48 protein-coding genes and 1 pseudogene (1 of these 49 running past the window's edge) are annotated in these 57,671 nt (G+C 42.0%); 39 read left to right on the forward strand and 10 right to left on the reverse strand.

Annotated features, from left to right (window positions below; all coding sequences use genetic code 11):
- Positions 1–77: 77 nt before the first annotated feature.
- Positions 78–2,804, forward strand: coding sequence for an MBL fold metallo-hydrolase (locus GHD25_RS13555; RefSeq protein WP_164217720.1), 2,727 nt, complete (start codon positions 78–80; stop codon positions 2,802–2,804).
- A 306-nt stretch (positions 2,805–3,110) separates the two neighbouring features.
- Here the strand turns inward: GHD25_RS13555 and GHD25_RS13560 are convergent, their stop codons facing one another.
- Positions 3,111–3,461 (reverse strand): hypothetical protein, encoded by a 351-nt coding sequence (locus tag GHD25_RS13560; RefSeq protein WP_164217721.1) that lies wholly within the window; start codon positions 3,459–3,461, stop codon positions 3,111–3,113.
- Positions 3,462–3,755: 294 nt separating this feature from the next.
- Between GHD25_RS13560 and GHD25_RS13565 the strand changes: the two genes are divergently transcribed.
- The 5 genes from GHD25_RS13565 (at position 3,756) to GHD25_RS13585 (ending at position 7,478) form a co-directional block, all read left to right on the forward strand.
- Positions 3,756–4,181: a YwqH-like family protein gene (locus GHD25_RS13565; protein WP_164217723.1), complete on the forward strand. Its 426-nt coding sequence runs from the start codon at positions 3,756–3,758 to the stop codon at positions 4,179–4,181.
- Positions 4,178–4,459 carry a YwqI/YxiC family protein gene (locus tag GHD25_RS13570; protein WP_164217725.1) on the forward strand — a complete coding sequence of 94 codons (282 nt, stop codon included), beginning with the start codon at positions 4,178–4,180 and terminating at the stop codon, positions 4,457–4,459. Before GHD25_RS13565 ends, GHD25_RS13570 begins: the two co-directional genes overlap by 4 nt.
- Positions 4,460–4,499: 40 nt before the next feature.
- Positions 4,500–6,278, forward strand: a complete 1,779-nt coding sequence (locus tag GHD25_RS13575; protein ID WP_164217727.1) for an LXG domain-containing protein — start codon at positions 4,500–4,502, stop codon at positions 6,276–6,278.
- Positions 6,279–6,326: 48 nt separating this feature from the next.
- Positions 6,327–6,725: a hypothetical protein gene (locus tag GHD25_RS13580; RefSeq protein ID WP_164217729.1), complete on the forward strand. Its 399-nt coding sequence runs from the start codon at positions 6,327–6,329 to the stop codon at positions 6,723–6,725.
- Positions 6,726–7,154: 429 nt separating this feature from the next.
- Positions 7,155–7,478 (forward strand): hypothetical protein, encoded by a 324-nt coding sequence (locus GHD25_RS13585; protein ID WP_164217731.1) that lies wholly within the window; start codon positions 7,155–7,157, stop codon positions 7,476–7,478.
- Between the two features lie 150 nt (positions 7,479–7,628).
- On the opposite strand, the gene GHD25_RS13590 is transcribed toward GHD25_RS13585, so the two are convergent.
- From GHD25_RS13590 to GHD25_RS13600, 3 genes are all read right to left on the reverse strand, one after another.
- On the reverse strand, positions 7,629–8,228 hold the full coding sequence (locus tag GHD25_RS13590; RefSeq protein ID WP_164217732.1) for a pyroglutamyl-peptidase I: 600 nt from the start codon (positions 8,226–8,228) through the stop codon (positions 7,629–7,631).
- A gap of 109 nt (positions 8,229–8,337) precedes the next feature.
- Positions 8,338–11,328 (reverse strand): M14 family metallopeptidase, encoded by a 2,991-nt coding sequence (locus tag GHD25_RS13595; protein WP_164217734.1) that lies wholly within the window; start codon positions 11,326–11,328, stop codon positions 8,338–8,340.
- Positions 11,329–11,490: 162 nt separating this feature from the next.
- On the reverse strand, positions 11,491–13,098 hold the full coding sequence (locus tag GHD25_RS13600; protein ID WP_164217736.1) for a glutathione ABC transporter substrate-binding protein: 1,608 nt from the start codon (positions 13,096–13,098) through the stop codon (positions 11,491–11,493).
- 403 nt (positions 13,099–13,501) lie between these two features.
- On the opposite strand from GHD25_RS13600, the gene GHD25_RS13605 reads away from it, so the two are divergent.
- The 18 genes and pseudogenes from GHD25_RS13605 (at position 13,502) to GHD25_RS13690 (ending at position 34,659) form a co-directional block, all read left to right on the forward strand.
- Positions 13,502–14,368 carry a Cof-type HAD-IIB family hydrolase gene (locus GHD25_RS13605; RefSeq protein ID WP_164217738.1) on the forward strand — a complete coding sequence of 289 codons (867 nt, stop codon included), beginning with the start codon at positions 13,502–13,504 and terminating at the stop codon, positions 14,366–14,368.
- Between the two features lie 529 nt (positions 14,369–14,897).
- Complete coding sequence (locus tag GHD25_RS13610; RefSeq protein ID WP_164217739.1) at positions 14,898–16,946, forward strand: BglG family transcription antiterminator; 2,049 nt, start codon at positions 14,898–14,900, stop codon at positions 16,944–16,946.
- A 25-nt stretch (positions 16,947–16,971) separates the two neighbouring features.
- The gene (locus GHD25_RS13615) at positions 16,972–17,460 is read left to right on the forward strand and encodes a PTS sugar transporter subunit IIA (RefSeq protein WP_164217741.1); all 489 of its coding nucleotides are present in this window, start codon (positions 16,972–16,974) and stop codon (positions 17,458–17,460) included.
- Entirely contained in the window at positions 17,460–17,747 is a 288-nt protein-coding gene (locus tag GHD25_RS13620; RefSeq protein WP_164217743.1) for a PTS sugar transporter subunit IIB, read from the forward strand. The genes GHD25_RS13615 and GHD25_RS13620 overlap by 1 nt, the downstream gene beginning before the upstream one ends.
- Before the next feature lie 212 nt (positions 17,748–17,959).
- Complete coding sequence (locus GHD25_RS13625; protein WP_164217745.1) at positions 17,960–19,222, forward strand: galactitol-specific PTS transporter subunit IIC; 1,263 nt, start codon at positions 17,960–17,962, stop codon at positions 19,220–19,222.
- 87 nt (positions 19,223–19,309) lie between these two features.
- Positions 19,310–20,341 (forward strand): zinc-binding dehydrogenase, encoded by a 1,032-nt coding sequence (locus GHD25_RS13630; protein ID WP_164217747.1) that lies wholly within the window; start codon positions 19,310–19,312, stop codon positions 20,339–20,341.
- A gap of 116 nt (positions 20,342–20,457) precedes the next feature.
- Positions 20,458–21,103, forward strand: a pseudogene (gene deoC / locus GHD25_RS13635) (deoxyribose-phosphate aldolase).
- A 499-nt stretch (positions 21,104–21,602) separates the two neighbouring features.
- On the forward strand, positions 21,603–21,779 hold the full coding sequence (locus tag GHD25_RS13640) for a hypothetical protein (protein ID WP_164217749.1): 177 nt from the start codon (positions 21,603–21,605) through the stop codon (positions 21,777–21,779).
- A 43-nt stretch (positions 21,780–21,822) separates the two neighbouring features.
- Positions 21,823–22,866, forward strand: a complete 1,044-nt coding sequence (locus tag GHD25_RS13645; protein WP_164217751.1) for a galactitol-1-phosphate 5-dehydrogenase — start codon at positions 21,823–21,825, stop codon at positions 22,864–22,866.
- Between the two features lie 202 nt (positions 22,867–23,068).
- Entirely contained in the window at positions 23,069–23,812 is a 744-nt protein-coding gene (locus GHD25_RS13650) for a DeoR/GlpR family DNA-binding transcription regulator (protein ID WP_164217753.1), read from the forward strand.
- A gap of 23 nt (positions 23,813–23,835) precedes the next feature.
- Positions 23,836–24,264, forward strand: coding sequence for a galactose-6-phosphate isomerase subunit LacA (gene lacA / locus GHD25_RS13655; protein ID WP_164217755.1), 429 nt, complete (start codon positions 23,836–23,838; stop codon positions 24,262–24,264).
- Between the two features lie 12 nt (positions 24,265–24,276).
- Positions 24,277–24,795 carry a galactose-6-phosphate isomerase subunit LacB gene (gene lacB, locus GHD25_RS13660; protein WP_164217757.1) on the forward strand — a complete coding sequence of 173 codons (519 nt, stop codon included), beginning with the start codon at positions 24,277–24,279 and terminating at the stop codon, positions 24,793–24,795.
- 34 nt (positions 24,796–24,829) lie between these two features.
- Positions 24,830–25,309 (forward strand): PTS sugar transporter subunit IIA, encoded by a 480-nt coding sequence (locus GHD25_RS13665; RefSeq protein WP_164217759.1) that lies wholly within the window; start codon positions 24,830–24,832, stop codon positions 25,307–25,309.
- Between the two features lie 15 nt (positions 25,310–25,324).
- Positions 25,325–25,627, forward strand: coding sequence for a PTS fructose transporter subunit IIB (locus GHD25_RS13670; RefSeq protein WP_164217760.1), 303 nt, complete (start codon positions 25,325–25,327; stop codon positions 25,625–25,627).
- A 34-nt stretch (positions 25,628–25,661) separates the two neighbouring features.
- Positions 25,662–27,077, forward strand: a complete 1,416-nt coding sequence (locus GHD25_RS13675) for a PTS galactitol transporter subunit IIC (RefSeq protein ID WP_276207830.1) — start codon at positions 25,662–25,664, stop codon at positions 27,075–27,077.
- 89 nt (positions 27,078–27,166) lie between these two features.
- On the forward strand, positions 27,167–28,096 hold the full coding sequence (locus tag GHD25_RS13680) for a hexose kinase (RefSeq protein ID WP_164217762.1): 930 nt from the start codon (positions 27,167–27,169) through the stop codon (positions 28,094–28,096).
- Positions 28,097–28,121: 25 nt separating this feature from the next.
- The gene (locus GHD25_RS13685; protein WP_205601361.1) at positions 28,122–29,114 is read left to right on the forward strand and encodes a tagatose 1,6-diphosphate aldolase; all 993 of its coding nucleotides are present in this window, start codon (positions 28,122–28,124) and stop codon (positions 29,112–29,114) included.
- 394 nt (positions 29,115–29,508) lie between these two features.
- A complete protein-coding gene (locus GHD25_RS13690; RefSeq protein ID WP_164217764.1) occupies positions 29,509–34,659 on the forward strand; it encodes a glycoside hydrolase family 2 TIM barrel-domain containing protein in 5,151 nt (1,716 codons plus the stop codon).
- A gap of 93 nt (positions 34,660–34,752) precedes the next feature.
- Here the strand turns inward: GHD25_RS13690 and GHD25_RS13695 are convergent, their stop codons facing one another.
- Complete coding sequence (locus tag GHD25_RS13695; RefSeq protein ID WP_164217766.1) at positions 34,753–35,151, reverse strand: secondary thiamine-phosphate synthase enzyme YjbQ; 399 nt, start codon at positions 35,149–35,151, stop codon at positions 34,753–34,755.
- A gap of 384 nt (positions 35,152–35,535) precedes the next feature.
- Between GHD25_RS13695 and GHD25_RS13700 the strand changes: the two genes are divergently transcribed.
- The 9 genes from GHD25_RS13700 (at position 35,536) to GHD25_RS13740 (ending at position 43,539) form a co-directional block, all read left to right on the forward strand.
- On the forward strand, positions 35,536–36,252 hold the full coding sequence (locus tag GHD25_RS13700; protein ID WP_240452368.1) for a GntR family transcriptional regulator: 717 nt from the start codon (positions 35,536–35,538) through the stop codon (positions 36,250–36,252).
- Between the two features lie 167 nt (positions 36,253–36,419).
- A complete protein-coding gene (locus GHD25_RS13705) occupies positions 36,420–37,583 on the forward strand; it encodes an SIS domain-containing protein (protein WP_164217768.1) in 1,164 nt (387 codons plus the stop codon).
- A gap of 30 nt (positions 37,584–37,613) precedes the next feature.
- Positions 37,614–38,093 carry a PTS N-acetylgalactosamine transporter subunit IIB gene (agaV, locus tag GHD25_RS13710; RefSeq protein ID WP_164217770.1) on the forward strand — a complete coding sequence of 160 codons (480 nt, stop codon included), beginning with the start codon at positions 37,614–37,616 and terminating at the stop codon, positions 38,091–38,093.
- A 30-nt stretch (positions 38,094–38,123) separates the two neighbouring features.
- On the forward strand, positions 38,124–38,900 hold the full coding sequence (gene agaW, locus GHD25_RS13715) for a PTS N-acetylgalactosamine transporter subunit IIC (protein WP_164217772.1): 777 nt from the start codon (positions 38,124–38,126) through the stop codon (positions 38,898–38,900).
- A complete protein-coding gene (locus GHD25_RS13720; protein WP_164217774.1) occupies positions 38,890–39,708 on the forward strand; it encodes a PTS system mannose/fructose/sorbose family transporter subunit IID in 819 nt (272 codons plus the stop codon). Before agaW ends, GHD25_RS13720 begins: the two co-directional genes overlap by 11 nt.
- Positions 39,709–39,989: 281 nt before the next feature.
- Positions 39,990–40,406: a PTS sugar transporter subunit IIA gene (locus tag GHD25_RS13725; RefSeq protein WP_164217776.1), complete on the forward strand. Its 417-nt coding sequence runs from the start codon at positions 39,990–39,992 to the stop codon at positions 40,404–40,406.
- An 18-nt stretch (positions 40,407–40,424) separates the two neighbouring features.
- Complete coding sequence (gene nagA / locus GHD25_RS13730; RefSeq protein WP_164217778.1) at positions 40,425–41,579, forward strand: N-acetylglucosamine-6-phosphate deacetylase; 1,155 nt, start codon at positions 40,425–40,427, stop codon at positions 41,577–41,579.
- 12 nt (positions 41,580–41,591) lie between these two features.
- On the forward strand, positions 41,592–42,521 hold the full coding sequence (locus GHD25_RS13735) for a hexose kinase (protein WP_164217780.1): 930 nt from the start codon (positions 41,592–41,594) through the stop codon (positions 42,519–42,521).
- 25 nt (positions 42,522–42,546) lie between these two features.
- Positions 42,547–43,539, forward strand: coding sequence for a tagatose 1,6-diphosphate aldolase (locus GHD25_RS13740; protein ID WP_205601363.1), 993 nt, complete (start codon positions 42,547–42,549; stop codon positions 43,537–43,539).
- A 119-nt stretch (positions 43,540–43,658) separates the two neighbouring features.
- Here GHD25_RS13740 and galT read toward each other — a convergent pair whose 3' ends face one another.
- The 3 genes from galT to GHD25_RS13755 are packed head-to-tail and all read right to left on the reverse strand — an operon-like array spanning position 43,659 to position 47,026.
- Positions 43,659–45,137, reverse strand: coding sequence for a UDP-glucose--hexose-1-phosphate uridylyltransferase (gene galT / locus GHD25_RS13745; RefSeq protein ID WP_164217782.1), 1,479 nt, complete (start codon positions 45,135–45,137; stop codon positions 43,659–43,661).
- A 6-nt stretch (positions 45,138–45,143) separates the two neighbouring features.
- Positions 45,144–46,136: a UDP-glucose 4-epimerase GalE gene (galE, locus tag GHD25_RS13750; RefSeq protein WP_164217784.1), complete on the reverse strand. Its 993-nt coding sequence runs from the start codon at positions 46,134–46,136 to the stop codon at positions 45,144–45,146.
- 32 nt (positions 46,137–46,168) lie between these two features.
- Positions 46,169–47,026, reverse strand: coding sequence for an AraC family transcriptional regulator (locus GHD25_RS13755; protein ID WP_164217786.1), 858 nt, complete (start codon positions 47,024–47,026; stop codon positions 46,169–46,171).
- Positions 47,027–47,197: 171 nt separating this feature from the next.
- Between GHD25_RS13755 and GHD25_RS13760 the strand changes: the two genes are divergently transcribed.
- The 6 genes from GHD25_RS13760 to gnpA all read left to right on the forward strand — a co-directional run bounded on the left by GHD25_RS13760 (position 47,198) and on the right by gnpA (position 53,911).
- A complete protein-coding gene (locus GHD25_RS13760) occupies positions 47,198–48,547 on the forward strand; it encodes a carbohydrate ABC transporter substrate-binding protein (RefSeq protein ID WP_164217788.1) in 1,350 nt (449 codons plus the stop codon).
- A 225-nt stretch (positions 48,548–48,772) separates the two neighbouring features.
- A complete protein-coding gene (locus GHD25_RS13765; protein ID WP_462943790.1) occupies positions 48,773–49,588 on the forward strand; it encodes a carbohydrate ABC transporter permease in 816 nt (271 codons plus the stop codon).
- Between the two features lie 15 nt (positions 49,589–49,603).
- Positions 49,604–50,485 carry a carbohydrate ABC transporter permease gene (locus tag GHD25_RS13770; protein WP_164217792.1) on the forward strand — a complete coding sequence of 294 codons (882 nt, stop codon included), beginning with the start codon at positions 49,604–49,606 and terminating at the stop codon, positions 50,483–50,485.
- 46 nt (positions 50,486–50,531) lie between these two features.
- Positions 50,532–50,699 (forward strand): DUF6903 family protein, encoded by a 168-nt coding sequence (locus tag GHD25_RS20425; protein WP_462943784.1) that lies wholly within the window; start codon positions 50,532–50,534, stop codon positions 50,697–50,699.
- A 72-nt stretch (positions 50,700–50,771) separates the two neighbouring features.
- The gene (locus tag GHD25_RS13775; RefSeq protein WP_164217794.1) at positions 50,772–51,677 is read left to right on the forward strand and encodes an ROK family protein; all 906 of its coding nucleotides are present in this window, start codon (positions 50,772–50,774) and stop codon (positions 51,675–51,677) included.
- Positions 51,678–51,754: 77 nt separating this feature from the next.
- The gene (gene gnpA, locus GHD25_RS13780; RefSeq protein WP_164217795.1) at positions 51,755–53,911 is read left to right on the forward strand and encodes a 1,3-beta-galactosyl-N-acetylhexosamine phosphorylase; all 2,157 of its coding nucleotides are present in this window, start codon (positions 51,755–51,757) and stop codon (positions 53,909–53,911) included.
- A 176-nt stretch (positions 53,912–54,087) separates the two neighbouring features.
- Here the strand turns inward: gnpA and GHD25_RS13785 are convergent, their stop codons facing one another.
- On the reverse strand, positions 54,088–56,175 hold the full coding sequence (locus GHD25_RS13785; protein ID WP_164217797.1) for an exo-alpha-sialidase: 2,088 nt from the start codon (positions 56,173–56,175) through the stop codon (positions 54,088–54,090).
- 140 nt (positions 56,176–56,315) lie between these two features.
- Positions 56,316–57,671: the 3' portion of a DUF4091 domain-containing protein gene (locus GHD25_RS13790; RefSeq protein ID WP_164217799.1), read on the reverse strand. Its footprint extends 735 nt past the window's final position; the window shows 1,356 of its 2,091 coding nt (coding positions 736–2,091); its start codon lies off the right edge, out of view; its stop codon occupies positions 56,316–56,318.

Raw genomic sequence — 57,671 nt, forward strand, 5'->3', positions numbered from 1 at the left:
ACATATACTAAACAGGTTTTTAAGGAATTTATAGGCTGGAATGAAGAGCCTAAATATAATATACGAGGTGATTTAACATGAACATATCCGTTCTGGGAGGGGGAAATGAAATTGGTGCTTCCTGCCTTCATATTGAAATAAATAATACGAGCATAATCATCGATGCCGGGATGAGGATGCATGGGGATAACGTGCTGCCGATGCTTGGCATGCTGGATGATTTAAATAAGCCGGAAGCAATTCTCGTCACCCATGCACATGCCGATCATATCGGTGCACTGCCGATTGTACACAACCTTTATCCCGAAGCTCCCGTTTATGCGACACCGCCTACTGCCGATCTGATGCAAATCATGATGAAGGATTCCTTCAAAATCCTGACTGAACAAACGAGGATTTCGGAAACATTAATGCCATACACGGAAGAACAGATGAGTGTCCTGCTTAATAATCTGCGTGTTTTCCCGGCAAACGGCATACTGGAAATCGGCAATTTGAAAATTACCGTATACCAGGCCGGGCACATTCTTGGGGCAGTGATGTTTATGATTGAATCAGAAGGGGAGAGCCTGCTGATTACCGGTGACTTGTCTTTTCGGAGCGGGCGGACGATCCCCGGTGCAAAAGTGGCAAAAAACCTGCAGCCAAACGTCGTTGTTATGGAATCCACCTATGGAAATCGCATGCACACAGACCGGCACACCGAAGAAAAACGGCTGGCTGAAAATGTGGCCGACACGATCGAAAATGGCGGATTTGCCCTAGTTCCTGCTTTTGCATTAGGACGAGCCCAGGAAGTCATGCTCGTGTTACAGGATTTTATGGAAAAAGGGCTGATTCCATCTTTTCCTATATATGTTGATGGACTCGTCACCCCGGTCAGCCGGATTTATAAAAGCTATCCCCATTACCTGAAAGGGCCTGTCGCACACCGCATCCGGACAAATGGTGATGCCTTTCTGACAGAAGGGCGCTGCATGGCAGTCAGTGCAAAGGACCGCAAAGAAATTATCAACGGAAAGCCCGCTTGTATCATCGCTTCCTCAGGCATGCTGACAGGCGGCGCCAGTGCTTGGTATGCCAAACATATTGTTTCAGATAAAAAGAATGCTATATTTCTCACAGGCTACCAGGATGAAGAGAGTCCGGGAAAAAAATTGCTCGCACTTGCGGAAGGCACGGAAACGACCCTTGATATTGACGGAGAGACCCATCAAGTACATGCCAGGGTTGATAAATTTGGGTTATCCGCTCATGCGGACGCCAGTGAAATGACGAGATTCATTGAAGCCCTTGAGCCGGCTTACACGCTTCTCGTCCACGGGGATGATGAAGCACGAACGACCCTGGCAGCTAAAATTCATCCGAAATACCACCCAACATTAGTGGAAAATGGAGAAACTTATCCATTTAAAAAAAGAAAGTCCGGTCAGGGCGTGGTCGGGAAAAATTATCGGATTAACCGGGAGCAGGAGCGGCTGAGACAGCTGATTGGAAATGTACTGCTTTATAAAAAAGAGGGGGAAGAGACGTTAAAGATTGGCCTTTGTCAAAATGTACACCCGAAAACAGCCATTCTTTTTATGGATAAGCCAAAAGGAAAAATAGACAGAATTGAAGCAGCGCAAGTAGTGGAGAATATTGGTAAATGGAACCTTCCCATTGAGGAGTTCCAGGAAGCTGCAGAGAACGTATTCTCTTACAGCCGGCCCTATTTGGAGAAAATAAACTGGGATCTGGCTCCGGAATATACAGCATCATTACAGGAATTTTTTCAAAAACTGAAAGTAAAAAATGCTAAACAGCAATTTGCAGTGGCATTGGCACTGCAGAGCATTCCGGATAAACATCGTTTTATTGATCCGGAAGGGACAAACGGTTATAAACTGACAAGTGAGCTGCGGCGTAAGCTCAGCAATTTGGATATGCCGGTCCAGGCAATTAAAATGAACGCAAATCACGCCATGGATATGGTACGGGAGTTTCTAAAAGATCATCCGCGCTTTTTGAAATGTGGTGTCCAGGAAATGGGCACGGAGTCGGAGCATATTTTGCTTTCCTTTGATTTTCCAAAGGGCATTACGGATCAGGAGCGGAAAGATATCGAAAATCAAATCATGCATGATACAGGCTGGCCGGTTGTATTCTCCGATTCCGTAAGACATGAAGCTTTCCAGCCGCTTTTAAGCCAGCTGCTCGAACAGCCTGCCGATATGCCGTCTGTGCATATCAACGAAGGGCTTGTTGTTACAAAAGATGCAAAACCGGAAAATGCACATCGTGTGATGGAGTCATTTGCAAAGATTACCGGGTTTACCCTGCAATTTGCCGAGGATGGTGCAGCCCCAACGGTAGAGACCGGGCAAGCGGGCAGAGTATTTCGGCCGGCGGAGAGACGGGAACGGATGGAAAATAATCAAGCCATTCAAACAGCCAAGCAATATGGAAAAGAATTTGGTGTAACCATTTACAAAGCCAGTATCAAAATGCAGGGCAGTGAACCGTTCATGGAACTCCATTTCATTTCACCTGAAGTGGCAGATAATTTCGGGGAAATGATGCAAGCACTGAGTGATCAGACCGGCATGAATGTCCAGCCCGCCAAACAACCGAAGCAAAATGAGATTATTCGCATTACTAAAGAAGCCATCCCGTCAGCCTGGAATTTAAAAGGAAACCCGTCCATTCACATGGATAAGGCTAAGGTTTCCATTAAAATTCCTGTAGAGCCATCACCGGAAGATTGGGAAACAGTAGCAGGAACTATTAAAAAACAAACCGGATACCAATTGCAGTTGAAATAGTAAATGGGATCGGAAGTCTGTTGTTGTGGGGCACAAGCAGCCAGCAGGAGATGAAATCATGGGACAGGATGATGTGCCGGACGGAAACCGGGCAGGGGCTGGATACCGGGAAAAAGGATGAAGGCTTTTTGGCTTTATAATATACAGGGCTGGTCATAGTAATTTGTATGATCAGCCCCTGTATATTTAATGATAGGCAATATTCCGGTTTTGATGCCAGTACTTGCACTGCAAGTAGATATAGAGGAACAAATGAAGTTTGATCTGAGAAGTAATGTAGAGGCGTTGGTCATTATTAAATAAGAACTACTCCATCCCCATTGTATTTTTGATTCGGCGAATATCTACTTTGTTTGCCCATGTGTCTTCCCGCAAGAGGTCCAGGTTTGTCGAAACAACATCGATTTTTTCCTTCACATCACCAAACTCTTTTGCATTGGCAATTTTCATGCCGTCCATTTCTGCCTTTAAATACTCTTGCCCCGTCATCAGAGCATGAAGTATTTCTTTGTTTTCCCTGAATTGAGCACTATGCTCTTCCAATTTTTTATCATGTTCACCAAGAATTCGTGTATGTTCGTCCAGCTTTTCTCCATGCTCACCCAAAGTGCCCATGATTTGTTCAAGCATGCCAATGATTTGCTCTTCCTTTTCCATATCATTTCACCTCCTTTGAACGTATTATAGCACAAAAAGATGCGAACATAATACGACATTTTTTATTGAGTTAAAAAAATGTTTTTAGATAATTCAGATCGGTTTCAACAAATATCTGCCAGGGAATCCTCATACTTTTGACCTGCATATCCGCCGGATGTTATTTGGTAAAGAAACAAAAATGGGTTAAAAGTCCCCTATAAAATTCCTCTAATTTCCAGTATGATGTAATTATTAGAATAATATGGCACCATATGTATAATCGAAAAGGATTAGGTAAAAAGAGGTGGAACCATGAGTGCGGATTTGTATTCGATTAATTCAGAATTGATGGAGGTGCAACGGCTCATAGGTGCGCAGAGCTTAAGTCTTGCCGGCCAAAGAGAGAAATTGAGCAGACTTGAAAAGGCACTGAGGGATTTACATAACAGTAAAAGTGATTTTTATGAAACGGAAGAAATCTGTTCCAAACCCGGGTTTGCTGCGAAAACATTTCATGGAAATCATGCCAGGGATCTGACTGAATTGAAGGAAGGGGATTTAAGGAAAAGCTTTGCATACATTCCGGATCATCAGATTGCTGCCGTGGAAGATAAAATCCAGGAGAAAATCAGGATGATTGAAGGAGAAATGAGAAGTTTGAAAAGCAGTATATCTTCCTTGGAATCCCGGCGGAGCACATTGCAAGTCAGGAAGCAGGAGGTGCAAAGTCAGACATGAGTGAAGAAATTAAGGTGGATGCTGTTGTTGCCAATCGGGGCATTGCTGGTATGCGTTCAGCAGCAAGTGTTATGCCAACCAAATTCGCCAAAGAGATTAAAGGGGAAAATGTTCTTGATGCTGTGCATGAATATAATGAGATCAAACACGACTATGAGTCTATTTTGACGCAATTTGAGAAGGTTTTTCACGAGCATTTGCAGGCGGCCGGAGAAGCGGTTGAAAAATACAGGGTAACGGATCAGCATGTGGCCAATGGGATTAGAATGAAGAGTTAAGTAGATGAGAGAATGCCAGAAGCTGTTGGGGGTGTCATGTTTGAAAGTTTTAGATGTAGATTCATTGATGAGCGGTCTTGAAGAAGGCATTCGGGACATTGATGATGTACATGAAAAGATAAGCGCAGTTCAGCGGTCCATTCGCGACTTTTTTGCGATGGAGGACGCGTTAAGGGGAAAAGGCGGGGATGCCATCCGTTATTTTTTCCATGAAGTCCATCAGCCTTTTCTTATTTTCCTGTATCAGTCCCTGCAGGATTATAAAACGGTGCTGAAAAAAATGCAAAATTCCGTGGAAGCCTTTGAGCCAAACCCAAATGGGCTCATCAGACAGGATTTCCTGGAAAATGAAGTGACCGACGGATTTGACAAAGCGAAAGATCGGGCGATGGCATTAACCGATGATGCAAATGGTATCATTGGCAGTGTGCAGGATCTTGTTGCGGTTGACCGAATCGATGATACTGCAGTGCTGGAAAGTGTGGATCGGGGGAAAAAGAAGGTCAGGAATATCGTGGAGGATTTGAATGCGCTTGATAAGTCACAGGTCCAGGCGATGACATCGGTTCGGGCGGATTTGCAGACGATGAAGCGTTATCTGGCTGATGTAGAGGCGAAGGTGGAACGTGGGGATTTGTCACCTGATAACTTTAATTTTGGTGTGTTACGGGATGTGGAAGGGTATTCTGCGATGATGGAAGAGATTTATGGGGAAGAGGAGTGGCAAGTGCCAAGAGAAATCGCCGCTAAGTTAGCAAATGGAAAAACTTTATCACCTTATGAGCAAGATGTGCTTTATGACTATTTTCAAAATGAATTTCTTAATGCGGGAAAAAGAAAAGAAATTGAAGAAATTGCCGGTTTTATAAATGAAAAAGATATAGATAAATTGACTGAAAGGCTTAATGATAAGGTTGTCATTTCTGCAGATGCATTAGAAGATGAAATGGTCATGATACAAGCATATGTTTTCCTTGGCAACCATATCCCGAGTGAGACCAATGTGGATTATTATGACCGCAGTAAATTGGAAGCTTATTTAATGCTTCTAAAAGATTTACACACGCGCATGGTTGATGGTGATAGCGTAATTCAAGTAGGTAAACTTGAATATGAAAAAAACCATCATAATATTTCTGGTCATTTTTTAGAATCGGTAATAAAACAAGTTGAGTATAATACTAGTGGGGATATAATGAATAAGGAAGAGTTTCATGAATGGGTTTTTAATGACCCTGATAATTATATTATGCCCAGGATTGAGTCTACGGCAATAACATACGCTACAGGGCCGCAAGCATCTACCAACATTGAGGAGAATGAATTAGAAAACTCAAAAAATGAATATGCTAATTATGAAGAGAATTTTATAGTTACAAATATAGTAAATAAAGTTGTTTCGGAATTAGCAAAAAAAGCAAACATCAGTGGCTTTGTAGAAGCTGCTAAAACAGTTGTTGGATTCGATAGTGAAAAGAAAGAAATGGGGGGAGATATTAAGGTAGAAGAAGCTTTAAAGGTAGCAGATAGGTTAAATCTTGAAATGGCTATTAGTGAACAGGGAAATGGTAAAGAATTGAACATTCAATTCTATCCATTAGATGGAACCTTTGAAAAAATGGAAAGATGGAAGGAATTACATAAAGAAAATCCTAATCTTTATTTTCCAAATAAAGAGATTAATTCGCATGATTGGTATGCTATCGGGAATGAACTGAAAAAAATACAGTTAGACTATGGATCCAAAACTTATGCGTATATTTATGATGGAAGTGAAAATGGAGAATCTATAGAAGTTTTGGCAAAAGGAGAAAAATAGATAATTGATTTTAAACCAAATAACTAAACATTGTAAGGAGGGATAGGTATGAAGAAAAAAATGAAATATTGCTTACTCCCTTTACTTTTAATAATCCTGATTGGCTGTAGTGCTAAAGTGACAGAAGAGGATTTAATTGACGGTTATTGGGTAGCTACAGCAGGCTATCAGGATGGTGAATCAAGTGGAGAACCGTATTGCTTAGATGTTGTTACAGATGGCCTCAAATTTAACAGCAATAATACTGTTTATGTCGAGGTATATGACAGTGACTTTTCATATTGGCTGGAAGATAATGGTGATGGAATTGAAATTCACTTTAGAGGAGAAGAATTCGGACTTTATTTAAGCTATTATATTGACAAAATTAGTGAGGATGAGGTTGGCTTAACAGGTAAAGGAGATACACAGAGCGAAGAATCATGTTTTTTAGAGCGGCAATATTAAAAAAGTAGCCTGATATCTAAAATGAAGGTGAGCCTAGTGAAGAGAACTCTTGCGTACTTACTGCTTTTCACGGCCTGGAGTTTAAAGATGAAGGTATTGTATATATTGAGGGATTTGAGAGTGATTTTAAGTATTGGTTAGAAGATTCTGGATCGGAGATTCACTTTGCTGGGGATGAATTCGGCCTTTATCTTATTTATGAAATTGAAGAAATGAGTGACAATGAGATAGTTTTAACATCAGAAAAAAATAGGGATTCGAAAGTAGAATCCTGTTATTTAGAACGGCAATAATTACTGGCATTTTGTAATCAGTATCTTTGTTAAGAAAATAATGATATTTTATACGGAGTGTTAAAATTTGCGGAGAATGAAATATTGTTTATTACTTTCCCTACTTTTAATAATCCTGATTGGCTGCAGTGCTAAAGTGACTGAAGAAGATTTAATTGGAGGTTATTGGATAGGTACTGCGGGATATGAAGATGGAGAACCAGCAGGTGAGCCTAATTGCATGCCTTTTGACGATGGAATTGAATTTAAGGATAAGGAAACAGTATATGTCGAAACTTATGACACAGACTTTTCATATTGGCTGGAAGATAATGGCGATGGAATCGAAATTCATTTTAGAGGAGAAGAACTTGGAATTTATCTTAGTTTCTATATAGATAAAATAAACGAGGACGATATTGGTTTATTAGGAAAAGAAGACATTCAGAGCGAAGAATCCTGTTATTTAGAACGGCAATGATAAAGAGTTGAAAAGAAATGTAACTATAATAAGTGAATTCCTATTATCTAGTGTATTTTACTTACTAACTAACGGGCCAACTCCAAGGAGTCAGCTGCCCCCATATCAATAAACTAAGATAATAGTAAAAGGAGGGGGCGGCCCCTCCTTTTACAAACACTCCACACACAATTCCACTGCCCGGTTCAAATCCTCCTGAGACCAGCTTGGCAGCTTTCTTTGCTCGATGGCCAATGCATGGGAAGCCGGGATATGAATGAAACCGGATGGTATGGTTAATTCATTTTTCCTCATATAATACAGACCGTGATACATGACGTTATTGCATAAATAGGTGCCTGCCGTATTCGAAATCTCTGCAGGCAGTCCGGATTCTTTCAGGCGTTCTGCCATTTGGTCAATAGGCAGTGTCGTAAACATCCCATCCTTGCCGTCCGGGAAAATTTTTTCGCCGTTTGGTTTCCATCCGTTATTGTCCTCAGGACCGTCGTTACAATTGATGGCAATTCTTTCAGGAGTGACTTTATGCCTTCCGCCTGCAAGTCCAAGGGAAATAACGGCATCCGGTTTTACATCTTCTATCGCTTCCAAAAGCTGCTCCCCGCTTTTGGAGAAATCAACCGTCAGAATTTCTCCGTGAATGAGATAATCGTTGACGACTGTCCCGGATAAACTTTTGACCACTTCCATCGTCGGGTTGACGGGATAGTCCAAAAAGGGTTCAAACCCTGTTAATAATAGCTTTTTCATGTAACTCACCTTTCTATTGCTGCAAACGTACGTGAAGGGAACTTGCATTATTCCCCTCAAGTACCTTTCCGGCTGAATTGAAAAAGATTCATCATCCAGCCTGCTTTATTTATTCTTTTATGTTCAGCGGCCGCACGCGCGAAATGCTTACGTTATTTTCCCCATATGCTTTTTGGATGGCCTGTACATCTTTATTAATCCAATCCACGGCACCCAGATCAAACAGCTGCTGCCCGTCCTTGCATATTTCCAAAGTCTCGCCGTATACAGTTTCATCTGCGGCTTCTGAGATCAACTCCGCGCTTACCCATTCAGGGAAGCGTTCAATCCCATTGACGGAGTCCGGATGTACTTTTGTATTCCAGTGATAAAAAATAAATTCCTCCACCAGCTCGATCGGAAATAGCTCCGGCATAAACTGATGGCCATATTTTTTGTATCTATCCAGCCAGTATTGGTTCAGCTCATGAATCTTTGTCCCGCTGACCTTTGCCTGGATGGACTGCGTAATCTGATTTAAAATTTCCGTGTGCTGCGGGTACTTTTCTTTATCAAGCTGGCGGGCGATGCCGTACAGCATGGCACTTGGGATCCAGAATGACATGTTAAACCTTGGCGGAATATGATACCCGGCAAAAGGCTGTGTCCACTCATGGCTTGGGATGCCGTGATTATCAATCAGGATGTCCGGTGCCCAGCGGTCCATGATTTTTGGCAGCACATTTGCTTCCCCGAATACCGAGTCTTTATATCTCACATGGGAAAATTCCAGCCCAACCGCATTATACCTTGCCGCATGCAGCTTCCACTCCGGATTATCTTCTGCCATCCGCTGCTGAAGGGCGGTCCCGTCCGGATTGGCGCGCGGGATCACGACCAGATTGAGATGCTTCAACAGATCCGGGTGCTCCTTATCCAGACTGTCCAGCATTTCCATGACTCCCGGTGTACTGGAGACCTCATTCGCATGATGACCTGTTTCGATAAGCACTGTCGGCTTATGTACAGACAGCTTAATGGCAGAATAATAGTCCTCTTTTATATCATGGAAAAGCTCATAAACAAAGATTGGCCTGCCACGGTAGGAATAGTCGGCCAGCCACGGGCGGAACTCCGCCGATTTTGGCTTTGGCAGGTCATCAGGCAAAGGCACAAAACCGTTTTCCTTATGTGTATCCAGAGCGATCCTTTGCGGCGTTTCATCGACAAGGCATTCCGCCCATAACGGATGCCTGTGCCCGAATTGGAAGCCCAGTTTTGTCGTTGCAACCGATGGTCTTTCCCGTTCCGACCAGGCATACGCGGTTATTTCCGCGCTTGGCTTTTCTCCCGGAGTTACTTTCATGAAAGGATAGACCCCGCCAGGTGTGATGTACGGTTTATCCGCTGTTTCCTCCCCCTTGATGTGAAAGTAATCCAATGTATTAAAATATACATCCTCATGCAGGGCTTCCAGGGAGGAGATGCGTTCTTCAGCAACAGGAATTTTCATTTCTTCCTCGCTCAAGCCGGCTACGATTTCAATCCGGTCAAATAAAGGTTTTAATGTGCCGCTCAGTTCATCGGAAACATCCGCTTTCTCCCAGAGCTTTGGCAAAATTTCTTCCATATAATATAGATAAAAGCGTTCCCGGTCAGTTTGAATGATGGCATCTACCAGGACTTCTCCATGCTGCTCTGCGAATAAATGGCTTGTAGTCGGGTAGCTGTATTTATTTTCTTCCACATAAGGCACTTTGGAGACCGGAATGGAAATGGCATCCTCCGTCAGTGTTTCCCCGTTACGGCCATAAGCGGACAATCGATATGTAGCATCCAATTCTTCGGTTAGTTCAAACTGAATGCTGGACACATCAATGTTTAATTTTTGCGCAATCATTTCGTCAATCGGGTACATTTCCTGAATCCAGCGGATCGGCAGTTCCAGCCCGTCTTCTCTTTCTTCTTTTAAACAATAAATTGTTACAGCGTCAACCTCAGCATCCAATGCAGTTAAACGGGGCAAAATTTCTTCGGTTACCCAAAAATATCCCGGCTTAAATGCAGATCTTACCTGCACGTCACTTTCGGGGAATTTGTCACGGATTTTTGCTGCCACTTCATCCCTGATCTCTTTGGCATCGGATAAATAAACGGTCATCCGGATTGGTTCCGTTTTATTCACTTTTCCATCCAATTGGTCCATAAGCTCATCCAGCTCGGCTCTTTCCCCTTCATCCTGCCAGGTGAAGTGAAACAATTCTTCGTCCTCATTTGCCATGGCATGGAATTGACGCTCCCATGAACCGAAATGACCTTGAAAACGCCAATGTTTTTCCCGGAAAAAATAGGAGATTGCATTTTCCAGTGCATCATTTTTCCCTGTAAAATGAATCTCGTTATCCATTAATGCTACTGTTGCTTCTTCCTTTTCGTTTGCTTCAAAGTGAAGCGCAAAAGGATGGGTTGACAGATTTCCCGTCATCGGAAAAGCGAGTTCCGTAGATTCCATGCCAATCCTTGCTGCACCATAGCAAATTTCAGTCCAGCCCAGTTCCGATAGGCCATCTGCTGCATGGATAGTAACCGCCTGCTTATTATGCGGGCTTGGTTCCGGACCGTGCAGAAATCCAACATCATGCCAAACATCGCTCAAGCTATGTACCTTGTAATGAATGTCGGTGTGGCCAGGCTTTTTATCCAAAGGCCATTTCTCACCATGGATCACAACAGCATCATCATCCAATGAAATTTTGCTGACAGGCCCTTCGTTTGGAGTGAAATCCTTATGCCATTTGCCTGCTAAAAAACGCAGCAATTCGGACATGCTTTCGATATCTTTATAAAATATAATAATTTCATTCGGTGATACACATTCGATGGCGGTTTGTTCATCATTTTGCACAAATTCAAGTTTATTGGCATACCGGCTGTTTTCCCGGAAAAAATCAAAGGACAGACTGGTGGTTTCAAAGCCCAGCCTGGCACAAAAGTCAATCAGCCCCGGTATAACCTGATGCTTGTCCAACTTGATCGAAAGGTTTACTTGATCAGCAACACCGTCATGATTTTGATCCTCCACAAACCCGCCTATTTCCCATATACCCCTTAAGTCATTCATATCCTCACCTGCTTACCATTGTTTTGCGATTGCTTTCATATCGCCGGAAAAAATCAGATTACATGGACAAACCGCATGAACTCAAGTGCTGATTTCATGCGGTTTGGTTCTGTTATTTATTTTAAAACAATTTGAACTCAGTCTCTACTATTTAATCCATGATTAATTTTCCAAATAAACATCTTTCAGCATCAAATATTGAGTCGGCAGCTGCTCCAGACCTTTTACCTCATTCCGTACACCAAGCAGGTACTCGGTATAGTGAAGAAAAATATTTGGTGAAAGATCCACAAGTGTTTCCTGCAGCTCGCGGTACACTTCATGCCGTTCTTCTTCTTCAAATGTTTGACGGCCTTCTTCGAGTAAACTGTCTACCTCATCATTTTGCGTGAAAGTCCGGTTTCCTGGTGCCCCGACATTTTGGGAATGATACAGCGGGTATGTGGCATAGTCTGTATCTCCTGTACCTGTAACCCAGCCAAGCACATACATCTCATGATCGCCATTTGCAGTTGCTTCCAGGTACGCACCCCATTCGAGCACTTCAATGTTAATGTCGATGCCGATCTCTGCCAGCTGTGCCTGGACGTTTGTAGCAGTATCGATACGTTCTCTGGCATCATTTGTCATGATCGTTGTTTCAAAACCGTCTTCATAGCCTGCTTCAGCGAGCAGTTCTTTTGCTTTTTCAATATTATGCTCCATCCCGGATGCATTTTCATCATAACCAAGCACTCCCGGAGGAATAGGTCCTACAGCGGGTACGGCGTATCCGTCATAAATGCCCTCGATGATTTCATTTTTATCTACTGCCATGGAAATGGCTTGACGTACACGCTTATCATCAAACGGCTCCTTGCTTGTGTTAAAGCCAATATAGGCGAGGCTCACACTTTCCTGCTGCTGCACGTTTGTTTCTTCATGTGTTTCAATCTGCTCCACATCAGACGGGCTGAGCGGATTTGTTATATGGGAATCTCCGGTTTGCAATTCCGCAACCCGCGTCAGGTCTTCACTGGTCACTTTAAAAGTAACAGAATCAAGTTTGGCAGGTTCTTCCCAATAATCATCATTTCTTGTTAAACGCACGTATTCGCCTGGAACCCATTCGTCAAACTTGAAATATCCTGTACCTATCGGGTTTTCATTAATGACCGTTCCCGGTTCATCCCCATTTTCCATCGCCTGATAATCTTCATCAATTAAATCAGGTGATACCATGCCGCTGACCGGATGCGCCAGATGGGCAGGGAGGGATGCAAACGGATACTCCGTAGTAAAGCGGATGGTATAGTCATCCACCACTTCAATGTCGGTAATCATTTCAAACAAGGATGCCTGGGAGGATGCTACTTCCGGATCAAGAATCCGTTCTACATTCTTTTTCACTACATCGGCATTAAATTCTGCACCATCATGAAAAGTAACCCCTTCCTGAAGTGTGAACTCCCACACGTTGTCTTCCACAGCTTCCCAGTCTGTAGCAAGGCTCGGAGTTAATTCCATATCCTGATTTTGTTTAATTAACGTTTCAAAAATGTTAATCTGGACATCGTACGAAGGGATGTCATTGGAACCATTCGGGTCAAGGGATACAGCGTCCGACGCTTTAGCAATAACTAAATCCCCTCCCTGACTCTCCTCCGTCTCTTCTCCACCGGATGCATCTGAGCCACTATCATCGTCCGGTTCACTTGCACAAGCTGTAAGTACCAGGCCCAAAAACATGACCATTATAAAGTAAGCGATTACTTTTTTTGTCAAATTCATAGTTGTTTACCCCTTTTATATGTTTTTTTGTAAATATAGAAATGGCTGAGATCATTATAATAGAATCATAAATAAAAGACAATTGATTAATTCTTCAAATAAATGAAACACTGGGGCGGTTTTTCTGTTGCAGTGTTTATTCCTAAGAGGGAAAGAGGTGGTTGGGAAAATTCGAAACTGATTTCTGACGCAGGAGCGACTGCCTACCGGCTAACATAATAAATCATTTTGTAAAGTTGCCGGATTTAATTCACAGCAAATATTATGCTCAGCATGCCATTTCATTCGGATGAACGATCACTGAATCCAGCAAAAAAACACTGCTCTGCAAATAGAAAAAATGGATATATCCCTAAATGAATGAGATAATATGCACGTAATCAAGCAGACAAGGAGAAATGAAATGAAATTAATTGCTACGGACTTGGATGGAACGCTGTTGGATGAAAATGGTTTGGTCAGCGGGGAGAATGCTGCTGCCATAAAAAAAGCAATAGATCTTGGAATAGCGTTTGTGGTGGCGACCGGCCGGAGTTTTGATGCCGCCAATTTACCGCTCCAACATGCAGGATTGCGTGCTCCCATTATTTCCTTAAATGGTGCAAACACGTATACTGCGGATAAAGAACTGCTCCGGGATATACCTATGGATGCAGCGCAGGTAAAGATGGTACATGATGCGTGCCTGGAAAAGGACTTGTATTTTGAAGTATTTACAAATAAAGGCGTATTTTCCACAAGCAGGGAATACTTTCTGGGGGTAATGCTTGACATATTAAAGTCAGCAAACCCTAATCTGCCTGAAGAGGAGCTCCGCAAAACAGCAGAGCTGCGCTTTCAATATGAGGACGTTGAATTTATTGAAAGCTATGAATCAATTTTTGCTGATAAAGAGATAAACGTGTACAAAATTCTCGGCTTTTCGATGGAAAAATCAAAGCTTGATGCTGTCCATAAACAATTAATCAATGAAAAAGGCATAGCCATTACTTCCTCAGGCGGGATCAATATAGAGTTTAACCATGTGGAAGCACAAAAAGGGACTGCGCTGGAGCAGTATGCGGACAGTCTCGGTATTCAAATGAAAGATGTGATGGCGATTGGTGATAATTTAAATGATGCCAGCATGCTGAAGACAGCCGGCCGATCTGTTGCCATGGGCAATGCAGCAGATGAGATTAAGACCCTCAGTGATTTTATGACAGGGAAAAATACGGAGAATGGCGTTGCGGACGCGATTGAGGATATGCTGAAAGAAGTGAAAAATTGAATAAGGGAGGGGAAGCTGCAATGAAGCGGCTCTCCTTCTTGCGTTTCAATTGTTCACCAGACTTTTGAAAATCACTAGTGCCGCTGTGAAAGTCATCATCCTCCCCGGAAATTTGAATGTGCGCCAAAAAAGTTGCTCTCCCTCTCAGTAAATTCGCTCACGCAACCGTTAAAAGCCGCCAGTCCCAGTCTAAATTCGCACACACCGCACAAAAGTCGCCCTCCCGTTTAGTAAATTCGCTCATACCACCGCAAAAGCCGCACGCTCCAGCCTAAATTCGCTCACGACCCCAAAAGTGACTCGAGCCCCTGCAAAAACTGCGCCTTTTCCCCCAAAAATCACCCGCATCACACAAAAAAATTCGCTCCCGACCGTCATGAAACAAACCCAGCAATCAAAGCAACCTCTGATTCCACTACAGCACATGTAAATCACACTAATGTACAAAAAATGTTCGAAGTATTCAGATGAAAGCGTGTTCAGCCGGTATTATTTCAGTGATACAATGATTAATGAAAGAGGGATGAGTATGAAGCTGGATGATCGCAGCAACACCGTTCTGGACGAATTAATAAATAATCCAAGTACAAATAGTAAAGACCTTGAGAAGAAGTACGGGTTAACGAGAAGGCAGCTTGGATATACGATGGATAAAATCAATCAGTGGCTGCTGGAGAATAAACTGCCCGTCATCGAGAGAACGAGAAAGGGCCATTTTATTATAGACCAGTCAGTGTTTACCGGTTTTTCCGGTAAGCAGAAGCCTGTAATGCAGGATATCTCGATTGTGAGCGAGAAACAGCGAATGTACATGATTGTGATGATGATGCTGAGTCAGAATGAATTATCACTCAATCATTTTACGAGCGAATTAAAAGTAAGCAAGAATACGATACTTGCAGATCTTAAGCGTGCCCAGCGCCTGGCGGAACAGTTTGGTTTGGCGATTCGCTACTCAAGGCGGGCAGGGTACTTAATTGAGGGCAAGGAATTTCATGTTAGAAGGCTGCTTACTTACGTTGTCGGTAAAATGCTGGAAATGCCTTCCGGCGATGAACTGCTTCTCCGTTTAGCTGAAATTAAAAAAACGGAAATCAGCAAATTACATCATCGCATCGAGCTGGTGGAACAGAAGCTGAATCTGAAATTTACAGATGAAAAAATGACGATCATGCCCTATATACTGGTATTAGTTTTGCGAAGAATAAACAAAGGACATGCCATGACATCCTTCCATATTGACTATGAAACTTTATCGGATACAAAAGAATATGCTGCAGCCGAAGAAATTTTATATGATGTGAAAGAAATTCCTGCAGAGGAGCGGCTGTTTATTACGCTGCACTTTTTAACAATGAATGTTCATTCCTCTGAACTTTTGACAGATCATGCCGCTCCAAAGCTGAAGCAGGCAGTAAATGATATGCTGCGTTTATTTGAGAAAAAAGCCATTATATTTTTTCAGGACAGGGAGCAATTATTACATAAATTATTACTGCATGTCAGACCGGCATATTACCGGATCAAATATCAGCTGACCGAGCTGAATGACCAGCATGATTTAGTAAGCAAAGAGTATATGGAACTGCATCATTTAGTGCAGCAGTCAACACAGCCGCTGGAGGATTTCATCGGGGAAAAAATTCCCGAAAATGAGACTGCTTACTTGACGATGCTGATTGGCGGATGGCTGACAAGGCAAGGGGACAGCATCCAAGAGAAAACCAAGGCAGTCGTTGTGTGCCCCAAAGGTGTTTCCGTCTCCAGGCTCATGTTCAGTGAATTAAGAGAATTATTTCCGGAATTTATATTTCTTGATTCCCTGTCAGTAAGGGAATTTAAAAACTATCAGCTGGATTATGATATTGTATTTTCCCCGGTATTACTGGATACGGATAAAAAATTTTTTCAGGCAAGCTCTTTTTTAAGCAAAGCGGAAAAGCATGTTCTGCGCCGGCAGGTAATGCTGGAGATGTTTGGGTATCTTCCGACGGAAATTGATATGGACGAACTGATGGCGATTATAGAAAAGGAAGCCGTGATTAAAGACGACAGCAAGCTGCGTGATGATTTATACCGCTATATACACAGGGATGAAACAGCCTCCATTAAAAAGAAGGAAGACATCACACGAACCCTCACGTTGAAGGACTTGATTACACCGGATACGATTACCCTGAAAAACTCTGTTGCGTCATGGGAGGAAGCGATCCAAGCTGCCTCAGAACCGCTGATTGCAAGCGGCGCTATCCAACCCGAATATGTCGATGCAATGATCCATCAATATGACAAAGATCCATACATTGTAATCGGTCCAAATTTCGCCATCCCCCATGCGGCACCGGATGAAGGCGTGAACGAAGTGTCCATGAGCCTGCTGCGATTGAAAGAAGGCGTAGATTTTACCGAGGACTACTCGATCAACATCATAGTTGTCATCGCAGCAGAGGATAAGCAAAAACATCTGAAAGCATTAATGCAGCTGATGAAGCTGGCCGGAGACGAAGCTGACAGACAAGCGATCATTCAACATGACACGAAAGAAGATATATTTGAAATAATAAAAAGCTATTCTTAGGAATTTGAAGAAAGAGGTGCGGTAAATGAGCGGGATTTATTTTGATGAATCCATCATATCTGTTGATTTGGAGGCGACATCATCCGAGGATGTGCTGCGCAGCATGGGCAGAAATCTTTACGATAAAAATCTGGTAAAGGAAACATTCACACAGGCAATCATTGACAGAGAGGACGAATTTGCAACAGGTCTCCCGACAAGCGGTGTTTCCGTTGCTATACCACATACCGACACCGAACATGTGAATGCCAAAACAATCAGTGTCGCCACATTAAAAGAACCGGTTGATTTCGGAGTGATGGGCGGGGGCCCGGATGAAACAACGCCGGTAAAAGTTGTTTTCCTTTTGGCAATGAATGATTCGAGCCATCAACTGTCCCTCTTGCAGCAGTTAATGCAGGTTTTCCAGGATGAAAAAACGTTAATGACCCTGGCAAATGAAAAAGATGCTTCACATATTAAACGTATACTCATAGAGAAATTATCTTTGGATTTTAAAGGAGGTGAAGCATAATGGCGGAAACAAAACAAGTATTGGTAGCTTGCGGTGCAGGTATCGCTACATCCACCGTGGTTAACAAAGCTATTGAAGATATGGCAAAAGAACATAATCTCAAAGTGGATTTAAAACAAATTAAAATTGCCGAAGTGGGCAGCTACGAAGAATCAGCTGACCTGCTCGTAACGACTGCAATGACAAAAAAGGAATATCCATTTCCGGTAATCAATGCACGTAACTTCCTTACTGGAATTGGTGTGGAAGATACGAAAAAGGAAATTTTGGAAGAGCTTAAAAAGTAATGACAAGGCTTAACCAGCTTATGTATGCTGGTTAGCCTGCCACCTTCTTTACCATATAATCATGAAAACGCCCAAACAATGAATTTGCCTGCAGAAACAACTATTGGATTTATATACTTATCATACTGAATGGCAGGGCAATCAAACTATTAAACTAGCATGTATTTTAAATTTAAAATATTAAAAAAATGAAGAGCAGGGAGGAAAACTCGATGGATGCTTTTGTAGATTTTATACAAGGCTTTCTGGATCTGGGGGCGACTGTAATACTTCCGGTGGCCATCTTTTTATTGGGGCTGTTTTTCGGCCAAAAACCCGGAAAGGCCTTTCGCTCCGGTTTAACAATTGGGGTAGCATTTGTAGGTATTTTTCTTGTCATTGATTTACTGGTCCTTAATCTCGGACCGGCTGCGCAGGGGATGGTTGACCGGCTGGGAGTCGAACTGAATGTCATTGATGTAGGCTGGCCAGCAACATCCACCATTGCCTGGGCTTCTGTAGTTGCCGCATTTATCATTCCGCTGGGACTTGTGGTAAACGTAGTAATGCTAGTTACGAAAACGACAAAAACGATGAACGTGGATATTTGGAATTTCTGGCATTATACCTTTATGGCAGCCATGGTATACGCTATTTCCGGAAGCATTGTTCAAGGACTGATTGCAGCAGTGCTGTTCCAGATTGTCTGTCTGAAAGTTGCTGACTGGACTGCCCCAATGATGCGTGACTTCTACGAATTGCCTGGCGTTTCCATTGCAACAGGAAGTACGATTTCCTATGCACCGGGAATCTGGCTTGTCAGACTGCTGGAAAAAATTCCTGGATTAAACAAGCTGAACGCTGACCCGGACACCATTCAAAAAAGATTCGGCGTTTTCGGGGAATCGATTTTTATCGGTTTAGTGCTTGGTGCAGCCATTGGGGCACTGGCAGGATACGGTGTCGGAGAGGTTATTGAAATCGGAATGGCAATGGCCGCGGTGATGGTATTAATGCCGCGCATGGTAAAAATTCTGATGGAAGGGCTTATGCCTGTGTCCGAATCTGCGAGGGAATGGCTGAATAAACGCTTTGGTGATAAAGAAATTTACATCGGGCTGGACGCAGCAGTAGCACTTGGGCATCCGGCTGTTATTGCTACAGCTCTTATTCTGGTGCCGATCACCGTCGTAATGGCGATAATTTTACCGGGGAACGCACTGCTCCCATTCGGTGACTTGGCAACCATTCCATTTATCGTCGCATTTATTGTAGGTGCTGCCCGGGGGAACATTGTACACTCCGTGATTGTAGGGGCAGTTATGATCGCGATTTCCCTGTATATTGCAACAGATGTCGCGCCGATATTTACACAAATGGCAGAAAGCGCACCAAATTTCAATATGCCTGAAGGGTCTGCCATGATTTCCAGTATTGACCAGGGCGGTAACATTGTGAACTATGTGATTTACCAGTTGTTTCATTTATTTAATTAATGCTGGCCGAGTAGAGGGGCGTTTTAGGCAATATGCCGCCTCTCTTTTGGAAGTATTTCTCTACAACATCAGGAGGAGGAATTTTGCATGAAATCACTTGTAAAAACAGACCATGGATACGGCAATCTGGAACTGCAGGATAAACCGGTTCCTGAAGCCGGCAAAGACCAGGTGAAAATTGAAGTGAAATATGCCGGTATCTGCGGCTCTGATATACACACTTATGAAGGGCATTATAAAGTCGGGGTGCCGGTTACCCTTGGGCATGAATTTTCCGGCGTGGTTGTCGATGTCGGTGAAGGTGTTACAGAATTTAAGCCGGGCGATCGTGTGACATCGGAAACAACTTTCTTTATTTGCGGAGAATGTGAATATTGCCTGACGAAGGATTATAATTTATGTCCGTACCGTAAAGGCCTGGGCACCCAGCAGAATGGTGGATTTGCGAAATATCTCGTTGCCAGAAAAGACAGTGTGCACCATCTGCCCGAGAATGTGGATTTCAAATCGGCCTCAATGACAGAGCCGCTCGCCTGTACGCATCATGCGGCAGAAAAAGTGGATATTCATGATGGTGATCTGGCTGTTGTAATCGGACCAGGACCGATTGGTTTATTCATGGCACAAGTTGCAAAAAGCCGCGGGGCAAAGGTGATGATAACCGGTTTGACCAATGATAAAGTCCGTTTGGAAAAAGCGCTGGAACTTGGCATGGATTATGCAGTGGACACACAGAAGGAAGATATTAATGCGATGGTCAATGAGTTAACCAATGGCTATGGAGCAGATATTGTATTTGAATGCTCCGGTGCAGTACCCGCGGCAAGACAGGGGCTCGGCTTATTGCGAAAAAAAGGCCAGTATTGCCAGGTCGGGCTTTTTTCCAAGCCGGAAGTGGATTTTGATTTGGAAAAAATAATCCAGCGTGAAATCCGTGTGGTTGGAAGCAGAAGCCAGAAACCCGCTGACTGGGAACCATCCCTCGAACTGATGAATAGTGGCAAAGTTGATGCAAAATCACTCGTTACCCATGAATTTGACATTACAGAATGGGACAAAGCGTATGACGCCATTAAAAGCGGGGAAGCAATTAAAGTTCTTCTTACACCGGTTGATTGATCAGGAATGGATCCCCGTTTTCAAAGCCATTAATGACTCGGAGCGTTTCTGATTCATTACCCATGGAATGTTATTATAAGGAGTGATCCAGTGTGGAAAAGCAAACACTTATTGATATGATAGACTACACTTTATTAAATCCGACAACGACAAAAGCGGAGATTGACAAATTTTGTGAAGAGACGATGGAACACGGGTTTAAAACGGTATTTGTAAATCCCCACTACGTCTCGCACGCATATTCCTTGTTGTCACCGCACGGCATTAAAGTAGGCGTCCCGATTGGTTTTTCCCTGGGCGGTGCGACCTCCCATGTAAAAGTGGAGGAAACGAAGGAAGCAATCGGAAACGGTGCTGAAGAAATTGATATGCTGATTAACCTGGGCGCATTGAAATCCGGGGAATATAAATTGGTAAAAGAAGACATTGCTGCAGTGGTGAAAGGCCAATGGCTTGACGACCAAAGTCATAATCGAAACCGGATTATTGACGGATGAGGAAAAGGTAAAGGCAACCGAGCTGATTATCGAATCAGGTGCTGATTTTGTAAAGACGGCAACAGGATTTAACGGCGGCGGTGCAACCGTAGAAGATGTGAAACTGCTGAAATCAGTGACCGGAGAGAAAATCGGCGTCAAAGCAGCCGGCGGTGTGAAAACATATGCCGATGCTGTAAAAATTATTGAAGCCGGCGCCAGCAGAATTGGCGCGAGCGGTGCCATTGCTATCGTGACAGGCGGGACTTCTGCAGCATCTTATTAGTTGTGATTGCCGGCTTTTGCTGCAGATGGGCTGTCGAGGGGATGGATCGGGTTTCTGAAAGGAACAGCTAAGTTTTTTCATTGCCTGATTTGAAGGGTGGCATGCCGAGCATCGGTTTGTGGCCATGCGGGAAATTATTTCTTTAGGAAATAGAGAAATAATTGAGTAAACAGAAACCCGAACATTCGTAAACTGTGTTTGAAACTCGCTTCGAAAATATACATAGACTGCTGGGCTGCGTATACTTTCCGGAGCTGATATGGCAGATTGTTTGCCATTTCCATGCTCATTCCAAGTACTGTCCCGGCCTTTTAAGTCATCAAGTTTTGAAATGAGCCGTATAGAATTCCGGGAAATACGCTCGGAGCCCAACCGAATGAGGAACCAGCCCCTTTAGCAATATAGCAGCGTCCCTGTCCCCGACCCGAATGAACAAATAGAAACAGCGAGTTGGTTAAATGCGATATCAACAACATTCCTGTGAAATGAGGGTAACCAAATGATGGATTCATTTTTAGATTTAATGCTTGGTCCAATGCGGATGATATCTGATTTTTATTTCGAACACCAGATGATTTTTAACACGATTATCGTCGGTCTTGTACTGTTCAAAATCTTTTTTGGCAAAAAAAGAGCAAGTCAACAGGAGGGGAGTCCTGCGTTTCACAGAAAGTGAATCACTAGAACGTCCCTAAGCTGCAACAGGAAGGATGTTGTAAATGAAATCTTTAAAATTATACGGAAAACAGGATATTCGTTTTGAAGAAGCAGATAACCCTGTAATTGAAAAGCCGGACGATGTCATTATAAAAGTGAAGACAGTCGGCATTTGCGGATCGGATATTTCCCGTTATCACAAGCTTGGCCCTTACGTGGAAGGAACTATTTTCGGACACGAGTTTGCCGGAGAAGTTGTCGAAACAGGGGAGGGGGTAACGAGTGTAAAGCCCGGTGACCGAATTGCCGGATGCCCTGCATTCTATTGCGGACAATGTGCAAGCTGCCGAAAAGGAGAAGTGGCACGCTGTGAAAACCTCCATGTCATGGGTGCCTATCACCCGGGTGCATATGCAGAATATGCGAAACTCCCGGAAGAAAATATCGTTCCAATCCCTGACAATGTCGACTTTGACACAGCTTCCATGGTGGAACCTTCTGCCGTAGTCGTCCATGGTCTTTACCATACAAGCCTGCATCCCGGGGATGATGTCGCCGTGATGGGCTGTGGAAATATCGGTCTTTTGGCGGTGCAATGGGCAAAGGTATTTGGTGCGAAAAGGGTTTTCGCCATAGATATTGAAGACAGCAAGCTGGAAATAGCGAAAGAGCTGGGTGCTGACGTACTAATCAATTCCAAAGAAAAACCCGCTCATGAACAAATTCAGGATTACACGAATGGCCATGGTGTCGACCTTGCTGTGGAATCAGCCGGATCCGCCATTACTTCCGCACAGGTTTTTGCCCTTCCGAAAAAAGGCGGGGAAGTCGTATTTATGGGAATCCCGTATGCAGACGTGAACATCGAACGGTTTTATTTTGAAAAAATCGTCCGCAGCGAGCTACGCGTCCTCGGCTCCTGGAATGCCGTTTCCTCCCCATTCCCCGGAAAAGAGTGGACTGCCTCCGTACATTATATGAGCACAGGCCAAATTAAAGTCGACCCAATCGTCACCCACCGGCTCCCACTTGAAAAAGGACCAGAAACATTTAATAACATCATAAACAAAAAAGAAAACTTCGGAAAAGTCCTCTTCCATCCATAAGAGTGAAATATAGGGACGGTTCTCCTGTTGCAGTTTATTGAATTATAAACGTGTGCAGCGGAAGAACCGTCCCGTTGTTTCCACAAATTCCTTCTTCATACGAACAAAAATAAAAATTTTATTGTTGCATCGTAAACGTTTGCAGTATATAATAACAATATAGAACAAAAGCAAACATTTTCGAACGTCAGGGGGTGGATAAATGAAGGAAAGCCGACAAAATGAAATTATGGAATTAATCAACGAAAAAGGCTTTATCAAAGTGAACGATGCTGCTGATTTACTTAACGTTACAAAAATGACGATCAGAAGGGATCTCCTGGAACTTGAAAAGCAAGGTGAAGTTGTCAGGATTCATGGCGGCGCTAAACTAAAAACAAAAGATGATTATACTGAATTGTCTCATTTAGAAAAAGTAACATTAAACGTTAACGAAAAAAAACACGTGGCCAAGAAAGCTGCAGAGTTAATAAATGAAAATGATGCTGTTTTCATAGGGCCCGGTACTACCACTGAGTTTATTCATGATTATATTAATGTAGATTCAGCAACCATTATTACTAACTCCATATCAATCTTTAACCGCTTTCAGGATGAACAAAAATTTGATGTTATTCTAATCGGAGGGAGATTAAGGGAGCGAACGAAAACTTTCGTAGGATATTTTACGAGTAATTGGATAAAGGATATTAAAGTTCAAAAATCCTTCATAGGCACGAATGGCATTTTTAATGGCAATATAACGACTGCCGACGAAGAAGAAGGTGCATTACAGCGCACCATTATTGGAAACTCGCATCAGAATTATATTGTAAGCGACAGCAGTAAGTTTGGTGTTGAAGCTTTCCAGGTCATTTGTTCAGTTAATGATGTGACCGCCATCATTACAGATGATAAGGTTTCAGATGCTGATAAGGAAAATTACAAAGGTAAATTAATCATCTAACAGCAATCAGGGAGGTTTTTAACATGAAAATTGCGATAGCTAGTGATGAAAACGGACTTCAATTGAAAAATCACTTGAAGGCACACTTGGAAAAGCAAGGGTACGATGTATCAGATGCAACATCAAATCAAAGTTTGGATCTTTTTGATGCAGCAACTGAGGTTGCAAAGGTAATTTCAAATAAGGAAGCAGACCGTGCAATTATGATTGATGAATACGGTGTAGGATCCTCAATTGTTGCCAACAAATACAAAGGAATCATCTGTGCAAACGTTGCAGATGAGCATTCAGCCGAAATGACAGTGCGCCATAACAGTACGAAAATCATAACACTTGGCTCTGGTATTGTCGGGAATAAATTAGCGGAAAAAATATGTGAAGCCTTTATTAAAGCAGATTATGATGGAGGACGTCACCAAATCAGAGTGGATATGGTAAACAAAATGTGCTAAGGAGTGGGGAAGATGAAAATTTCAATTGGCTGTGACCATATAGTTACGGACTTGAAAAACCATTTAGTGGATTATTTAACCGATAAAGGACATGAAGTCATTGACAATGGAACATACGATAATGAACGTACACACTATCCTATCTACGGCAAAAAGACTGCTGAAAAGGTATCTTCAGGCGAGGCGGATTTAGGGATAGTTGTTTGCGGCACCGGGGTTGGCATCTCCGTAAGTGCGAATAAAGTAAAGGGTATTAGAGCCGCACTAGTCCGGGATATTGAAACCGCCAGGTATGCCAAAAAACAATTGAACGCAAATGTTCTGGCAATGGGTGGCCGTATTACGGGTGCCGGAGTAATTGAGGAAACGATTGATACTTTCCTGGAGACGAAATATGAAGAAACAGAAGAAAGTAAAAAGCTTATTGAAAAAATAGAATCCATTCCTATGAATGAGGAACTGATTGGTGATGAACAGTATTTTGATGAGTTTATTGAGAAATGGAATAATGGCGGTTATCCGGCAAATTAAATGTTAGCTTAAACTCTCTCAAGGAGGTGCTCAATTGGAAGCTTTAAAATCTTATTTTGATAAAGAACTGATTTTTATAGAAGATGCTAAAGACCAGAACGAGATTTTTAATCGTATTGGAAAGATTCTATATGAAAAAGGAATTGTAAATGATAAATTTATTGACGCTCTTATTGAGCGGGAAAAAAATTATCCAACGGGACTGGACTTAAAGCCGGTTTCCGTTGATTTGCCAAACGCCGCTATACCGCATACTGAAACAGAGTATTGTCACAGAAAACATGTTGTGTTTGTTAAATTGGAGAAACCTGTCCTATTTAAAAACATGATCGCACCTGATCAGGAGCTGGAAGTCACATATTTATTTTTTATTATTAATAATGAAAAAGACAGCCAGACAAATATATTATCAGAATTAATGGGATTCCTAACTGCAGCTGAAAACGTAAACAAGTTAGAAAAATTGCAAAACAAAGACGAAATATACCGGTTTTTAACAAATAATATTAACTAAAAAGGAGTTTTTAATATGATTAAAATTTTAGCAGCATGTGGTGCAGGTATTAACTCAAGTCATCAGATTAAATCGGCAATTGAAGAAGAAATGAAAGAACGGGGGCATGATGTAAAAGTAGATGCGGTTGTTGTAAAAGATATAAACAAAGAAATGATGGATCAATATGATATTTTCACACCTATTTCAAAAACGAAATTCAGTTTTGAAGTCAAACCACCTGTAGTTGAAGCAGGTCCTATTCTATATCGTATACCGGCTATGGCAGATCCTGTATTTGATGAACTGGAAAACGTTATTAAAAAACTAGATAAATAGATTTAAATAAACTTATAAAGGGGAGTGACCTTCCGTGTTGGATGCCATAATAGATTTTGCAAACACCATATTTCAGCCCTTGATAGACTTAGGTGCTGCCCCAATGATGTTCATTCTATTAACTTTACTGGCAATAGTAATGAAGGTAAAGATCAGTAAAGCGCTTGAAGGCGGCCTTAAATTAGCAATCGCACTAACAGGTATCGGTGCAGTAATTGATATTTTAACTGGGAATTTTGCCCCTGCCTTACAGGACTTTGTTAAGTCTACAGGTATCGAACTGACCATAACCGACGTCGGCTGGGCACCACTGGCCACCATTACCTGGGGATCAGCGTACACATTATTTTTCTTACTGATCCTTGTTATTGTCAACCTGGTTTTACTGGGGATAAATAAAACGAACACATTGGATGTGGATATATTTAATTTCTGGCACCTATCCATCATTGGATTGCTTGTGATGTTCTATTCAGACAATTTATTTGTCGCTACACTACTTGTTATTATGCTGGGTGTTATGAAGTTTATTAATGCTGATGTTATGAAACCGACATTCAATGATCTGCTTGATATGCCTGATTCAAACCCAACAACAACGACACACTTGAACTTTATGCTTAATCCAGTAATTATGGTTTTTGATAAGATATTTGATAAATTACTGCCATTCTTAGACAAATATGATTTTGATGCAGCATGGTTAAATGAAAAAATCGGATTTTGGGGAAGTAAGTTTGCGATCGGTATTTATTTAGGTGCATTTGTTGGTTTATTGGGTCAGCAGCCGATAGCCACTGTGTTCACACTTGCATTTATCGGTGGTGTGTCTCTTGAACTGTTTTCAATTGTCGGGACATGGTTTATTTCGGCCATGGAACCAATATCAAAAGGGATTACTGATTTCATGAGTAAAAGATTAAAAGGAAGAACATTCAATATTGGGATTGACTGGCCTTTCCTGGCTGCACGTCCTGAAATGTGGGCGGCTGCCAACGTTATTGCGCCTATCATGCTTTTCCTCGCATTGATTTTGCCCGGCAATGGTATTCTTCCTTTAGGTGGTATTATTGCCATAGGTTTAACGCCGGCACTACTGGTTGTATGCCGAGGTAAAATTTTGCGGATGATCTTAATTGGAACAATTATGGTTCCAATATTCTTATGGTCCGGCACTGCTATCGCACCATTTGTTACAGAAACAGCCGCTTCAGTAGGGGCTGCACCAGCTGGATTAGAAGATGGCGCGCTGATTACACATTCAACTTTAGAAGGTCCGGTTGAAAAATTCCTTGCTATTTTAGTAGGCCAAGCAAGTGAAGACTTTAGCCCAGGTCCAATATTAGCAGCTGTGGGAGCCTTAGCAGGGTACATTCTATTATTTATCTGGTATCTCAAACAAATGAAGAAACGAAATAAGAAATATGAACAGGAGAAGGAAGCAGCTTAAGTTAAAAATAAATCCTGACAGGGAGTGAATTGTAGATAACAATCACTCCCTTAATAATATAAGTGATGCAAATGAAAAGGTGATAAATCATGATTTTAACCATTACCCTGAACCCATCGGTGGATATCAGTTACAAAATGGACAAACTGTCCCTGGATACGGTAAATCGTGTGGCTGATGTTTCCAAGACTGCCGGCGGCAAGGGACTGAATGTTTCACGAGTGATCCGGCAGCTTGGGGAAGATGTCGCTGCAACAGGGTTTTTAGGCGGCAGTTTAGGTGACTTTATTCGCCGCAGCATTGCGGATCAGGGAATACACGATTATTTTATTGATGTAGCAGGCGATACACGCAACTGTATTGCAGTGATTCATGAAGGGCAGCAGACGGAGATTTTAGAAGCCGGCCCGGTAATAGATGAAAGGGAGGCCGGAAAATTTATAGAAAAATTTTCAGCAGACGTGCAAAAGGTGGATTATATAACTATTTCAGGAAGTTTGCCAAAGGGTCTGGATAATAACTATTACGCCCGGCTTGTCGAGATAGCCAATCAGTATAATACGCCGGTATTGCTGGATACAAAAGGGGAACTGCTTGATTATACCCTGCAAAATGAAAATAAACCCTTTTTAATTAAACCCAACCATGAAGAATTGGGTGACTTGCTTGAAGAAAATGTTACCAATGACGCCCAAATTATTTCCGCATTACAATCGGAGAAATTTTCCGGAATTCCCTGGGTCGTCGTGACAACCGGATCAGCCGGGGCATTTATCAGGTTCGATAATAACGTATACCGTGTGTCCATACCTAAAGTAGAGGCAGTCAATCCGGTTGGTTCCGGGGATGCAGTTATTGCAGGCTTTGCGGTAGGTCTGTCACGCGGGCTGGAAAGCGAAGAACTGATCCAATTTGGACTCTCGATGGGTGTGCTGAACGCGATGGAGGCAAAGACAGGATCGGTTAACCCGGAAAGGGTCAACTGGTGCATGGACCGGATCAGCGTGGAAAAAGTTTGATTTAAACAGGAGGGCAAGTTAAATAATGAAACTAACACCAGGAAAAAGACGCGGTTTGGAATTGATTTCCGATAATGATCAAGTAATATTAGCTACAGCAATGGATCAGCGGGGTTCTTTAGGAAAAATGATTCAATCATTTAATGACAGCATCAGTTACGAAGATGGTGTAAGCCAATTTAAAGAAGGCGTCAGTGAAGTGCTTGGGAACCAGTCATCTTCTCTCTTGCTTGATCCTGAGTACGGCTGGAGTGCGGCAAGCAAATTAAATGATGATATTGGATTAATTATGGCTTATGAGAAAACCGGATATGATGCTTCCGAAAAGGGCCGCCTGCCCAATCTGGTTGACCATTATGCCGTCCAGGACTTGGCAGAAAAAGGTGCAAGTGCCCTTAAATTGCTTATCTATTATGATCATCAGGAAGAAGAAAAATATAACACGATGAAAAAAGCATTTATTAAGCGTGTTGGGGATGAATGCAAGCAGAATGACTTACTGTTTATACTGGAGCCTGTCTCCTACAGTGCAGAAGGTTTAGGGTCCAAAAGTGCTGCATTCGCCAGGAAAAAACCAGAAATAGTGGATTATTTCATGACTGAATTCTCGAAAGCGGAATACGGTGTGGACCTGTTAAAGGTGGAAGTGCCGGTATCGATTTATAACATTGAGGGATATGAACAATACGATAATTATGAACCTGTTTTCAGCAGAAAGGAAGCAGCGGAATTTTATCGTACAAGTTCTGAAAAAAGCCGTCTGCCATTCATATATTTGAGCGGCGGCGTAACCAACGAACAGTTTGTGGAAACATTGCATTTTGCCAAGGAAGCAGGAGCCAGATTCAGCGGCAGCCTCTGCGGCCGTGCTATCTGGAAAGATGGCGTTCAGCCGTTTGCCGAAAAGGGAAAGGAAGCCCAATACGAATGGCTTCAAACAACAGGATTGGACAATTTGAACAAAGTGAAAAAGGCGATTAAGGAAACAGCGGTCCCATGGACTGAGTTTGTTGAATAAAGAAAGCTTCTTTATAAAGTCAATTAATGGAGAGGTTTCCCTGTTGTAAAATGAGACAGGGAAACCTTATTCTTTTCCTGGAAAAACGATATGGAAGGCATTCCGCAGGTGGACAGTCAGCCTTGATGGTGCTTTGTGATATGTAATATGGTTTTCTATTATTATGGGATTTGAGCTAATCCTGATTAAAAATAAAAGATTATGAATTTTACTTGAGAAAAACGCTTACATAACATATAATAACATTATGGAACAATTTAGAACAATATGAAACAACTTAGAACAATATCAGACAACTTAGAACAACAAAAATTTTAGGAGGTCGTACATATTAGAAATACGGAGAAAGGAAGTTAAGCAAAAAAATTATGCATGATAAACGGAGGGATAGAAATTGGGAAAAAACAAGAAAAGTATGTTGAGTTTGTTTCTGATAGCAATATTAGTTTTGGAAAGTTTTACTTTGGCATTTAGTTCGCAATTTTCCGCAAAAAATGTAGCTCATGCAGCTGAAGAAGACTATTCAATTAGTTCACCTGAAACTTTTATTCACAAAACACATTTAAGTGACGATAAACGCCGTCAATTATTTAATGAAAATTGGAAGTTTAGGTATGGTGAGCAATCTAATGCCGAATTGAACAGCTATGATGATACAAATTGGGATAATGTACAATTGCCGCACGATTACAGTCTGGACCTCCCGTACAGCCAGGCAGGTGAAGCGGAAAGTGGTTATAAGCTTGGTGGAATTGGCTGGTATCGCAAGTCATTTACACTGGATGAAATCGATAAAGATAAACGGGTTATTGTTGAGTTTGGCGGGGTTTATATGAATGCAAGTGTGTATATTAATGGACATAAATTAGGTGATCACCCAAATGGATATACACCATTTGCATATGATTTAACTGACCACCTCAATTTCAATGGGGAGAATGTAATTGCGGTACGTGTGAATCATAAATTCCCATCAAGCCGCTGGTATTCAGGGAGCGGTATTTATCGTGATGTGCATCTGACAATCACAGATGATGTTCATGTTGATCATTATGGTGTTCAGGTATTAACTCCAAACCTTGAAGATCAAATAGGTGAAGAAGTGGATGTAGAAGTTAATGCTGATATTAAGAATGAGTCGTCTGATAAGGTTAATGCATCTGTAAAACAAAGCATTCGCAAAAAAGGTTCGGAAGATATTATTGTCAGCGCACAAAGTGACGCATTAGAAATAAATGCTGATGACTCCGTGTCAACAAGTGTTTCTCTGACAATAAATGATCCAGCACTTTGGTCTTTATCCAATCCCCAATTATATGAGATTGTTACGGAAGTTATAAAAGATGATAAAGTTGTTGATGAATATGTAACAGATTATGGGTTTAGAACTTTTGAATTTAAACCAGATACAGGGTTTTATCTAAATGGAGAACCTGTAAAAATACAAGGTGTAAGCATGCACTCCGATCAGGGAGCATTAGGAGCAGAAGCCCATGATCGCGCCATGGAACGCCAGGTTGAGATTTTAGCAGATATGGGTGTTAATGCGATCCGTGTTACACACAATCCAGCGGCCGATGAACTTATCGAAATTGCGAATAGAGAAGGTATGCTTATCATTGATGAGGCATTTGATACGTGGATAGCAAGCAAAAATGGCAACCATCATGATTATGCTTCATGGTTTGAGAAGCCGATTGGTGATAATAATCCATTATTAGGTGCGACTGCTGACATGACTTGGGCAGAGTTTGATATTAAGACTATGGTACGCCGCGGAATTAATGCACCATCCATTATTAGCTGGTCAACAGGAAATGAAGTTATGGAAGGCAACAGCGGGCCATATAATGAATATCCAGATATTTTAGAACAGCTGATAACATGGGTTAAAGAAGTTGATCAAACCCGTCCAGCTACTATAGGCGACAATAAATTTAAAGCAAATTGGAATGAGTCAACAAGATTTGGCAACAGTTTGACAGAACATGGTGGTATTGTTGGTTTTAACTATGCCGATGGAAGTCATTTTGACCAATTCCATGAGAACCATCCGGAATGGAAAATGTATGGTGCAGAAACAGCATCATCTATCAACAGCCGCGGGGTTTATAAACCTTCCAATTATGACAGGCACTTAACATCCTATGATGAGTCGCATGTGGGATGGGGTAAACGTTCCGCAGATTCTTGGTATGAAATTATTACCCGTGACTTTATGGCAGGGGAATTTGTCTGGACTGGTTTTGACTATCTTGGAGAACCAACACCTTGGAATAACGTAGGTCCCGGTGCAACAGGTGCCTGGCCTTCACCAAAATCAAGTTATTTTGGTATTGTTGATACAGCAGGACTTCCAAAAGATCGATACTATTTTTATCAATCACAATGGAATGATGAAGCCGATACACTTCATATACTTCCGGCCTGGAAAGAAGATATGATTGAGATCGATGATCAGGGAAATGTTCGTGTTGATGTGTATAGTGATGCGCGAAGTGTTGAATTATTCTTTAAAGATGCCGACGGCGAGGAAAAATCACTGGGCAAGAAAACTTTTACAGAACACACAACAGAGGCAGGGCATTCCTATCAGATAAATGAGGGTCCTGATAAGAAAGATGAAGACTTCAGAAATCTCTATTTTACCTGGGATGTTCCTTATGAAGATGGAACAGTCTATGCTAAGGCCTATGATGAAGATGACAAAGTTATTACTGACACAGAAGGCCGGGACAGTGTTACGACATTTGGAGAGGCATCTGACCTGAAACTTAAGGCAGATCGTGAATCTATTGTGGCTGATGGACGTGATTTGTCCTATATTACAATTGAAGCAGTCGATGAAAATGGGGATACCGTTGAGGATGCCGCCAACTTGATTCATGCAGAAGTAAGCGGCAATGGAGAACTGATGGCACTTGATAATGGTGATCAAGTGGATCATGAACCATATGACAGCGGCAAACGCAGCTTATTTAATGGAAAACTCGTTGCTATTGTCAAATCAACAACGGATGAAGGAACAATGACACTTCATGTGAAGGCTGACGGCATCGAAGATCAAAGTATCACAATCGAGACCACACCTGATCCCGAAAAACCGGAAGAAAAGTATATCGAAGGCTATACCATGTCAAAAAATCACTATGTTAAATTAGGACACCAGCCGCAGCTTGCGTCGGAAACAGCGTTGCTTTTCAGTGATGGAACTGAAGAAACGCATGAAATTACATGGGATATGGAAGAAAACATGTTTGATGAACCTGGGACTGTCAGTGTTTCCGGACATGTTAAGAACCATGATCTTCGCGTCTTTACCCATGTTACGGTTATCGAATCTATTGGTACAGTGCTGAATTATTCCGCAGCTGCTGAAACAGGAGTTGACCATGTTAACTTACCTTCAAGCAGACCCCTGGTTTTAGAGAACGGTGATGTTTTAGAAACTGAATTCCCGGTAGAATGGGATGCCCAGGATGCTGAAGACTATAAAGAACCGGGACATGTAACCATCAATGGCACTTCCACCGTGTTCGGTGAAACAATTCCGGTCACTGCGTCTGTGCGGGTTGATGATGCAGAACGGACTTTGGGTGACAATATAGCAGGCAATAACTTGACGCTAACACAGGATATACCAGAAGAATTGCAATCCGGCAGCCTGGAAGCAATTGTCGATGGGGATACTGGATTTGATACTGTTCCAAACGGACCGGACCCTGCTGTTTGGACAAACTATGATATGGCTCAAACAGGGGAAAATAAAGCAGAAATAATTTTCACCTATGCGACGGCACAATTTTTAGGTTCAGCAGACTTGTACTTTTATCAGGATGATGAGGCTTTGCGTTTACCTGAAGATGTGGAACTGTATTGGTCCAATGAAGGTACAGAGGATGCAAACTGGACAAAAATAGATAACGTAGAAGTAACACGCGGAGAGACTTCAGAGGGTACGCCAAATATTACTAAAGTTAATTATCGTTTCCATGGTGTTCCGGCTGTGGCATTTAAGATTGTTTTAACAAGTGACCCCGGCACCAATGATGCTGGTGAGCACTTGGCGGCAGGACTAACAGAGGTGGAATTGCGTGTAGAGCATAGTTCGTTAAATCAATACAGCGAAGCAACACTTGATGATATAAGGCTCAATGGCAACAGTGTTTCCCAATCAGAACTTGAAGATAAAGTAATTAACACAGAATATCAAAAAGCAGTTGTTGAAACAGACAGTGATAAAAACGCTGCCGTCACCGTACTGGAACCATACGAAAAGGTGATTCGTATTATTACGGAATCAGAAGATCACTCGACAAGAGAAATTTATACGATTAATCTGGATCAGCCTGCTCCTGACGAAGATTTACCGGCAGATGACGGTACGCGGGATTATCCATACGGTAAAACTACCGCAACTGCAGGAGACTACCATAAGAATCACGAAACAGAAGGCGACCCTAACTTTGCTGTAGATAACGATCCATCCACCATATTCCATACGCCATGGGAGGGCACGGATAAATCAAACTTCTGGATTACCTTGGAAATGGAAGAAGCAGCAGAAATTGATGCACTCCGCTATTTATCACGCAGCGGCAGCAGTAACGGTATTGTAAATGAATATAAAGTTGAAACTTCCCTGGATAATGAAACGTGGGAAGAAGTGTCAATTGGTAATTGGTCAGGTGAAACCAGTACATGGTCCATTGCCGAGTTTGATGAACCAAGAGAATCCAAATACGTACGACTAACAGCTTTGTCAACATATGGTGACGGAAATCAGGCAGATCAATTTATGACAGCAGAAGAAATCAGACTTCGTCAAGCACCTGCTGAAAAAGAATCATTAGAAAATGCAGAAGTGACACTTGAGGAGGATGTGTTTCCATATGATGGAGAACCAAAAACTCCACAAGCAACTGTTACGAAAGATTCTGAGGTATTAGAAGAAGGAATAGATTATCGCGTCACATATGAAAATAACGTCGAAGCCGGCGAAGCTAAAATTGTAATTACAGGAATTGTAGAATACGAGGGCACCTTGGAAAAAACATTTTTAATTCTGGATATAACAGAACTGGAAGAGCTAATAGCAGAAGCTAAAGATATCTCAAATGATCATGGCAGCTATACAGAAAAATCATATGAGGCTCTCCAAGCAGCAATTACAGAAGCAGAATCTGCCCTGGAAGAGATTGATACCGAGGAAGCACTGGAAGAAGCAATATCTAATCTCCAAGCAGCCATGGACGGCTTGGAAACAGTAAAAGAACCAATAACAGATGTATCTGGGTTACAGGATTTGGTTGAACAATATGAAGAATCCGGCGACCTGTCAAGTGACGAAAGTATTCACGCCTTGAAGCTTCATCTGAGCGCTCTGGCCCATTTTGAGAAGTCGGGTGACAACGAAAAAGTCGTGAATCATCTGAATGGATTTAAAGTTTTACTCGATCATTACCATGCAGAAGAACAAATTTCCGACAAAGCCTATGAAACTCTCATGGAAGGGACAGATACGCTGATTAATGAATTGGAATAAAAAAATCCAATAGAATGACCAAAGCGGTGAAACATAGGACGGTTCTCCTGTTGCAGTTTATTAAATATGCAGCGGCGGAACCGTCCCGGTGTTTCACTTTATTATTTTGGCGTGGTATTTTCTGCTGCGGGGGCCGTCGAATTCACAGAAGTAAATGCCTTGCCAGGTGCCAAGGACAAGTTTGCCGCCTGAAATCACCAATGTCTGTGCATGCCCAACCGTGCTTGTTTTCAGGTGGGCGGCGGTATTTCCTTCGCCATGCCTGTCTTTCGGATGATTCCACGGATACACTTCGTCCAGCCGCATAAGCATATCTGTCTTCACGTCCGGATCTGCATTTTCGTTTACGGTAATGCCTGCAGTCGTGTGCAGGGAGGTGACGACAAGCATCCCGTTTTCCACCCCTGTTTCCTGCATCCAATTTTCAAGTTCGGCAGTGATATCGAGCATTTCATTGTGTGCGTTGGTACGCAGGTGAAATGTTTTTTCCATGTTGGCCATCCTTTCTAAAAAAAATGATTGCGTTCTTCCAGACCCATTTGGGAGAAGAAAATATATCCTACTGTTTTGAAATCTGTAAAAAGCTATTCCCCGCCTTTACACTATTTTAATCTTTTTGAACTGTAAAATGAAATAGGAAAATCACTTTAATGAAATACAGCCTTATTTGCTTAAAAGCTGCCGGGAGAGTCTTTCAGACAAAGGCTGAGTAAACAAAGACCCACTCGTCAAATCTGTTTGCGGAAGGATAAAATATGTTAATTTAAATGCAATCCTTTACATTCTCTTAAAATTGTCCTATACTTAACTCGAACTGGTAATAACCACTTTGCCAAATAAATTAATATGCTATTGCTGGGAGGTGGAATAAGCAATTTGGACAAGAAGAGTAAAGTGCCATTATATCTGCAATTAATGGATGATTTAATAAAAAAAATGGATACGGAAGAATACAGGGTTGATGAAAAGCTGCCTTCAGAAAGGGAACTATGCGAAATTTATGATCTTAGCCGGATAACTGTAAGGCAGGCACTGCAAGAGCTTGAGCGGGAAGGCTATATTTATAAGCTTCACGGAAAAGGGACGTTTGTCTCCCCAAAAAGCTATAACCAAAATCTTATTAAGCTTTACAGTTTTACAGAAGAGATGAAAAAAATAGGTAAGACGCCGGCAACGAAAGTACTTTCTTTCCAAGAAATAGCATTAGATGAAAGATTGGCAAACAAAATGAATTTGGCACCTTTGGATGAGGCTTTTCAGATAGTACGGCTGAGACTTGCCGATCATGAGCCGTTAATGTTTGAAACCTCTTATATACCAAAAGACATTTTTCCGAATTTAACGGAAAAAGATTTAGCAGAGCGTCCAATGTATGACGTGTTTATGCAGGATTACAAAATTGGTGTTACAAAAGCAATTGAACGTTTCTCGGCTACAAGTGTACGCAAAGAAGAAGCAGAACATTTGAAAATTACTGCTGCTCACCCTGCCATGCTGATAAAGCGATTTGCATATCATAAGGAAAGTCTGATTGAATATACGATAAGCGTAGCCCGCGGTGACAAATTTGACTACACTGTGGAATTAACTTAACTTAAATAACTGCATTTATATACCTGAACTGGTTATAACGACATAACCACCAGGTGTTTAGCTGTCTTTAAAGCTGGCGCGAGTAGACAGATTATAAAACTAGTAATAAAAGAATAAAAAATTACCAATGCAGCAAGAAGAAAATAGCAAAAACAGGAGGATAAAACATGTTTAATATGACATCTGAGGAATTACGGAATAAGAATGCGATTCATACTGCCACTGAAATTTATCAGCAGCCTGCTGTCTGGAGAGAACTGGCGGATATACTTTCCGCCCAAAAAACGGAATTAAATAATTTTATCGATTCGATCTACGAAAAACATGAGCATGTACGTGTGGTACTGTCCGGTGCTGGTACTTCAGCATTTATTGGAGACACACTTGTGCCGGTATTGACGAGAGAAACTGATAAGAATGTACAGTTTGAGGCTATTGCTACAACAGATATTGTATCAAACCCTGAAGAGTACCTGCAGAAGCATGTGCCAACAATACTCGTCTCTTTCGCACGGTCGGGCAACAGTCCGGAAAGTGTTGCAACGGTAAAACTTTGTGACCGGATCGTTGATCAATTCTATCATGTCGTGATCACTTGTAATAAAGACGGACAGCTGGCCAAGGATACAAAAGGTGATGAAAATGCAATTACCATATTGATGCCGGAGAAGGCAAATGACAAAAGCCTGGCGATGACCAGCAGTTTTACCTGCATGCTGATTACTGCTTATACCTTGTTTACTTCCAGGGAAATCGATAAAAATGTCATGTATTATGCAGAAAACTTAATTGAAAGAGTAATGGATAACCTTGATGAAATTCTCGCATTTGATTTTGAACGAATCAGTTATTTGGGATCAGGGATGCTGAGTCAGCTTTCGCATGAAGCCGCACTGAAGATGCTTGAATTAACGGCAGGTAAAGTAGTGGCCATCCATGAATCATCACTTGGATTCCGCCATGGCCCAAAATCGATTTTAAACGATAAATCGGCAGTCGTTGTGTTTGTGTCGAAGGACCCTTACACAAGAAAGTATGACTTAGATATTTTGCGTGAAGTGTCAAACCAGGATGCTGATATGAAAGTCATTGCGCTTACGGAAAAAGAGGATGCGGAAATTACGGCTGCAGCCGACTGGGTGATCCCGGTTACCGATGGCGAAAATAGTCTGGCCGGAGATTTCGAACTCGCTTTACTTTATGTGATTGTTGCTCAGGCACTTGCGATGAACAAATCACTTCAGCTTGGATTAACTCCTGATAATCCAAGTGTGGACGGAAGTATAAATCGCGTTGTACAAGGCGTTACGATATATGATTACGACAAATAAAAAGTTAGTAAAGCTGAAAGGATGAGGTAAATGTCTGGACCGAATTTATTATTGACAAGAATTGATAACCGTTTAATTCATGGGCAGGTTGGGGTCACCTGGGTAAATCACCTGGGAGCAAATCTGGTTGTCGTTGCAAATGACAAGGTCTCGGAAGATACAGTACAGCAAAGTTTAATGGATATGGTTTTGCCTGATACAATTCAAACCCGTTTTTTCTCACTGCAAAAAACGATTGATGTCATCCACAAAGCCTCACCGCGGCAAAAAATTTTCCTTGTCGTGCGTGATGTGCAAGATGCATTGACATTGAAGGAAGGCGGCGTTCCAATCGACCATATCAATGTTGGCAACATGCATTATGAAGAAGGGAAAAAACAAATATCGTCTACTGTATCCGTAGATGATAAGGACATTGAAGCATTTAAGCGATTAGACGAGATGGGGGTTGAATTGGATTTACGCCGTGTTCCTGAGGAAAGGGGACAAAATATAATAGATTTACTCTAATAGTTACCTAATTACAAGGGGGGATATGCTATGTTAATGGAATCATTATTAATAGCTTTATGGGCAGGTATTATCGGTATTGATCTTTATGTCGGGCTGACACACATTCACCGGCCGGTTGTTACAGGACTGGTAGTAGGATTAATTCTTGGAGATGTTACAACCGGTTTGATTATCGGGGGCACGCTGGAGCTTATCTGGATGGGGATGGTGCCTCTTGCGGGTGCACAGCCGCCTAACGTTGTCATTGGAGGAACAATCGGTACTGCTTTCGGGATTATTTTAGGTGAGGACCCGCAGGCTGCAGTTGGTTTGGCTATTCCTTTTGCCGTGGCGGTCCAAGGACTCATTACTTTGCTTTTTACATCATTTGCACCGCTGATGCATAAGGCAGATAAGTTCGCCCTCGATGCCAATCATCGGGGTATTGAAGGCATCAACTACCTGGGTGTCACGATATTGTTTGTATTCAATGCGGTGATAGCGTTCCTGCCTATTTACTTCGGGGCGCAGCAGGCAACCGTATTGGTTGAATCTGTCCCAGAATGGATTATTGGCGGACTGTCCATTGCCGGGGGTATCATGCCGGCGGTTGGTTTTGCGCTGTTGTTAAGAATAATGATGAAAACAGAGTACATCATGGTCTTTATCGTCGGTTTTGTTTTAGCGGCTTATTTGGAAATGCCGATTCTGGCAATTTCACTTATCGGTTTGGCGATAGCGTTATATGACTTTTACCAAAACAGAGATAAGCAAGGACCAGATAATCAATCACCTCAAGGGGAGGAGATTACTGATGGCATCTAATTACGTATATGAAGATCAGACAAAAGCTGAGGAACTGCAGCCAAAACAGTTACGTCATCTGGTTTGGAGATCCCTGTTGCTGCAAGCGTCTTTCAACTATGAAAGAATGCAGGCTGCGGGGTGGCTGTATTCTATTTTGCCCGGTCTCCGGCATATTCACAAAAACAAAAAAGATTTAAGTAAATCAATGAAAGACAATATGGAGTTTTTCAATACACATCCATTCCTTGTCACATTTATCATGGGTGTCATTCTGGCAATGGAAGGCAATAAAGAAGACAGGGAGACGATTCGCGGGATTAAGGTTGCAACGATGGGGCCGCTCGGCGGTATCGGTGATGCTTTGTTTTACCTCACCTTGCTTCCGATTACAGTCGGAATTGGTGCATCGCTTGCCATAGATGGAAATTTCTTGGGTCCGATTGTGTTCCTGCTGATGTTTAACATCATTCACTTTGGTGTCAGGTTCGGTCTGATGACCTATGGTTATAAGACTGGTGTGAAGGCAATTGAAAAGTTAAAAGCAGGAACGAAACTGATTTCACGGGCTGCCTCCATTGTCGGTTTAACGGTTGTAGGCGGATTAATCGCAACTTATGTAGCATTCCAAATCGATTATGTATGGGTGCAGGGCGAATCTGAATTAAATATTCAAACGGACGTACTCGATCAAATTATGCCGGCAATGCTTCCATTGGCGTACACGCTGTTAATGTTTTGGTTTCTGAAAAAAGGGCGCTCTCCTTTAACGCTGATTGGTATTACGGTCATTGTTGGACTGCTCGGCTCGTACTTGGGCATTATGTAAATTGGTAGGGAGGAGGCTGAGGCAGTAAGTATGGAAAAATACGAACAATCTACCATATTAGCTCCGGAAATATACGTAGACTCCAGCGGGAGCAAAGGCATCGGTGAGACCCCGCAGTGCGTCAGCACGAGGAGGCTTACCAGCCGCCCGCGGAAAGCGTAGTATATTTCCGGAGCGGGTATTAATCGCAAAGTATAAGGATGTTCGGGTTTCTGTTTCTAAATTGTTTGTCCCAGACTCTCTCTCCTGCTTGTTCAATTTTAATAGAAAGGGTGAAAAAATTGATTGGAATAGTACTTACCGGCCATGGAGCATTTCCTGCTGGTATGTTGGAATCTGTTGAATTAATTACTGGCAAAGTGAAGCAGATAGAAGTAGTTCCATTTGAAGAGGATAAAGATAAACTGGAAAAAGAGATAAATCAAGCGATCGAGAACGTAAATACAGATTCAGGAGTAGTTTGCTTTACAGACTTAGCAGGGGGAACACCATTTAATGTAAGTTCCACCATTGCAGCATCGAGAAATGATGTTCGGGTAATCGGCGGGACGAATTCACCAATGCTGCTAAGCGGGATGTTCCAGCGCGAATTAGCGCTCGGCGAATTTGTAGAATTGGTTTTAAAAGAAGGAAAAGATAATATTAAGCAATTTGAAGTGAAACAAAAACAAACAACTTCAGAAGAGGACGGAATCTGAGTTTAAAGAAGGTATCATATGACATATTTCATTAAAGCGGATCGTTTTTTATTGGAAAATGAAGAGAAACAAGGCGGATATTTAAAAGTCAGCAATGGGCGTTTTGGCTCTTTTGTTGAGACCATTCCGCATAACACTACTATCGTTGATTGGAGCGGCTATACCGTGGCGCCGGGTTTGTTTGATACCCATATTCATGGGATCAGCGGTCATGACATTATGGATGGCACTGTTGAAGCAGTCCATGGAATTTCCGAGTCGATTTTGCCGCTTGGCGTTACACGGTTTTTGCCGACGACATTAACATCATCAAAGGAAGATTTAAACACAGCAATTGCTGCAGTGAATAGCGCAGTGAATCAAGGTTTGAAAGGTGCCCGCTCAGAAGGTATTTTTCTGGAAGGACCTTATTTCACAGAAAAACATAAAGGTGCACAAAATCCGGATTATTTCCGTGATCCGGATTATGCCGAGTTTCAGGAATGGCAGCATATTGCAGGCGGATCCATAGTAAAAATTGCACTGGCGCCAGAGCGGGAAGGGGCATTGGAATTCATACGTCTAGCTCATCAGGATGGTGTTTTGGCAAGTATTGCACATACAGATGCAGGCTTTAACCGCAGCAGGCAAGCCCTGGACACCGGCGCGGGAAATTTTGTCCACCTATTTAATGGCATGTCCGGCCTGCATCACCGGGAACCGGGAGTGGTCGGTGCAGCTTTAACGGAAGGGCGCGCTTTTGCCGAATTAATTTGTGATGGACATCATGTTCATCCCGAGGTTGCCTCGCTGACTGCACATATAAAGGGGGACAAGCTGATATTAATCACCGATTGCATGCGTGCCGGGTTAATGCCTGACGGCAACTATCAGCTTGGCGAATTTCCGGTTGTGATGAAAGATGGCATTGCCAGGACAGAGGCAGGGTCATTGGCAGGCAGCACATTAAAGCTGATTGATGGTGTGAAAAACTTACATGAATGGAGCGGGAAGCCATTACATGAGATCTGGCACCGCGCCTCCTTGTCGCCAGCTGCAAGTCTCGGCCGTGATAATGAATTAGGCAGCATTTCTGATGGGAAAATTGCTGATTATGTGGTAATTGATGATAATATTTCGGTGCAGGCTGCAGCTGTTGCCGGTGAGGTAAAGTACAAAAAAGAACGAAAATAAGCAGGTGAAAAAATGATTTTAACCATTACCCTGAACCCTTCGGTGGATATCAGTTACAAAATGGACAAACTGTCCCTGGATACGGTAAATCGTGTGGCTGATGTTTCCAAGACTGCCGGCGGCAAGGGACTGAATGTTTCACGAGTGATCCGGCAGCTTGGGGAAGATGTCGCTGCAACGGGATTTTTAGGCGGAAGTTTGGGCGACTTTATTCGCCGCAGCATTGCGGATCAGGGAATACACGATTATTTTATTGATGTAAAAGGCGATACACGCAACTGTATTGCAGTGATTCATGAAGGGCAGCAGACGGAGATTTTAGAAGCCGGCCCGGTAATAGATGAAAATGAGGCCGGAAAATTCATAGAAAAATTTTCAGCAGACGTGCAAAAGGTGGATTATATAACTATTTCAGGAAGTTTGCCAAAGGGTCTGGATAATAACTATTACGCCCGGCTTGTCGAGATAGCCAATCAGTATAATACGCCGGTATTGCTGGATACAAAAGGGGAACTGCTTGAATATACCCTGCAAAATGAAAATAAACCCTTTTTAATTAAACCCAACCACGAAGAATTGGGTGACTTGCTTGAAGAAAATGTTACCAATGACGCCCAAATTATTTCCGCATTACAATCGGAGAAATTTTCCGGGATTCCCTGGGTCGTCGTGACAGCCGGATCAGCCGGGGCATTTGTAAGGTTCGATAATAACGTATACCGTGTGTCCATACCTAAAGTAGAGGCAGTTAATCCGGTTGGTTCAGGGGATGCAGTTATTGCAGGCTTTGCGGTTGGTCTGTCACGCGGGCTGGAAAGCAAAGAACTGATCCAATTTGGACTCTCCATGGGTGTGCTGAACGCGATGGAAGCAAAGACAGGATCGGTTAACCCGGAAAGGGTCAACTGGTGCATGGACCGGATCAGCGTGGAAAAAGTTTGATGTAAACAGGAGGGCAAGTTAAATAATGAAACTAACAACAGGAAAAAGACGCGGTTTGGAATTGATTTCCGATAATGATCAAGTAATATTAGCTACAGCAATGGATCAGCGGGGTTCTTTAGGAAAAATGATTCAATCGTTTAATGACAGCATCAGTTACGAAGATGGTGTAAGCCAATTTAAAGAAGGAGTCAGTGAAGTGCTTGGGAACCAGTCATCTTCTCTCTTGCTTGATCCTGAGTACGGCTGGAGTGCGGCAGGCAAATTAAATGATGATATAGGGCTGATTATGGCTTATGAGAAAACCGGATACGATGCTTCCGAAAAGGGCCGCCTGCCCAATCTGGTTGACCATTATGCCGTCCAGGACTTGGCAGAAAAAGGTGCAAGTGCCCTTAAATTGCTTATCTATTATGATCATCAGGAAGAAGAAAAATATAACACGATGAAAAAAGCATTTATTAAGCGTGTTGGGGATGAATGCAAGCAGAATGACTTACTGTTTATACTGGAGCCTGTCTCCTACAGTGCAGAAGGTTTAGGGTCCAAAAGTGCTGCATTTGCCAGAAAGAAACCAGAAATAGTGGATTATTTCATGACCGAATTCTCGAAAGCGGAATACGGTGTGGACCTGTTAAAGGTGGAAGTGCCGGTATCGATTTATAACATTGAGGGATATGAACAATACGATAATTATGAACCTGTTTTCAGCAGAAAGGAAGCAGCGGAATTTTATCGTACAAGTTCTGAAAAAAGCCGTCTGCCATTCATATATTTGAGCGGCGGCGTAACCAATGAACAGTTTGTGGAAACATTGCATTTTGCCAAGGAAGCAGGAGCCAGATTCAGCGGCAGCCTCTGCGGCCGTGCTATCTGGAAAGATGGCGTTCAGCCGTTTGCCGAAAAGGGAAAGGAAGCCCAATACGAATGGCTTCAAACAACAGGATTGGACAATTTGAACAAAGTGAAAAAGGCGATTAAGGAAACAGCGGTCCCATGGACTGAGTTTGTTGAATAAACAGTAATGAAGTTTTCTTCATGCTGCCGGATTTAATGAATAATATAGGCTTGTTAATTAACAAACCGCAATGACCTAAAGGTAAGAGGCATTGCGGTTATTTCTGTTCCTGATTCAAATCATCTGTTCAGCGTATGAATAAACCGTTCAAATGCGTCATGATCTTTAAACACTCCAGCATCTTCGAGAACCCGGGCGAATTTATTTCCTACTTCTTTTTCCAGGACATCGTCAGCTTCCTTTGAATCAGGCAGCGTACCATATTTTTCTTTCAGTTCGTCTGCCCATGGCTGATGATAGGATGCTATCTGACTTTCCTCACCGATCAGCTCTTTCCTTATTTCGGCCAGTTCCTCTTTTAATCGTGCAGGCAAGACCGCAAGTCCCATCACTTCAATCAGGCCAATGTTCTCCTTCTTAATATGCTGGACATCCGCATGAGGGTGGAAAATCCCCAACGGATGCGCTTCATTTGTCCGGTTATTGCGCAAGACAAGGTCCAGTTCATAGTTTTTGCCGCGTCTGCGGGCAATAGGTGTAATCGTGTTATGCGGTGTTTTACCGGTAAATGCCTGGATATTAGCTGATGGGTCACTATAATTCTTCCATTTTGTTAAAATATGATCGGCAGCTTCTATTAAATTATCAGGGTGTTCGCTGTTTAGCCGAATCACACTGAGCGGCCATGTTAAAACGGAAGCGGTGACATCCGAAAAACCGTCCATCACAAAAGTAAAGGCATTTTCTGCTCTTGTCATGGCAAAATCATAACGTCCTGCCTGATAATGATCATGACTTAATATGGAACCTCCAACAATGGGCAAGTCTGCATTGGAACCGACAAAATAATGCGGGAATTTCTCCACAAAAGTCAACAGCCGTTCAAAAGCTTTTTTGTCAATTTTCATGTCCCGATGCGCTTCGCTGAGCAGGATGCTATGCTCGTTATAATAGACATAGGGGGAATACTGCAAGTACCAATTTTCTCCGAGCAGCGGAACGGTAATCACGCGGTGGTTTGCCCTTGCCGGATAGCCGGTGCGTCCAGCGTACCCTTCGTTTTCCGCACATAGCACACATTTCGGATAATCTGCTTTATGCTTTATTTCACGTTCTCTTCTAATTTGTTCGGGATCTTTTTCCGGTTTTGACAGATTAATCGTAATATCTAACTCTCCATAACCAGTGTCTGCTTTAAAATGAATGTTTTTTTGAATACGGTTTGTTTGAATATAGTTACTGTTTTTACTCAATTCATAAAAGTAATCAGTCGCTTCAACTGGAGATCGGTCGTATTTATTGTAAAAGTTTTGATTGATTGTGGACGGAAGGGCCACAAATGTGTCCATGATTTTTGCTGACAGTATTTCCTTATCATCGAAAACATCTTCAATAATATTATTTTCTGCGGCATAGGAAATTAATTCGTCAAGTAATTCCGGTATGGATTTATCGGTTATCTGTTTAACGCTTTCCGGAAATGCTTCCAGGTCAAGCAGGTGTAACAGCTGGTTTCTTACATAAATGTGATCAGTCTCTTCAATTAATTGAACATCAATTGCTTTTTGAATTAGTCCTGCAATATGCTGATAAATCATTAGTCATCAAACCTTCCCGTATCCATGCGGATTATTTTTATGCCAATTCCATGCATCCTGCATTATTTTTTTAATGGATGTATGCTTGGGCTGCCATCCTAATATACGTTTTGCCTTTTCCGAAGATGCAATAAGTATACCGGGATCTCCGGGACGGCGTGCTCCTGTTTCTGCGGGGATCTCTTCGCCTGTAACAGAACGTGCCGCCATAATCATTTCTTTTACTGAAAACCCTTTACTGCTGCCGAGGTTAAATATATTGCTCTTGCCCCCCGCCTGTAAATAATCGAGTGCTAATAAATGGGCATGAATCAAATCTTCAACATGAACATAATCCCTGACACAGGTGCCATCTTCTGTATTATAGTCATCACCGAAAATGGTAATGTTCGCACGCTGGCCCAGTGCTGTCTGCAAAATAATTGGGACGAGATGTGTTTCCGGACGGTGGTCTTCACCGATTTCAGCAGTCTCCCGGGCACCGGCAACATTAAAATAGCGCAGCGAAACATAGTTTAGGGGGTGTGCGCTGCTCGTCCATTTCATTAATTTTTCCATCGTAAGCTTTGTTTCACCATAAGCGTTCGTCGGCTCAGTTGGCATATCCTCCGTTATGGGAATCGCATCCGGTTCCCCATATACGGCTGCTGTAGAGGAAAAAACGATATGCTGTACGCTGAATTCTGTCATGATTTCCAGTAAAACTTGGGTTCCATGAACATTATTATCAAAATAGGTCAGCGGTTTTTCCATCGACTCTCCGACGAGTGAATTTGCTGCAAAATGGATAACAGCTTCAATAGATTCTTCTGAAAAAACTTGGCGTAAAAATTCTTTATTGCGGATATCGCCTTGATAGAATTTTGCCTTTGGATGTATTGCTTTCTCATGGCCGGTTTGTAAATTATCGACAACAATAACCTCTCGATGTTGTTCGATGAGCTGGTAAACGGCATGTGATCCAATATAACCTGCTCCCCCTAAAATGAGAATGCTCATTTTTAAAAACTCCTTTATATTGTAATAACTTGCTATGTTGCGGCCATCTTGGACTTGGCATTTTGGCAGCGGAATTGTTTTCTATATTCAGATGGGGTTTGGTTAACTTCACGTTTAAATGCTTGTGAGAAAAAAGACTGGGATGAAAATCCATTAAATCGTGCAATTTCCGCAATCGTAAAGTTGGTTGTTTCCAGCAGTGTCTGGGCTTCCTTTATGCGAACCCGGTTTAAATATTCAATTGGCGAAATACCAATATCCTGTTTAAACGTATGTGCTAAATAATACTTATTTATATTACCTACCTTAGCCAGCATATCCAATGTTACCGGTTCACGGAAATTTTGATTAATATAATGTTTAACCAGTGCAACAGATTGGTTGATTTGCTGTGGTGTGTTGTTTTGAACTGTAATATTTTTCGCGCGGCGAAGCTTTATCACAAGTATTTCAATAATATTTTGACATATAACTTCAAAATCTTTATCGCCCTGCTGCACTTCATGCAATAATTTCCTTAGATAAAAGAGAATATCTTCCCGATCTCCCTGATAGGTAAATAGTCCGATTTGTGAATCTTCTTTTGGAAGAGAAAAGGTGATCCCTTCTAAACCCAATGCAATATATTCAAGTGAATCCTGTATATTTGATTTCTCGGTATGTTCGATATTCGGATTGATAATAACCAGGTCATTTTTCTGAACGGGAATTTCCCGGTCGGGCAGAACAAAAGCCCCTCTTCCGCTCACGATATAAAAAAGCTCAGTAAAATGATGTGTATGTGAGGTGCTGTGCCAGCCCCTATCATATTCAGAATGGGCGATATACAGCAGCTTGAATGGGACTGGACTTTTTTGCGTTCCATTCATTTTATAAACTTCATGAGACATCGATACCCCTCCACATTTATTTTAATATTATCATTAATTTACATGTATTTTATAGGTACAATGGATAAAAAGCAATAAACATAAAAAAAGCAACAATATTTTTATTGTGAAAGCGCTTTAGCACCGGTACGATATAATAGAAGATAAAAGTAAAAATAGGGGGCAAACATAATGAAGTTAAAAAAACTATTTATAGCTTTATTGTTCATCCTGGCGGTCGTTGCTTTAGCTGCTTGCGGTGACGAGGAAGCCGGCGGCAACTCAGGAGACAGTGAAGGATCAGACGACGGGGAAGTCACACTTCATGTAGCGGCACTGGAATCAGCTTATGGATCGGAAGTCTGGGAAAATATTGCTGAAAATTATGAAGCATTAAATGAAAATGTAACCATTGAATTAACAACTGCAAAAAACCTTGAGGAAGTCGTTCGCCCGGAAATGCAGGCAGGAGATTATCCGGACGTATTTTTGCTGGCCACAGGCAGGGAAGAAGCCTTAACCGAAACATTAATCAAGGAAAATGGTATCGAAAATATTTCAGACGTTTTAACGATGAATGTTCCAGGTGAAGATGCTGCTGTTGAAGATAAGATTCTTGAAGGATTTACAGATACACTGGCAACAAATCCTTATGCTGATGGTGAGATGTATTTAGCACCTATGTTTTATAGTCCAACCGGATTATTTTATAATGAAGCGTTATTGGAAAATCACGGATGGGAAGTGCCAAATACGTGGGACGAGCTATTTGCAATAGGTGATGAAGCAGCAGAGGAAGATATTTCCCTCTTTACTTACCCGCTTGCAGGTTACTTTGATACGCTGGTAGGTTCCATGCTGTACGCATCAGGCGGTCCTGATTTCTATGATTCAGCGATGACATATGAAGACGGTATCTGGGAATCGGATGAAGCAACAACTGTTTTTGAAACAATTGATAAACTGGCTGACTATACGCATCCAAATACAGTCGCAAATGCCAATCCAAATGATTTTACCAGAAACCAGCAGCTAATTTTAGACAATGAAGCACTGTTTATGCCAAACGGTTCATGGGTGGTAGGCGAGATGGCAGAAGCACCGCGTGCGGATGATTTTAAGTGGGGCATGATGCCGATTCCGGCATTTGAAGATGGCGGAGACCGCTATGCGTTTACGTTTTTTGAACAAATATGGATTCCTTCAGAAGCAAAAAATATTGATGCAGCCAAAGAGTTTATTGCTTATATGTATTCCGATGAAGCCGCAGATACATTCATGGAAGCAGGAGCGATTCAGCCGATTGAAGGAATAGTGGATAAATTAGATGGAGAACAAGAGATTTACTACAGTATATATGAAGAAGGAGATGTTCTCCCGGCTATGGGCACATTTGCATCTACCGAACCAGTTCCGGGAGCGAGTATTACCGAAGAGCTTTACGAAAAAATTGATAGTGTCATGAGTGGAAATATTACCGTTGAAGAGTGGCAGCAAGCTGTCGAAGAGGTCAGTGATCAATTAAGACCGGCAATGAATTAAGCTGAACATAAAGTGTGGATAGGTAAAAGCGGCGGGCATCCAAAGTTTCGCCGCTTTGCCATTTTGAATTTTTTATTACTTTTAAATTTGTCGTACGAACTATACATAACCAAATAGTCATTTTTTCTTTATTAAGAGAGGCGAGTAAAAGTGAACAAAAATAAATCAAGAAATATATTTATCATCGTATGTATAAGCCCGGCGATAATTTTGTTTACCCTATTTATGGTCGCACCTACGGTAGAAGTATTTAGAATGTCACTCTACAGATGGGGCGGATTTTCCAACACAAGAGAGTTTGTAGGGTTAGATAACTTTAAAGTACTGTGGAATGATACGAATTTTATTCAGGCATTTCAAAACTCCATCGTACTTATTGTTCTTGTCGCTATTATTACCCTTGTTTTTGCGATTTTCTTTGCAGCTGTATTAACAAAAGAAAAAGTCAAAGGAGACAACTTTTTCAGGGTTATATTTTACATTCCCAATATTTTATCCATTGTTGTTATCGCAGGAATTTTCTCGGCTGTTTATGATCCGTCCACCGGACTGCTGAACAGCATCTTCGGTGTTCTGAGTCTGGAAAGCTTTCAGCAGATGTGGCTGGGGAATCAGGATATTGTTATTTACAGTGTTGCTGGTGCGCTTGTTTGGCAGGCGGTCGGTTATTATATGGTGATGTACATGTCCAGTATGGCAAGTATCCCGGCAAGCTTCTATGAAGCTGCCGAACTTGAGGGAGCGGGAAAGTTCAAACAATTTACAAGCATTACGCTGCCTCTCATCTGGAATAATATCCGGACCACACTGACTTTTTATATTATCAGTACAATCAACTTAAGCTTCCTGCTTGTTACTGCAATGACAGGCGGAGGGCCGGATGGATCCACGGAAGTGTTCCTTTCCTACATGTACTCTCAAGCGTATGGCAACTCAACGTATGGTTATGGCATGGCAATTGGGGTCATTGTCTTTACGTTCTCATTTGCGCTTGCGGGAATAGTCAGTCACATTACAAAACGGGATGTACTGGAGTACTAAGGAGGATAATATTCTATGAAGAAATCAAAAGGTATCCGTACAGAAACACTATATAAAATCTTTATTTATGTCACCCTTATTGCGCTTGCAATTACTATCATTATTCCGGTTGCATGGGTATTCCTGGCATCCATCAAAGAGAACGCTGAATTCTACGGCAATCCCTGGTCATTGCCTGAAGGTATTCATTTACAAAATTTCGTTGAAGCATTCAGGGATGCACAGATGGGTGAATATCTATTAAACTCGGTGATTGTTACAACGCTTTCCTTGTTTTTCCTATTAGTTATCGCATTGCCGGCTGCCTATGTTTTGTCGCGGTTTACATTTATGGGAAGCAAGTTTTTAAATTCATTTGTTAAAGCAGGTTTATTTATTAATGTAAGTTATATTGCAGTGCCGATTTTTCTCATGCTGCTTGGATGGGATTCAGGATTACAAGAACTTTTTGGAGAAGGCATGTTTTTGAATAACAGGGTGATTCTGGCTCTGATCTATGCTTCAACTGCGCTGCCTTTTACCATTTTTCTATTATCAAGCTATTTTGTAACGCTTCCTTCCGACTTTGAGGAAGCTGCAAGTATTGATGGAGCCGGGCATTTCAGGACGATGTTTTCGATTATGCTGCCAATGGCCAAACCAAGTATCATTATCGTTATTTTATTTAACTTCTTATTGTTTTGGAATGAATATATCCTGGCACTGACATTAATGCCCGGGGAAAACAAAACATTACCCGTCGGATTGCTGAACTTGCTGGCTGCTGAACGAGCTGCAGTCAATTATGGTCCGATGTACGCCGGAATGGTTATAGTGATGCTGCCAACACTTATTTTATATATCATCGTCCAAAAACGTTTAACACAGGGAATGACTGTTGGCGGGGTGAAAGGATAGACTGCAGGACACATTAATTTTTAACTGCTAGGAGAGGGAGATGGATATGAAGGATAATGTATTTCGTATAATAAAAATTGTCTTTTTCCTGTTTTGCATGTTCTTAATTATTTACGGACAGCAGACAGTGGGAAAACTTTATTTATTAATGCAGTTAATTGGGCTTGCCGGCCTCCTATTTTTACTTTGGAACTATAACAGAAAATTTGTGTAACAAACACTTCAGTATCATTATTCTATTATTTTTACTGGAAAAAATATGAAACTATAGCAAGGGGGAATAGGTATGAATTATGCCATTGGCATTGATATAGGGGGAACAAAGATTGCAAGCGGCATTGTAAACCAGCAAGGAGACGTCATTCAAAAAGAAACGGTTAAAAGTGATCCTTCCGATCGTGAAAATATGTTTAAAAAAGTAATTGAATGCGTGGAGCAGCTGATGAACCATTCGAGTATCCCGTTTAAAGAAATCTACGGCATCGGAGCAGGTGTGCCCGGGAAAATAGACAGGGAAAATGGCATCGCGGTTTTTCAAAACAATTTGCCGTGGCGTAATTTCCCGTTTGCCAGGCGGATACAAGATCATTTTAAAACAGATAAGGTGACACTGGATAACGATGTGTATATGGCTGCATACGCGGAATGGAAAGCCGCACAGATGACCGATGAACTGTTCGTTTACATGACGATAAGTACGGGAATTTCCTCTTCTATTATTAACGCGGGCAAATTTATCCGCGGGGCAGGTTTTGCGGGGGAAGTTGGTCTAGTGCCGGTTTATGCGCCATATGAGGAGAAAAGTATAGAGCGGCTCGAAAAAACAGCTGCAGGTCCAGCTTTAGAAAAACATGCGATGGAGCGTATGGGAGCAGCTGCCATGACAAACGAAAATTTGTTCCAGGCATTCTATAATAAGGATTCTCTGGCAATAGCATTGATAGAGGACGCTACCTCTTCGATAGTACAAGGAATTTATATGATTAATAGTTTGCTTGATCCGCACAAAATTGTTTTCGGCGGAAGTGTCATAACACAGAACCCGATTTTATTAGAGCTGATTAAAGAAAAACTTGATTCGTATTTAATTGATGAACAAAAACATATTTTAGATCATTTGGCTATCAGTCAGTTGGGCAATAGCCAGGGAATAATTGGTGCTGGCTTAAGTGTCCTTGATACATTCAAATGACCAGAAAAATGTTATCTAAAATGTCAGGCCGCAGGGCCATATAAAATAAATAGTGCAGTTTACAGGAGGAAATAGACATGGGTAAGGGACGGGTAACACTACCGGTTGAGGAAGGACTGGAGAAAGAAATTTCACATATAGCGGACAAATGGGGAGCGGATGCTGTCCGTGATTCCGACGGTACAAAAATTCCGGAAGAAGTTAAGTCGATAGCAGATAAAGTATATTCCAAATACTTTTTCACACGCGGGGATCAGGAATGGGCGAAAGCAAATCTTGATGAATTACAGCATATTTATCTGATGTCTGAAGCCGTTACAGCAAAATCAGAAGAAGTAACCATCCCCATTTTAAAAGGCTATTTTGATCAACAGGTTCAACCTGATACAGATCATGATCCAAAACAGTGGTGGGAAGTGATCAACCGTACAACAGGAAAAGCGGTGAGTCCGGAGCAGTGGAGTTATGATACGGAGACACAGGAAGTCATTTTGAAAAACGCGAATAAATGGCACTGCTATACAGTGAATTTTCTTGCCTATCAAATATGGGATCCTGTCCATATGTATAATCATATTACGAATAATTGGGATACTGAACATCACTTGCCATATGATCCAAGGTACCCTAAAACACGGGAATATATTTTGGAAAGGCTGAGAAACTGGCTGGATGACCATCCCGATACAGATGTTGTCAGGATTACGACTTTCTTTTATAATTTCACATTAGTCTTTAATGATTTGGCGGAGGAAAGATATGTTGATTGGCTGGGATACAGTACAACAGTCAGCCCGCTGGCATTAAAGGAGTTTGAAAAAGAAAAAGGCTATAAACTTCGTCCGGAAGATTTGGTTGACGAGGGCTATTATAATTCCCCTTTCAGAATACCAAGCAGGCAATTTTTGGATTGGATGGATTTCCAGCAAAAATTTGTCAGTGAACTGGCAAAAGAATGCGTGGATATTATTCACAGCTATGGTAAAGAAGCAATGATGTTCCTTGGAGATCACTGGGCGGGAACAGAGCCTTATGGTAAGTATTTTAAAAATATCGGCTTGGATGCGGTGGTCGGCTCTGTAGGGGACGGCACCACATTAAGAATGATTTCTGACATCCCGCATGTGAAGTATACAGAAGGACGTTTTTTGCCTTACTTTTTCCCTGATACGTTTAAAGAAGGCGGCAAGCCGGTTGAAGAGGCAAATCAAAACTGGATGCAGGCACGCAGAGCCATTTTAAGAAGCCCAATTCAGCGCATGGGGTATGGCGGTTATTTAAGCTTGGCTTTGGACTTTCCGGAGTTTGTGGAAAGAGTGGAAGAAATAACAGATGAATTCAGAAAGATTCACGATTATTCTAAAGGAACAGCATCTTATAAAGCCCCTTTTAAAGTAGCCATTCTAAACAGCTGGGGAAAAACGAAAACATGGATGAGCCATCATGTGCATCATGCAATCTGGTATAAACAAGTCTATTCCTATTACGGAATTCTGGAAAGCTTAAGCGGCATGCCTGTGGATGTGGAATTTATCAGTTTTGAAGATATAAAGCATCATGGCATCCCGGAAGATATTGGCGTGATTATTAATGCAGGTGATGCTGGTACGGCCTGGAGCGGCGGGGCAGCATGGAAGGATGAAAAAGTGGTCAGCACCCTTCGTGAATGGATCGACGCCGGCGGCGGTTTTATCGGTGCAGGGGAGCCAACGGCCATGGAACATCAGGGAGCATTTTTCCAGCTGGCAGATGTTTTAGGTGTTCAGAAAGAAATTGGCTTTAGTTTAAGTCTTGATAAATATAATACACTTCATGAGGGATCCCATTTCATTACAGAAGAACATAATGGACCGATTGATTTTGGGGAAAGCATGAAATACGTTTACCAATCAGATAGAAATACGGAAGTACTCGCAATGGAAGAAGGCGACGTAACACTTGCAGCACATCAATTCGGGCATGGACGTTCTGTTTACATGGCAGGTCTCCCTTACAGCCCCGAAAATACGAGATTGTTGTTAAGGGCGATTTTTTGGGCTGCATCACAGGAATCATTGATGAAGAACTGGTATACAACGAATATCCAAACTGAATGTGCAGCATATCCGGAAGCAGGTATGTTTGTTATTATTAATAATTCTTACGAACAGGAAGAGACGTCCGTTTATAAAGAAGACGGATCAAAGGTAGATGTAACCCTTGCCCCGATGGGATATAAATGGATGGAAATCTAAAATAAAACACCCTTTCATCCGGTAAAGTTGTTTGTAAAAAACTGCCGGATGGGGGTGTTTTAACTTTGGTGACTCATTAATCAATATCACCCTGAGCCGCAGGGACAGGTATGGTGACGCTGATCACTCCCCACTAAATAGGGAAGGGCAAAATCATAGATATATTGATATCAAACTCAATTCCACTTTTCTATCAGATAATCGGCGTTAACCATAAGGAAGTTATGGGTCTCTGTGGAAATCAATTTATTATCCTTTTGATAGTTAATTAACTTCTTCAAGCTATTCAGATGTTTAACAACTTTTTTATCCCTTTCCCGGGTTTCATAGTTATTAATGGCTTTAAGATGAATTTCCACTTTTCGATAAGCCTCCCGGGTTGAAAATTCTTCCTTATAATCAGGAAGTTTTTTCAGTAGCAGCTGTGTATTTCCGCCTTCATTCAGCCATTCCAAATTAAATTCAGCATAAGCAATGTAGTTGTTAGGCTGTGGTTCAAACAAGATGCCAATATTCCCGTTCTCTAAAACTGCCAAGCTGGAATATGCGAAAAAATTTTCATATCCTTGCGTATTAGCATATGGATTTGGCGTTAACTCCATTGAACGTTGCGCAACCCATATTACATCCCCATCTTCTTGTACTTCACCTAGTTCAACTACACCGTTTGTTCGTGAGGCATCATCCGGCTCACCTGTTGGGTGGGAAGTGATAACATATTGTTTATCTTCATGCATCCCGCCAACATAATCAAAATTTTCATCTGTAATACCTTCCATAGCTGAATCCGAAACCATTGGATACGTGATGAGTGACTTTTGAACTTGTACAGATTGTAAATCATTATAAAATTGCTCACCCCAAGTTTCGCCACCATTTTCACTAATCGAAACCGGCGTTTTCCCTTTACCCTGCTGTCTTCCAAACGACATGATTTTCCCGTTATAAAGCTCAATGAACTGCATTTCGTCAATGTTATTAATATAACCTTCATTACTTGAAGTTGCCCTATTCCAAGTCTCCCCATCATCATCACTATAGATTGCCGCACCCTTACCTAATGCATATACTGGCATGAGCAGTCGACTGTTTTTACTTGCATCTTCCTGATAGCTCAAATTAATTCCTGTCCCAGGTCCAAGACCTAAAAACGCACCATCCTCCGGTATTTTTACTTGAGGTGTAATATCGACTGGCTGTGACCATGTTTTTCCGAAGTCGCTGCTTCTTGTTACCCACAAACGTGATGTTACAACAGCTCTTAAAGGGGCAGGATTTGTTTCTACTTCTGGATATTTGGAGTATTCATTCCCATCCTTATCAGGTCCAACGATTCTTTTTTGCACAAATACAGGGTCATCAGCATTGAATTCGGGCTTATTATAGCTTAAATATATATTTCCTACATAGATATCATCCATACCTTCTGGTTGCCCACTTGGATCTTTGGGTATGAGTGGAGGGGCGGCAGTTATATAGTCAGGTTCCCCAACGGCATAATACATATCCCCCATCGTCTGGTATTGATAATTGGCTGAATGATTCGGAGGGATGTAATAGTTGGTTTTTTGGTTTTCACTATCATAAACCCAACCATTTTCCCGGACGGTATAAGCATTTCCTAAATCATCCATTTGGCCGTCCCCAACCTTTGAATCGCCATCATACAGAAGTAAATAGTCCTCTCCATCAATTTTTGTGTGTCCTGTACCGTTTTCTAACCATTGAGAAGCATGCAATCCTTTGCTTTCCGGCCACATATCCACCAGTAATACAATGTCACCGTTATCCGCCTGGACTGGAACGGGATCAATATAAAATGCAGCCCCCCAATCATCGAATGTTTGAGGTGCATCACGTACAGGCATACTGAGTATTGTATCGACGTTACTCCATGTCTTTCCATTATCCAAGCTGCGTCTGATTCCAATATTTAAATTTCCCCAGTCTGCACTATCATTGCCGACATGCGCCATTGAAAGAAGCACATCTTCATCATTTTCATCAGGTGTAATCCCTCTGAGAAGCGCAGGTATTCGAAAACCAAATCCATCATCCCCCATAACTTCCGGATTGCCAGTCAAGCTTTTATTGAGCACCATGTTTTCCGAAATGCTGGCGAACATTTTATAGTCTTCAGACCTGTACGGCTCCCTTTCATTTGTATCTGTGTCATCTTGTTGTTCTTCCTTCTCTGCATATACCGGAGCTGTTACGAAAAACAAACATAAAATAAATAAAAAAATGATTCTCTTAAATATCAAATTGACACATCCTTTTTTTAATCTCCAATGGTTACGTGTGTGTTCTATTCATGCTGTGAGGAAAGATGATCTAGTTCTCATACTCCATGAAGAAAATGAAGTATGAGAACCGGGCACGTGCTGCTGCTGGAGAAATGTACTTACTGCTCCCACTTATCAATTAAAGAATCTGCGTTTTCTCTCAGGGTGTGGTATGCCATCTCGGAAATAACACCATTATCGGATTGAAAATCAAGTAGTTGTTTAAACCCTTGTAAATGCTTGATTACCTTAGTTGCCTCTCCTCTACTTTCGAAATGACTGACAGACATTAAATGTAACTTCACTGTATGGCCAGCTAAAGTATTCCCAAATGCTCCGATTTCCTCAAACTGAGCAGCGATTTTCTTCATTTCTTCGGCATTCTTTGTAACCAATTCACCAATAATCATTTCCTTTGCGAGCTCAACATCAAGTACATTTTTCTCTCGTCCATCCCATTGTCTTGTAGCTAAATCTAACGCTTCTTCTATCACCTTACTGTCCTGGTTCTCCTCTTTGGCAATTTGAAGTAGTTCATAATCCTCGATCCCTTCTTTTAGCAGCTCCCAGCGTATACTTGACATCGGGCCCTTCTCTCCAGGATAGATGAAATACTCATCCCCTTGTGTAAAGGCATAAACTGGATTCTGGAAAATATCGTTCGGCCAGTTGTTATATGCCCAGCGTAAGAATCCATCTAAATTGCGATCTGCTGAAATCCAGGGCATCATTCGAGATTCCACTGCAGGTGAGAAAGATAGTGTGTTCGGGTGAGTATCGCCTGCCCATACATAATAGCTGGTTTCTTTACCACTTTCACGCCGCTCCTTAATCCATTCGTCTGATACTTGTGTTGAAGCATGAAAATCCAGGGATAAAATATTTGCATATGAATTAACATCAGTTGAACCAGCAACCTGGATCTGATCCAAAAACTCTGGCGCTTCTTCTCTAATTAAATCCATCACAGGTGACATCAAAGATGCCGGCCGCTCATCAAAAGCAATATACGTTTGGTCCATCCACCCATTTTCCTTAAGATGGTCAGTAAAATCATTCAAAAATGCCGTCCATGCTTCCGTCCAGATTGGAGTGCCTACATTCGTCACTTCTGTAACCATTTCGCCAGTCTCTTCATCCAGATAGGTTATTCGTTGATCTCCTCTGAAGTTTAGCATGGAATAAGCGTTGATATTCGGTCCTAATCCTGCTTCCAATCCCATTTCCACGTAACGGTCAAAGATGGAATAGTCAAAGCTCCAATCTTCACCATCATATTTCCATTTCACCATACTGTCATAACCTACTTGTGTCTGTGGTTCCCAGTTGTTCCATGCGACAGCCCATGGATGATGAATGACTGTTGTCGTGATCGCATTTTGTCCCCTATCAGCCAAGTCTGCAAAATACTTTTCAATTAATTCCCAGTGCGCCTCTGATTCCCATGGTTCCACATTGTATTCTTCGGCAATAGC

Origin of the sequence: Virgibacillus aidingensis, from assembly GCF_010994035.1 — a bacterium.
Classification (GTDB): domain Bacteria; phylum Bacillota; class Bacilli; order Bacillales; family Amphibacillaceae; genus Virgibacillus_N.

Bases quoted from the DNA above. Each gene is read 5' to 3' on its own strand.
- GHD25_RS13650 (WP_164217753.1), top strand. From the start codon at position 23,069: ATGAAGGAAAGCCGACAAAATGAAATTATGGAATTAATCAACGAAAAA.
- lacB (WP_164217757.1), top strand. From the start codon at position 24,277: ATGAAAATTTCAATTGGCTGTGACCATATAGTTACGGACTTGAAAAAC.
- GHD25_RS20425 (WP_462943784.1), top strand. From the start codon at position 50,532: ATGAAGGATAATGTATTTCGTATAATAAAAATTGTCTTTTTCCTGTTT.
- GHD25_RS13680 (WP_164217762.1), top strand. From the start codon at position 27,167: ATGATTTTAACCATTACCCTGAACCCATCGGTGGATATCAGTTACAAA.
- galT (WP_164217782.1), bottom strand. From the start codon at position 45,137: ATGATTTATCAGCATATTGCAGGACTAATTCAAAAAGCAATTGATGTT.
- GHD25_RS13610 (WP_164217739.1), top strand. From the start codon at position 14,898: ATGAAGCTGGATGATCGCAGCAACACCGTTCTGGACGAATTAATAAAT.
- GHD25_RS13720 (WP_164217774.1), top strand. From the start codon at position 38,890: ATGGCATCTAATTACGTATATGAAGATCAGACAAAAGCTGAGGAACTG.
- GHD25_RS13605 (WP_164217738.1), top strand. From the start codon at position 13,502: ATGAAATTAATTGCTACGGACTTGGATGGAACGCTGTTGGATGAAAAT.
- GHD25_RS13565 (WP_164217723.1), top strand. From the start codon at position 3,756: ATGAGTGCGGATTTGTATTCGATTAATTCAGAATTGATGGAGGTGCAA.
- GHD25_RS13600 (WP_164217736.1), bottom strand. From the start codon at position 13,098: ATGAATTTGACAAAAAAAGTAATCGCTTACTTTATAATGGTCATGTTT.
- nagA (WP_164217778.1), top strand. From the start codon at position 40,425: ATGACATATTTCATTAAAGCGGATCGTTTTTTATTGGAAAATGAAGAG.
- GHD25_RS13640 (WP_164217749.1), top strand. From the start codon at position 21,603: ATGATGGATTCATTTTTAGATTTAATGCTTGGTCCAATGCGGATGATA.
- GHD25_RS13765 (WP_462943790.1), top strand. From the start codon at position 48,773: ATGGTCGCACCTACGGTAGAAGTATTTAGAATGTCACTCTACAGATGG.
- GHD25_RS13555 (WP_164217720.1), top strand. From the start codon at position 78: ATGAACATATCCGTTCTGGGAGGGGGAAATGAAATTGGTGCTTCCTGC.
- gnpA (WP_164217795.1), top strand. From the start codon at position 51,755: ATGGGTAAGGGACGGGTAACACTACCGGTTGAGGAAGGACTGGAGAAA.
- GHD25_RS13570 (WP_164217725.1), top strand. From the start codon at position 4,178: ATGAGTGAAGAAATTAAGGTGGATGCTGTTGTTGCCAATCGGGGCATT.
- GHD25_RS13705 (WP_164217768.1), top strand. From the start codon at position 36,420: ATGTTTAATATGACATCTGAGGAATTACGGAATAAGAATGCGATTCAT.
- GHD25_RS13590 (WP_164217732.1), bottom strand. From the start codon at position 8,228: ATGAAAAAGCTATTATTAACAGGGTTTGAACCCTTTTTGGACTATCCC.
- GHD25_RS13685 (WP_205601361.1), top strand. From the start codon at position 28,122: ATGAAACTAACACCAGGAAAAAGACGCGGTTTGGAATTGATTTCCGAT.
- galE (WP_164217784.1), bottom strand. From the start codon at position 46,136: ATGAGCATTCTCATTTTAGGGGGAGCAGGTTATATTGGATCACATGCC.
- GHD25_RS13560 (WP_164217721.1), bottom strand. From the start codon at position 3,461: ATGGAAAAGGAAGAGCAAATCATTGGCATGCTTGAACAAATCATGGGC.
- GHD25_RS13615 (WP_164217741.1), top strand. From the start codon at position 16,972: ATGAGCGGGATTTATTTTGATGAATCCATCATATCTGTTGATTTGGAG.
- GHD25_RS13620 (WP_164217743.1), top strand. From the start codon at position 17,460: ATGGCGGAAACAAAACAAGTATTGGTAGCTTGCGGTGCAGGTATCGCT.
- GHD25_RS13760 (WP_164217788.1), top strand. From the start codon at position 47,198: ATGAAGTTAAAAAAACTATTTATAGCTTTATTGTTCATCCTGGCGGTC.
- GHD25_RS13770 (WP_164217792.1), top strand. From the start codon at position 49,604: ATGAAGAAATCAAAAGGTATCCGTACAGAAACACTATATAAAATCTTT.
- GHD25_RS13580 (WP_164217729.1), top strand. From the start codon at position 6,327: ATGAAGAAAAAAATGAAATATTGCTTACTCCCTTTACTTTTAATAATC.
- GHD25_RS13775 (WP_164217794.1), top strand. From the start codon at position 50,772: ATGAATTATGCCATTGGCATTGATATAGGGGGAACAAAGATTGCAAGC.
- agaV (WP_164217770.1), top strand. From the start codon at position 37,614: ATGTCTGGACCGAATTTATTATTGACAAGAATTGATAACCGTTTAATT.
- GHD25_RS13695 (WP_164217766.1), bottom strand. From the start codon at position 35,151: ATGGAAAAAACATTTCACCTGCGTACCAACGCACACAATGAAATGCTC.
- GHD25_RS13740 (WP_205601363.1), top strand. From the start codon at position 42,547: ATGAAACTAACAACAGGAAAAAGACGCGGTTTGGAATTGATTTCCGAT.
- GHD25_RS13755 (WP_164217786.1), bottom strand. From the start codon at position 47,026: ATGTCTCATGAAGTTTATAAAATGAATGGAACGCAAAAAAGTCCAGTC.
- lacA (WP_164217755.1), top strand. From the start codon at position 23,836: ATGAAAATTGCGATAGCTAGTGATGAAAACGGACTTCAATTGAAAAAT.
- GHD25_RS13670 (WP_164217760.1), top strand. From the start codon at position 25,325: ATGATTAAAATTTTAGCAGCATGTGGTGCAGGTATTAACTCAAGTCAT.
- GHD25_RS13595 (WP_164217734.1), bottom strand. From the start codon at position 11,328: ATGAATGACTTAAGGGGTATATGGGAAATAGGCGGGTTTGTGGAGGAT.
- GHD25_RS13645 (WP_164217751.1), top strand. From the start codon at position 21,823: ATGAAATCTTTAAAATTATACGGAAAACAGGATATTCGTTTTGAAGAA.
- GHD25_RS13625 (WP_164217745.1), top strand. From the start codon at position 17,960: ATGGATGCTTTTGTAGATTTTATACAAGGCTTTCTGGATCTGGGGGCG.
- agaW (WP_164217772.1), top strand. From the start codon at position 38,124: ATGTTAATGGAATCATTATTAATAGCTTTATGGGCAGGTATTATCGGT.
- GHD25_RS13735 (WP_164217780.1), top strand. From the start codon at position 41,592: ATGATTTTAACCATTACCCTGAACCCTTCGGTGGATATCAGTTACAAA.
- GHD25_RS13630 (WP_164217747.1), top strand. From the start codon at position 19,310: ATGAAATCACTTGTAAAAACAGACCATGGATACGGCAATCTGGAACTG.